The sequence below is a fragment of the Corallococcus sp. BB11-1 genome, from assembly GCF_026626625.1.
GTDB lineage: Bacteria > Myxococcota > Myxococcia > Myxococcales > Myxococcaceae > Corallococcus > Corallococcus soli.
Window position 1 is genome coordinate 1 of the sequence record NZ_JAPNJY010000040.1, and the last position, 57,671, is coordinate 57,671.

Here is a 57,671-nt window from a genome sequence, read left to right on the forward strand (position 1 = left end):
TCGACTTCGTGGAGGGCCTGTACCGGCCGGAGTTCGGCAACTGGAGCGACGTGCGGCGCCCGGAGGCGAGGGACCAGCTGACGAGCTGGTGTCACGGGAGCACGGGCATCGGGCTCGCCGCGGCGGACCTCTGCGCGCGCACCGGGGAGGCGCGCTACCAGCAGCTCTTCCAGCGGGCCCGGAGCGCGGGCCTGCGCGAAGGCCTCGGGTGGACCCACACGCTGTGCCATGGCGACCTGGGCCTGTGGGAGCTGCTGGAGGCAGGGCGGCGGCTGGCGCTGGAGCCGCAGGGGGCGGAGCGGGAGGCGCTGGACGCGGAGCTGCTCTCCGGCCTGGAGGCGCGAGGCCCGGTGGCGGGGCTCGCGCGGGACGCCTTCTCACCGGGGTTGATGGCGGGGATGGGCGGCGTCATCCACACGCTGCTGCGCATGCACCCGGAGAGTCGGCTCGCCTCGCCCTTGTTGCTGGGCCGGGCGCCCGGCGTGGACCGGGGCGCGCCCTGAGCGAGGGTGCTACGGCCCGGAGCGGTGGCTCCGGGCCCCGGGCCCCGTCACCCCAGTGACGGGGCCGTCCGTCAGTCCCGGGTGTCGCGGCGCACGGAGACCTTCTTGCCGCGCAGCGTGGCACCCTTCAGCGCGGAGATGATGCGCGCGGCATCCGGCTCCGGCACCTCCACGATGGAGTACATGTCCGCGATGTGGATCGCGCCGATGCGGGACGAGTCGAGCCCCGCCTCGCCTGCGATGGCGCCCACCAGGTCCGCCGGCCGCATGCCCGCGGTGCGGCCCGCGCCGATGAACAGCCGCGTGACGTTCCACTCCGGCGCGCGAGGCGTCCGGGAGGGACGCTCGGGGCGCTCTCCACCGGCTTCGGCGCGGTCCACGCGGGGGGCTCGCGCCGGGCGGTCGGGACGGTCGCCCCCACGGCTCGGGGGCCCGGAGCGCTCCGTGCGCGGGAAGCGCTTCTCGGACGGCGGCGCCACCGTGGGGATCTCCTGCTCGGCGGCCTCGTTGCCCTCGTCTTCCTTCTCCTGCAGCAGCTTCATCGCGGCGGCGGCCACGTCCATGACGTTGAACTCGGTGGCCAGCGTCTCCACCACGCCCCGGTACGCCTCCAGGTCTCCACCGACGAGCGCCTCGCGCAGCGACGAGCGCATGATCTCCAGCTTGCGGGCGCGCAGGTCCGACACGGTGGGGACCGCGGAGACCTCGATGCGCTGACCGGTGAGCTTCTCGATGTTGCGCAACAGCCGGTGCTCGCGGGGCTCCAGCAGGGTGATGGCCACGCCCTCGCGGCCGGCGCGGCCCGTGCGGCCGATGCGGTGCACGTAGGCCTCCGGCGCGTTGGGCACGTCGAAGTTCACGACGTGCGACAGCCGGGGGATGTCCAGGCCGCGCGCCGCGACGTCCGTGGCGATGAGCAGGTCGGCCGCCTGGGACTTGAACTGCTTGATGACGCGGTCGCGCTGCTCCTGGCTCATGCCGCCGTGCAGGGCGTGCGCGCGCCAGCCCTGCCCGTTGAGGGACGTGGTGAGCTCGTCCACCTCCGTGCGGGTGCGGCAGAACACGATGGCGGCGGTGGGGGACTCCAGGTCCAGCACGCGCCCCAGCGTCGCGATCTTGAACGCGCGCGGCACGATGTAGGCCGTCTGCCGGACGCGGGGCATCTCCCCGGCCTCCAGCTTCTCCTTGGCGATGCGGATGCGCTCCGGCTGGCGCAGGTGGCGCTCCGCGATGCTGGAGATGCGCGGGGGCAGGGTGGCGGAGAACAGCGCCGTCTGCCGCTTCTCCGGCGTCTCGGAGAGGATGGCCTCCAGGTCGTCCGCGAAGCCCATGTCGAGCATCTCGTCCGCTTCGTCCAGCACCACCGTGTGCACGCGGTCCAGCTTCAGCGTCTTGCGGCGCAGGTGATCCAGCGCGCGCCCGGGGGTGGCGACGACGACGTCCACGCCGCGCTTGAGCACGCGCAGCTGCCGGCCGATCTCCTGGCCGCCGTAGAGGGGGAGCACGCTGACGCCCAGCTTCTGGCCATAGCGGTGGATGGCTTCGGACACCTGCATGGCCAGCTCGCGCGTGGGCACGAGCACCAGCGCGGAGGTGCTGTGGGGCGTGGCGGCCCCGGGGGTGAGGTGTTGCAGGAGGGGCAGCGCGAACGCGGCCGTCTTGCCGGTACCGGTGGCGGCGATGCCCAGCAGGTCCTTGCCGGCGAGCAGGGGCGGGAGCGCGGCCGCCTGGATGGGCGTGGGCTCTTCGTAGCCGAGCGTCGTCAGCGCCTCGACCAGCTCGGGCTTGAGCCCGAGGGAGTCGAAGGTGGGGTTTTCAATTTCAGTGGCGGGAGGCGGGGGAGTCTTCACAGGGCGGCTTGTACCACTTTCACGCCCCGGCGTCGGACTTGCCGCGTCAGGGGCGTTCACGACCGTTCAAGTGCTCCGGGGCTTCCGGTTTTCAGGCTCCCGGGCCCAGGTGCGCCGCCAGCGCTTCCGAGACGGAGACCGCTCCCAGGGCCAGGTCCGCCCCGGACAGCACCAGCCGCGCGCGGCGCCCGCCGTCCAGGGCCGTCCCCTCCAGGAGGGAGGAGAGGCCCCGGGGCCCCCGGTCGATGTCGAGGATCAGCTCCAGGCCGTCCTCCGTGGGGAACGGCAGCAGGGCGAGGGTGCGCGGGGGCCCCCGCCATGCGGGACCGGAATGGAATTCCAGCTCCTGGACGAAGGGCTCGTCACGGCCCAGCGGGGGGCCTGCCTCGCAGTAGGCGTTCTTCCACTGGAGGCCCAGGTGCTGGACGGCGTCGAGCACCGTCTGGAGGGACAGGTGGGGCAGGACGTGGATGCGGTCGCTGTCTTCGGGGTTGAGGGCGTTGTCGATGTCGAGCGCCGTCTTGATCCACACCGGCGAGCCGCGCTCGGTGAGGGGCGTGTGCACGGGCATCCGCAGGGAGAACGGCACCTCCTTCGTCTCCTGGGGTTCGAGCGTGAAGGGGTTGGCGACGCGCCAGGTGCGCACGACGGTGTTGAGCGCGCTTCGCCGGTCGTTGTCGCGCTGGAGGTACTGCGCCATCAGGTGCAGGTCGATGCGATCAATGCGCTGGGGCGTGTGGCCGCCCTGGATGTGGACCGCGCCGCGCAGGTCGCCGCCGGCCCGCACGGTGTCGTGCTCCAGCCGGGTGTCCACCCGGGCACTGCCGATACCGAGGCGGGCGAGCATCTTCTTGAAGGACATGGACGGAAGGCTCCGGGTCGGGAAGGGACGGGGGCGGCTCAGGGGCCTTCGTGGCCCCAGGACGGATCATCGCTGGCGAAGCGCTGGACCCAGTCGCGCACGGTGAGGCCCGCGCCGTTCGCGGCGTCCGGGCGGCCCAGGAGCACGTGGGGGTTGCCGGGCAGGTAGAAGGTCTTCACGTTCGGGGCCGCCGAGGCGCGGACCGCCTCCAGGCTGGACTGCACCTGGGGGCCGTCGAGTCCAAAATAGAGGGAGATGGTGCCGTCCTGCAGGTACCCGAGCATCCCGTATCGCCGGGGGGCGGTCAGCAGGTTCGCGGAGGCGCCCAGCACCGCCGACAGGCGCGTGTCGCAGCCGGTGCACCCGGGCGGGAACTCCACGCCCCAGTTCGCGCGCATCGTGCCGTAGCGGCCATCCCCCAGGGTGTCGATGACGAGCCCCGAGTCGTTCAGCACGTCCACCCGCGCCCATGGCAGGGCCTTCTGCACGCGCCAGGCATTGAACGTCGCCCCGTAGCCGCCCGCGCTGATGCCGGTGAGCCAGACGCGGTCGGCGTCGGGGAAGGTCGGCTGGAGCCGCCGGAGGTACGCGTCCATGTTCCGTGCGCCGACATGTTCGAGGTTCTTCGGGCCGAACCAGTCATAGGTCTGGATGCGGGTGCCTGCGTGCAGGTCGCCGGTGCAATAGGGGACGTAGACGAAGCTCGCGTCGCGGAACGGGTTGCGCGGGTCGTCGCGGTTGAAGAGGACCGCGAGGTCCGGCGCGCGGGCCTCGGCCAACACGGGGGCCTCACCCATCGTATCGGTGATGTGGGTGGCCGTGCCGAGCGCGCAGGCGGCCGCCTCCCAGCACGCGCCACCGCCCGCGAGGAAGATGAGGACCCGCTTGGAGCGGTCCGTCAGGTTGACGGCCATGCCCGTGGACGTGCCGTTCGCGCAGTGGGCATCTGGGACCGGTACGAACGTCCAGGTCTCCGGGGCCGCGTCGATGGGGGCGCCCGCGTCCACCGTGTAGTCAATGGAGGGGATGTCATACGCCCCCGCGTCCGGTGCATCGGTGCCGCCGTCCCCGGGAGGGTCCGCGCAGGCGGCGAGGAAGAGGAGGCCCAGGAGCGTCAGGGAGCGGGTGTGCATGGCCTTCGCGCATAGCACACGGTGCCGTGGGCCCGCCTTCCTGCCTGCCCTGCATGCGACCCGTGCACCGGAGAACCGGGCGCGGCTTGCGGGCTGGCGGAGCGCGTCACCAGCGTAGGCCTTCAGCTCAAGACGGGAGGCGCGTGATGGCCCAGGGGACTGGCAGGAAGGTGCGGTACGCGGTGGTGGGTGCGGGCAACCTGACGCAGGTGGCCATCCTCCCGGCGTTCCAGCACGCGGTGGAGAACTCCGAGCTGGTCGCCCTCATCTCCTCCGACCGGACGAAGCGGGGCGTGCTCCAGCGCAGGTACGGCGTCACGCACGCGGGGGGCTACGAGAACTTCGAACAGGTGTTGCGCGATTCACGCGCGGACGCCGTGTACATCGTGCTGCCCAACAGTCAGCACCGGACGTTCACGGAGCGGGCCGCGCGGGCAGGCGTCCACGTCCTCGTCGAGAAGCCCATGGCGACGTCGGTGGAGGACTGTGAGGCGATGATCCGCGTCACCAATGACAACGACGTGAAGCTGATGGTCGCCTACCGGCTGCACTTCGAGGAGGCGAACCTCCAGGCCGTGGAGCTGGTGCGCTCCGGGAAGCTGGGCGACCCGAGGATGTTCTCCGCGCTGTTGACGCAGCAGATGCGCGAGGGGGACATCCGGGGCAGCGTGGAGCTGGGCGGAGGGGCGCTGCTGGATGAGGGGCCCTATCCCATCAACGCCGCGCGCTACCTGTTCCGCGACGAGCCGCGCGAGGTGTTCGCCTACACGGGCGGAGGGGACGGCCGCTTCCATGGCGTGGACGCGACGGCGTTCGCGCTGATGCGCTTCCCGAATGGAAGGGTGGCCCAGTTCGGCATCAGCCAGGAGGCGTCCGCGGTGTCGAGCTACCGGCTGGTGGGCACGGAAGGGGACCTGCTCGTGCAACACGGCTTCGGGTACGGCACGGACATCGAGCATGTGGTGACCGTGGGCGGCAAGACGGAGACGCGGACGTTCAAGAACAGCGACCAGTTCGCACCGGAGCTGATCTACTTCTCGCGCTGCGTGCTGGAGGACCGGGAGCCGGAGCCGTCCGGCGTTGAAGGATTGGCGGACGTGCGTGTCATTGTCGCGTTGCAGGAGTCGGCGCGCACCGGCCAGCCGGTGAAGCTGGCGCCGTTCGAGAAGCCAAAGCGTCCCACGCTGGAGCAGCTCATCGTGAAGCCTCCGGTGGAGCCGCCCGAGCCGGTGAATGCACCGGCGCCCGCCCAGGGCTGAGCGTCGCGGGGACATGGAGTTCCTGCCTCCGCGAGATTGACCTGCCTCGTTGCAAGCCCTTACGCTTCGAGCATGGGCAATGCCAAGAAGCAATCCACCAGGCACATGGAGCTCTTGGGTCAGACGGTTCCCCACCACACCGCAGGGGGCCTGACTGGGGGCAAGTGCATCGCCAAGCACGAATCCCCCTACAAGGAGAACAGCTCCTGCTCACACCGCTGGCAGGCCTTCGAGAAGGCCTTGGAGCAGAAAGACAGGTACAACCTGTCGGACGAGCGGTTGCGATCCGCGGGGGATGGGGCCTGGTCGCCCCTCTTCCGGGGTGGGGCAAAGGCTGTCGAAAAACTGGCGAAGCGCGGTGAGAAGGTCGCCCTGTCAGACGAAAACAAGGGCATGTACCGCCACCTGCAGGGAAAGCCCGGGAAGGGTGACTGGGACGTTGATCGGGGCAAGTACAATTTCAAATGGGATTGCAACAAGCCCTATTATCACGAGGCGCATCATGTGCTGCCGGATGCCACGCTGCGCACGGCGCTGATTGAAGCCTTCGAGAACCCCGAAATAACCCTCCAGGTCGTGAGCGAGATCCTGAATGCTCCCTACAGTGTTCACGACAAGGACAATATGCTCATCTTGCCGTCTGAGGAAGACCCTCAAACAGATCATGGACAAGCATGACGAAGAGGGCGGGGAGCCTATGTTCAAGGATCTAGCGAAGGCCATTGAGGCCCTCTCCATCGAAATCCATGGTGAAGTAGCCTCGGCCACGCGTGTCCATGGGGTCCGCTCCATTGAAGAATTCGGCAGGAAGTTTGCGCCGCCTCCATCCCCAATCCCATGAACCGTCGCGACGATCCAGCATGAGATATTTTCAGATCAGCACGATTGGCAGCCTGCATGATCCCGAGATTGCCCTGCTCAACGGAACTCCAGAGGGGATGTCGCTACGGGCCTACTGCATGTCCGAGGGGGATCCGGCCCACCGCTTCTATCCAAAGGAGGCAAAGGTCTCCTTGCGGCACGACCATCCGGGCATCAAGCTGTCGTCCCTCCTGGGCAACACGAGCAGCTACCTCATCGTTCATGCCGACGTAAAGGAGGTCATTGCGGCGCATGCGCAGGACATCGAGGTGGAATATCTGCCCTTCGATTTGTATGACCACCGCAAGCGGCTCTACAGCCGGGACTACTTCATCATCAACCCCATCGGGACCGTGGATTGCCTGGACGCGGCGGCCAGCGGTGTGAAGATCGGACCCGAAGGCAGTGTCATCCATGTCGCCCGGTTCGTGCTGGATCCAAAGAAGATCGCCCACCTCCCGGCCCTCTTTCGTCCGAAGGAGGAGCCTGCGGTCTACCTCGTGACGGAAGCCCTGGCGGAGGCGTTGAAGGCAAAGGGATTCACCAACATCCTGCTTGAGCCAGTCTCCATCTCCGCCGACGCATAGCCATCCGGGAGGCGCCCATGATGTCGCTGGCCTTGACAGGAATTGGCGGGGTGTCCAGCGTGGGTTGGGGCGTCGTCTCGACATGCGCGGCCATCCGCGCTGGCATCACGCGCCCGAAACCGTTGCACGACCTGTATTTGACCGACCAGGAGCTGCTTGAGCCCGTGCCCGTGACGGGGCATCCCGTGTCGGAGCTGACGGACGGCTTCGGGCCGCTGGGTCGGTGGCTGCAACTGGCGCAGGCGAGTGTGCGAGACCTTCAGCAGGAAGCAGGGCTGCCAGCAGCGGAGGATGTCCGCTTCTGGAGGCAGACGGGATGGATCTTCGTCCTCCCACACCTGGAAGCGGCTCGCTACCTGGAGGTGCAGGACTTCGGGGGCGGTCTCATGATGGCCACCTGGCTGGAGCACCTGAAGCGGTTGCTGGGGCTGCCCTGGCGGCAGGATGCGGTCCACTTCATCCATGCCGGTCACGCGGGCACCGCCGCGGCCATCCGCCTGTCCGGGCAGCGGTTGGCGGACAGGGACGTCGAGCGCTTCGTGATTGTCGCGGTGGACTCCTACCTGGATGAAACGAGTCTGGAGTGGCTGGGGTCGCACCGGAGACTCAAATCTCCAGACCGTCCCGTCGGACTGATGCCCGGTGAAGCGGGAGCCAGCTTGTTGGTGGAGCCCCTGGCGGGTGCCCGCCAGCGGGGGACCTCGATCCTCGCGCTCCTGCCAGCCGCAGCGACCGGATTCGAGGAGCGCTCGTTCCTGTCCGGGCAGCACTCCTCGGGTGAAGCACTCCTGCGGGTTCTTGATGAGGTGCATCCAGCGGGGCCTCCCGGCAGCGGCTCCATGGGGGAGTGGATCTGCGACCTCAACGGGGAAGAATGGCGCGCCAGGGCCTGGGGCCATCTTCTGGTTCGACTTCAAGCACGGCAGGAAGCGCAATGGCGGGTGCGATTGCCCTGCCTCTCGGTGGGGGATGTGGGCGCGGCCAGTGGCGCGTTGGGGGTCTGCATGGTGGCCCGTTCGTTCGCACGGAAGTACGCGGCAGGAGCACAGGCGCTGGTGCTGTCGAGCGGGGAGCATGGCGACGTGGGCGCCATCCATGTCCAGGCGCTCGGAGGCGGGAGGTGAGCAACAAGTTCCTGCCCACCCTCGTGAGCAACGCCAGCTACTTGAACCAGAAGCTTCTTCCTCGGCTGGCCCAAGGCGGGGGCAGCCCGCAGGACGTTCTTGCCTTCTGCCGGAACCAGCGATTGATGGGCATTGGCTGGCTTCTCCTCCTCTGCGACACGAAGAGGTGGCAGGCCCACCTGAGTCGCAGCGGACGGGCGTTCCTGGCGCTGTCGAATCAATCCGAGGGCGGCTGGCCCGTAGCGTTGAGCCGAATGACCCCGTTCTTCGATGCCCTGGCCGCGCTTGACTGGGAGAGCGCACGTGAGCTGGCGCTCCGGGCGCCGAGGGAGCGAAACGTTGAAATCGAATACGAGGAGGACTTCCTCTACGTCCGGTTCCTCATGGACTTCTGCGTCCTGCAGTGCTCCGAGGAGGACGCGCGCGCATGCCTTGCCCGGTTCGAGAGAGTGCTTCAGGGCTCCGAGGAGCCCCGGCTCCAGGTCTGCCAGGCACTCCTCGCCCGAGACGAGGAGGCCTTTCAGTCCTCATTGGAAGTCTTCCTGGCGGCGGAGGCCCGGAGGTATGTCCTGTTACGGGAGCGGGGACGGCTTCCCCAGGAGACCTGGGCCACCGATGCGAGGATTTGTGTCGAAGGGCTCGCGCTGGTGGTGCTCGCGGAGCGCGCAGGACTGAAGACGTCAGGGGCGTTCCCAGCCCTTCCCTTGGTCGCTCGATGTGGAGTGCCCCCCGTTGAGCCAATGGATGCGTGGCGGATGGGCGACTGAGTTCAGCAGTCCTTTGGAGAGGGGCGCGAGGCCAGCCCCACTGGCAGGTCCGGATCCGTGAGCACGGCGTCCAGCACACCGAGGAACTCGGTGTGGAGGCCCTCGGCGGTGCTGGCCTCGAACAGGTCGGTGTTGAACTCCAGGGCCCCCGTGAAGCCCTCGTCCTGCTCCGTCAGGGAGAGGGCCAGCTCGTAGGTGGCCGAGCCCCGGCTGACCACCACGCGCGTCACGGTGAGGCCCGGCAGCTCGAATGGCGCCTCCGGGGTGTTCTGCAATACGAACATCGCCTGGAACACCGGGGAGCGATTCGTGGGCAGCTGGGCGCCCAGCGACGCCACGACCAGATCGAGCGGGACCTCCTGGTGTGCGTATGCGCCCAGCGTCTCCTCGCGCACCTGCTGAAGCAACGTGCGGAACCCCGGGCTTCCACGCAGGTTGATGCGCAGGCACAGGCCGTTGACGAACATGCCGATGAGCGGCTCCAGCTCCGGCAGGAGCCGGTTCGCGATGGGCGAGCCGATGACGACCTCCTCCTGTCCGGAGCGGCGCGCGAGCACGACACCGAACGCGGACAACAAGGCCATGAACGGCGTCACCTGCTCGCGCCGACACAGGGCATGGAGGGCGTCGCTGCGCTCTCGACCCAACTGGACCGGGCGACGGACGCCGCTGAACGTGCGCTCCGGAGGCCGGGGGTGGTCGGTGGGCAGCGCGAGTTCGGTGGGCGCCCCCGCGAGGGACCGCTTCCAGTAGGCGAGGCGTCGGTCCAGCTCAGAACCGGTGAGCCATGACCGCTGCCACGCCGCGTAGTCGGGGTATTGCACGGCGAGGGGCGCCAGGTCTGCCGTGCTTCCCTGGGACAGCGCCGCGTACACGGCTCCCAGCTCCCGGGCGATGACGCCCAGGGACCAACCGTCCGCGGCGATGTGGTGCACGCACAGCAGGAGCAGGTGCTCGTCGTCCTTCACGCGCAGGAGCGAGGCACGCACCAGCGGATCCTTCGTGAGGTCGAACGGCGTCGCCGCATCGGCATGGATGTGTCGCCACGCTGCGGCTTCCGGGTCCGGCTGTTCGCGCAGGTCCGTGAAGCACCACGGGAAGTCGCCCGCGGGGACGACCTGCTGGACCCGATGTCCGTCCTCCTCCAGGAACCGGACCCGCATGGACTCATGCCGTTCGAGCAGGGCCTGCAGGGCTCCGCGCAGCGCCTCGACCCGCAGCGGGCCCTGGAGTCGATGGCCGTAGGGGATGTTGTAGGCGCTCGACGTGGGGGCTCGGAGGAAGAAGCGATACAGGCGCTCCTGCGCGTACGACAGCGGCAGCGCGCGGTCGCGAGGTGCTCGCACCAGGGCAGGCACCGCGCGAGGACCTTCATCCTGGGAGCGCGTGCCCAGATGCTGCGCCAGCTGCGCGACCGTGGGCCCGCTGAAGAGGACCCGCAGGGCCACCTCCACGCCCAGCTCCGAACGGATGCGCGAGACGAGCTGGGTGGCGAGGAGGGAGTGGCCCCCCAGGTGGAAGAAGTTGTCGTTCAGCCCCACGCGCTCGACGTCGAGGAGCGAGGCCCAGAGACGACAGAGCACGAACTCGGCGGGCGTGGTCGGCGGAACGTAGCTGTGCGCGTCTCCGCTCGCGGGCGCGGGGGCAGGAAGGGCGCGGCGGTCCACCTTGCCGTTGACGGTGAGCGGCAACGCGGCGAGCGGCGTGAAGGACGCGGGCACCATGTGTTCGGGAAGGCGCTCGCGCAGCCACGCGCGCAGCACGGCGCTGTCGGGCAGTGCGGCGCTGACGACGGGGACGAGGTAGGCGGCGAGCCGCCGGTCGCCGCCGGCCTCGACAGCGATGACGGAGGCGTCCTTGACGGTGGGGTGGAGGCGGAGGGCCTCCTCGATCTCGCCCAGCTCGACGCGGTAGCCCCGCACCTTCACCTGGTGATCGGCGCGGCCGAGGTATTCGACGCGGCCGTCCGGAAGGAAGCGGGCGCGGTCCCCCGTCTTGTACAGGCGCGCGCCCGGTGTGGAGGCGAAGGGATGAGGACGGTAGGTGAGCGCGGTGAGCTCGGGGCGGTCGAAGTAACCGCGGCCCAGGCGCTCGCCGGAGACGTACAGCTCTCCCGCGACGCCAATGGGCACGGGCTGCAACAGGGCGTCGAGGATGAAGAGGGGGCCGTTGGAGAGGGGCCGCCCGATGGGGACGGGAGCGCCGAGCGCGGGAGGCGCGTCGAGCAGGTGGCAGGACGAGAAGACGGTGCACTCGGTGGGCCCGTAGCCGTTGACGAGGCGCTGGGGCGGGCCGTGCTGGAGGACCTCGCGAAGGGCGAGCGGGTCGGCTGCCTCGCCGCCGAAGACGAGCGTCTTGAGGCCAGCGAAGGCGCCGGGCACCTGGCGTGCGAGCAGGTGGAGCACCGCCGTGGTGACGAACATCACGGAGGCCCGGGTGTCCCGCACCTGGGCGGCGAAGTCCTGGGGCGAATGGGCGGGGTTCGCCGTGATGCCCACGAGGTGGGCCCCGTGCAGAAGGGCGCCCCAGATCTCGAAGGTGCTGGGGTCGAAGGAGGCGTTGGAGGCCTGGGCGACGCGGTCCTCGGGCGAGAACGGGTGGAGCAGCCGGTCGAAGGCCAGGGCCAGGACGCCACGGTGGACGATGGCGCTGCCCTTGGGTCTGCCGGTGGAGCCCGAGGTGAAGATGACGTACGCGAGGTTCTCCGGCCCGGAGGTGCGCGGCAGGGGCGTGGTGGGCAGGCGCCCCAGAGCGTTCGTGTCGCTGTCGAGGCAGACGGTGGTGCCGGCGAAGACGGGGAGCCGCTCGCGCTTGTGCTGGTGCACGAGCAGGACGTTGACCCGCGCGTCCTGGAGCATGAAGGCGAGGCGTTCTGCGGGGTGGGAATCATCAAGGGGCAGGTACGCTCCGCCGGCCTTGAGGATGCCGAGCATGCCGACGACGAGGTCGACGGAGCGCTCCACGCACAGGCCCACGAGGACTTCGGGCCCGACGCCGAGCGAGCGCAGGTGCCAGGCGAGCTGGTTGGAGCGCTCATCAAGCTGTCGATAGGAGAGGGTGAGGGGGCCGAAGGTGACGGCGGGTGCGTCCGGCGTGCGGGCTGCCTGGACGGCGAAGTGTTCGTGGATGCAGACGTCGCGCGGGAAGGCGGCGGTGGCGTCATTCCAGGAGCGGAGGACGCGGTGGTGTTCATCCTCGGGGAGCAGCGGAAGGGCTGTGATGGGACGCGAAGGTCGGGCGACGGCGGCCTCCAGGAGCGTCTGGAGGTGGGAGGCCATGCGCTGGATGCGCTCGGCATCGAAGAGGTCGGTGTCGTACTCGAAGGTCGCCTTCAGTCCCTCCGGTGACTGCGTCATGAAGAGCGTCAGGTCGCACTTCGATGTCCCGGTGCGCAGCTCCCACGGCTCCGCGGCCGTGGTCATCCGGAGCGCGGTGGACGGATGTGCCTCCAGGGTCGGGGTCTGGAGGACGAACATCACCTGGACGACCAGCGCGTGACTGAGGACGCGCTCGGGGTGGATGTCCGAGACGAGCTTCTCGAAGGGAAGCTCCTGGTGGGCATAGGCGCCGACCGTGGTCTCCCGCACGCGCCGCATCAGCTCGATGAAGCTGGGGTTGCCTGACAGGTCCTGCCGCAGCGCGAGCGTGTTGACGAAGAGGCCGACCAGCCCTTCGAGTTCAGGCCGGATCCGCCCGGCAAGCGGCGTCCCGATGATGAGGTCCTGCTGGCCCGTGTAGCGGTGCAGCAGGGCGCTGAAGCCCGCGAGCAGGCCCATGAACAGCGTGACGTTCTCCTGACGGCAGAGGTCGTCGATGGCCTGGGAGAGCGCCGGAGAGAGCCGGAACGAGTGCGTGTGGCCCTTGAGGCGGTGGACAGGCGGACGGGGCCGATCCATGGGCAGCTCCAGCAGGAGCGGTGCGCCAGCCAGTTGCTTGCGCCAATAGGTCAGCAGTGGCTCCAACCTGTCGTCCTGGAGCCACTGCCGCTGCCAGGTGGCGAACTCGGCGTATTGGATGGGGAGTGGGGGGAGGGATGGGGGCCTTCCCGCGGAGAGGTCCTCGTAGAGGGTTCGCAGCTCACGCAGGAGGACCGTCATGGACACGCCGTCCGAGACGATGTGGTGCAGGGTGAGGAGGAGCAGGTGGTCCTGTTCACCGAAGCGGAGCAGGGTGCCCTGGATCAGCGGGCCCGTGGTCAGCTCCAGTGGACGTTCAAGCTCCTCGCGCGTCCGCCGGGCCAACTCCGCTGCCTGTTCGGCGGCGGGCAGGTGGCTGACATCCACCTGCGTGAGGACGAAGGGATGGGCGGGCTGGAGCCGCGTGACGAAGCCGGCCTGGGTGGGCGCGAAGACGGTCCGAAGTGATTCGTGGCGACGGGTCAGTTCGGTGAGGCAGCACTCCAGCAGGCCGACGTCGAGCGGCGAGGTGATGCGGTAGGCGCCGGGAATCCGGAAGGCGGTGGTTCCCGGGTGGAGCTGCTCCACGAACAGGATCCGCTCCTGCCCGAAGGAGAGCGGTTGATCGCCCTCATGCGGGAAGGGGACGAGCGCGGGCCCGTCCTCGGACACGTCGCCGCGCCGAGCGACTTCGACGGCCTCCGCCATGAGGGCGAGGGTCGGCGTGTCGAAGACCTGCGAAATGGGCATCCGCAGGCGGAAGGTCTCGTTGACGCGCGAGATGAGCTGCGTGCCGAGGAGGGAGTGGCCGCCGAGTTCGAAGAAATCGTCATGGAGGCCAACGCGCTCGACCTCCAGGACCGACGCCCAGAGCCGGGCGAGCGTGACCTCGGTGGGCGTGGACAGCACGCCATCAAGGGCGGGCTCGGAGGCGGAACGGGCGCGGTCGAGCAACACGGGAGACTCCAATCAACGGGGCGCGGTCCGGGCAGGATAGCCGAGGGATCGAGCGGCGTTGAGAGGAGCTGATGCGTCCGCAGCCCTTAATAACAGACAGATACAGGGCCGAACGTAGCTGCTCCTTCGTGGCCGGAGCCGATGACGGCTCCAGCCAGTCTCTGGGGTTGGCCTTGACTCGTCAGTCCTTCCACAAGACCTTCCACGGATGCTTGCGCAGGTCCGTGACCAGGGCGCGCAGCTCGTCGTAGAGCGCCGGGTCCTTGAGCAGGGCGCCTCCCGTGCCTTCTCCCGCGTCCAGCCGTCCCAGCACGCGGTCCGCCTTGGCGGCGATCTGCTCCAGTTGGCCCGCGGCCGCCGTGAACCGTTGGAGGGCCACCTTGACCTGCTGGCCGTCTTCCTCCGTCAGCGGGCCCGTCACCGCCGCCAGGCCTTCCAGCGTCGTTCCGGCGGACTTCGTGAGCCCGGGCAGGTCCTTTCGCATCACCGCCGCCACGGCCGACGCGTCATCCAGGAGCCGGGCCCCCTTGCCTCCGGGCTGGAGCGTCTCCTTCGCCAGCTGTGACAACTGGCGCAGGTCCCGGGACGCCGCCGCCAGCTCCGACGCCAGCACCTTCACGTCACCCTTGTTTTCGGTCAGGACCTCATCCAGCGTCTTCGCCAACCGTGACACGTTGGCCGCGAGCCCCGTCACCGCCTCGGGGTCCTGCTCCAACATCTCCGACAGCAGTGTCACGAAGCGTGAGAGCTGCTCCGACAGCAGATCCAGGCGCGGAGCATCCACGCCTCGCAGGGCCTCGGACGCCGCCAGGGGAGCTTCCGCGTTGCCCGGGTTCAACTCCAGATAGGGCTCGCCCAGCAGGCCCACCGTCCCCACCGTCACCCGCGCGTCCTTGCGCAGCGCTCCCCGGGCCGAGGGCTCCACGGACAGGTCCATGCGGACGGGGAGGGGGATTCCCTTCGCATCCCTCCGGTCCGCCAGGAGCCGGATGGCGTCCACCTTGCCCACCTGTACGCCGCCCAGCTTCACCGGGGCGCCCTGCACCACGTTGCCCGTGTGCGCGAAGTCCACCTCCAGCTTCGCGCCCCTTCCTAGCGTCAGCTCACCCATCAACCACAGCAACACCAGCACGCCGACCAATGTCGCGAGCACCAGCGCTCCCACCTTCAACTCCAGCCGTTGCTCATCCATCCGTCGCGCCCTCCATGAACGGCGCCGTCAACGTCCGCAGCTCCGGGGCAGGGGACTCCAGGAAGCCCTCCGGCGTTCCCAGGTATGCACAGCGCCCCTTGGCCACCACCAACACCCGATCCGCGATCTCCCGCAGCTGCCGGTAGTCGTGCGACACCACCAGTGCTCCCAGGCCCTGCTGCTTCAACGACGCGAGCACCGCCTCCACCTGCGTCGCCGCCCTCCGGTCCAACCCCGTCGTCGGCTCGTCCAACAGCAGGTAGCGCGGCTTGAGCACCAGCGCCCTCGCGATGGCCGCCCGCTTCTTCGCGCCCGGTCCCAGCTCCGGAGGCAGCCGGTCCGCCCAGTCCTTCAGCCCCACCTGCTCCAGCGCTGACTCCACGGCTTCCTCCGGCGCGCTCGGGTCCGCGAGCCGCACGTTCTCCCGCAGCGTCCTCCAGTCCAGCAGCGCCGGTCCCTGCACCAGGTACGGGGCCCGGCGGCGGAGCCCCACCAGCGTTCGCTCCGACTGCGTGTCCACCCGCTCCCCCAACAACGTCACGCTTCCGGCTCCGGGCTTCAACAGCCCGACCGCCAGCCGGCACAGCACGCTCTTGCCGGAGCCGCTCGCCCCCGCGATGAACGTCAGCTCCCGCGTGGACACCTCCGCGCTCAGGCCGTCCAACACGCGGCGGCCCTTCTCGAAGGCGATGGCCACCTCCTCGAAGACCAGCGTGTCGGGACCGGAGTCATTCACAGGCGCACGAACTGGAACGCAAGCGACACCGTCAGGTCAATCAACAGACACCCCAGGCTCGCCGCCACCACGCCGTCCGTCGTGGCTTCGCCCACGGCCTCGGCGCCGCCCCGGGCCTTGAGTCCCGCCACCGCCGCCGCGAGCGGGATGTAGAGCCCGCAGCCCACCGCCTTCAGCACCGCCACCAGCACATCCCACCCATCCACGTATCTGGCGTCCATGAACGCCCGGCCGTCGATGTCGAATGCCAGACTCGCCACCACCACCGCCGACAGGGTCGCCGCCACCGTTCCCAGCACGCAGAGCATCGGCACGCCCACCACCCCCGCCAGCACCCGGGGCGCCACGAGGTCCGCGTACGGGTCCCCCGCTGACATCTCCAGCGCCTCCACCTGCTCGTTCACGCTCATCGTGGACAGCTCGGCGGAGTGGCTCGCGCCGGCCCGCGCCGCCGTCAGCAGGGCCGACACCGCCGGGCCCAGCTCCCGCACCAGCATCTCGAAGTACGCCGGCCCCAGCACCGCCACGTTGCCGATGAGCTTCTTCGCCTGCGCGTTGGCGATCGTCACCAGCACGGCCCCGAAGAAGGCCATGCCCGACATCACCAGCCACACGCTGCGCCCGCCCAGCGCGTGCACCTGCGCGAGGGTCTCCCGCCAGGGCACGCCCTCCCGCAGGCTCGCCCGCACCGTTCGCGCCAGCATCACCCCCGGCGCTCCGAAGAAGATCAGCACGCGCTTCATCCCGACCACCTGGACAGCAGCGTCGTCAGCAGGAAGTCCAGGAGGAAGATGGCCGCGCACCCCAGCACCACCGCGCTCGCCGCCGCTTCGCCCACGGCCCGGGCTCCGCCCTTTGCTCGGAGCCCCACCGCCGTGGACACCAGCGAGATGGCCAGACCGAACGACCCCGTCTTCACCACGCCCCCCACGATGTCAAAGGGGCTCAGCATGTCCGCGAACGTCCCGAAGAACACCCGCAGCGGCAGGTTCAACGTGAGCTTCGCCGCCACCGCTTCGCAGAGGATGGCCACCAGGAAGGTGAACGTGCTCAGCGCCAGCATGCTCACCTCCATCGCCACGACCCGGGGCGCCACCAGCAGGGCGAACGGATCCAGGCCGATGCCTCGCAGGCCTTCGATCTGTCCGCCCACCTTCAGCGTGGCCAGCTCCGCCGCGTTCCGGGCGCCGATGCGCGCCGACATGATCAGCCCCAGCAGGAGCGGGCCGAACTCCCAGAGCACGCCGTACCCCGCGGCCCACCCCAGGAAGGCCCTGGCGCCGAACCGCTGGATGTAGATCCCCGCCTGCACCACCACGATGACGCCCGCCATCGCCGCCGTCGCCAGCGCCAGGGGCAGGGAGCCGTAGCCGAACTGCACCAGGCCTCGCGCCAGCTCGCGTCGCTCCAGTCGTGGCAGGGCCCAGGCCGTGCGTCCCGCCACCAGCGCCAGCGCGCCCACGCCCTCCACGGCGCCCAGCACCGAACGTCCCAGCCAGGCCAGGGCCGCGCTGCTCACGGGTGCTGCCACGGCAGGGTCATGCGAGGGCCTCGTCCGGCGTCCGTTCGAGTTCCGGCGCCGGGGCCCCATCGTGCACCAGTCGGCCTCCGCGCAGGTACAGCCAGCGGGGGAGGGGGAGGTCCAGGGGGGCTTCCGGTGCGGCCACGAGCAGCGTCCCGGTGCCCGCCACGTCCAGCAGCACCCGCGCCACCTGCCGCGCCGTGCCCGGGTCCAGGCCCGCGAATGGATCATCCGCGAGCAGCACCGCGGGCCTCGCTGCCAGCGCCCGGGCGAGTCCCGCGCGCTTCTTCATGCCTCCGGAGAGGCGTTCGGGGAGGGTGTCCGCCGCGTCCGTGAGGCCCACGGACTTCAGCACCGCTTCGGTGCGCTCGCGGGCCTCGGGCTCAGGGACGTGGCGGCGCAGCAGCGGCTGCATCACGTTCTGCCGCACGGTGAGCGAGTCGAAGAGGGCATCCGTCTGGAAGACGAACCCGAAGGCCGCCTGTTGCTTGCGGCGCTCCGGGGCCGTGAGCTTCGCGACGTCCTGCCCGTCCCAGGTGATACGGCCCCGCGACGGGAGCAGGAGCCCCGCGAGGGCTTTCAACAAGGTTGTCTTGCCGGAGCCGGAGCGGCCCAGCACCAGGGCCCGGGTGCCGGGAGGGAAGCTGCCGTCGATGGACTCCAGCACGGTGCGGGGACCGTGCTGGAGGGAGAGGCTTTCGGCGCGCAGTTCCATCCTGGCCTCTGGGGCTCAGGGAAGCGGGGGGGCCGTGAAGTTCACGATGTTGCTGCCGTCGCCTGCCGCCCCAAACCGGGTAGGCGTAGGGCCATCCAGGGACTTCAACTTCACTTCCCCCGAATAGACGGTGTCCCAAGAATTTCCGTCGAAGAACTCGATCGTGTTCCCGGTCGTCACGGCATAGATGCCGTTCTTGCTGAATGCGAGGATATCTAGGACATCAGTGGCCGTTCCCCCATCGGCAGTAGTGACTCGATCCAGAGGGTGCCAGTCTCCTCCGTCGGTCCGTTCGAAGACATGGCCATTGTCACCCGCTGCATAAGCGTACTGACTGTTCAGGACATGCACTCCGCGCAGGAATCCTGCGTCCGTGTCACCAAGAGATTCCTCGGACCAATTGACTCCCGTTGGATTGAAGCGAAAGGCGCGTGCTCCACCATCCTCGTTGCCGCTGCCAACAGCCAGGAGCGTGTCTGCTTTCTTCGCTCCTCCGATTGCACGGAGATTCGCACCAACTGGCGCCATCTCGAACAGGTTGTTCTCTTCGTTATAGGGGGCGGCCCACCGGTAGATTTTGCCATTGCTTGCGACAGCATAGACTGTTGCGCCCCCCGTCGGATTCTCGATTCCGAAAACGCCGTTGAGAGGTTCTTTATCGGAGGTTGTACGGACGAAACACTTCGGATCCGCTTCCGAGGGAATTCGAGTTGCAAGCATTCCGTTATTGCCCACCATAAAGACGCGGCCGTCATTGCTGGCCCATGCCGCCTGCCAGTTTCCGTCGCAACTGCTGTGATTGAAGACCGATGCGGTTGTGCCATTCAGATGGACGACCTTGTTCAAACCCACGATCCAGGAAGCCTGTCCCGAACCATACAAGGCGATGGCCGTCAGGTTCGTAGTCCCCTCAACCCCTGCGTCCGTGGTCCACGTGAGGGGCGCGCACCCATCATCTACTTCGTCAGCACAATCGTTGTTCAACCGATCACAAACATCTGGCAGGCTTTTCTTCACGAAGATTGAACTCTCGTCGCAGTCCTGGTTGACCGTGCCCGCGTCCGCCGTGTTTGGGGGGACGCCGCAGGAGAAGCCAGCGTCCACGCCCGGGGCTCCGTCCCCGTCAACGTCCGTGAACCATTGTTCGGGCTGTTGGGTGACGGCGCATTCGGCCAGTTTCGTGACGATATTGCACTGGATTGCGCCACCGCAGGCGAGCGGCCCGCTGCACGCGGCTCCGACGCTGAATACTTCGTCGGTCGCGCCATTGCAGTTGTCGTCCTTTCCATCGCAACGCGACTCGGTAATGCCGGGACGTATGTCCTGGGTCGTATCGTCGCAGTCACTGTGGTCTTCCACGAATCCGATGGGCGCCGTGCACGCACGCGTCGCCGTCGCATTCAGAGCACCAAACGTGTCTCCGTCGACATCCGGGTAGAAGTCCGTACGCCCGTCGATCGCGGCTCCCGGGTTTACGTTGACGTTCCCGTCATCGCAGTCGGAGCCCTTGGACCCGACGCTGTAATAGCCGTCGTTGTCTCCATCGGTGGCCGACACGGTGAAGGCCACGTCCAGCTTGCCTTCCTCTGGAACCCGCGCCTTCATCTCCTGTGGGTCGCCGACCGCAGTGCCGTCGCAGTCGAACTCGCGGAGCTGCGTCGTCACGTTCAGCACGCGCCCCCAGTCCTTCTCCCGGAACACCGCTACCGCTACGCTGCCCGGCGTCTTGCCGGGGATCGCCACGTTGAGGGTGTTCGTGTTCTGCGCGTCGTCCACGTCGGTGGCGGTCACCGTGACGCACCCGCGTGTGAAGCCGCTGTAGCCGATGGTGACGTTCAGCGCCCCGGCCTTTGAATCGTCCTTCTTGCACCCCGCCAACACGGAGCCACACAGCACTGCCATCAGGAATAAACGCATGGGACGGGCATTCTCCGGCGCGCCCCGGACCCGGGCAAGACGCATTGGAGAGAAACCGCACCTACACGCTCCGGCTGACGCTTCCCGACGTGCGTAGTAGGTTTCCCTCTCCCCCGATGAGAAAGCAGGCCTCCCCATGTCGCGCCGCCTGATTGTCGGCCTGCTGATCGTCGCCGCGTTCGTCCTGCTCAAGGGCGCCGTGCGCGCCACGGCGGTCGAAACCAGCAGCGGCATCAGCGGGCTCGCCCTGGAGGTCGTGCTCCTGGTGATGGACTTCTCCGTCCTCACGCTCGCCTTCGAGCTCGCCCTGCGCCGGGGTGTCACCCACCGGAACGCGCTGCTGCTCGCCACCGGCGCGGGGGCGCTGGTGTCGGTGCTGTTCAGTTGCCTCGCCGTGGGGGTCATCCATCCGCGCGCGCCGGAGCTCAACCTCACGCTCGGCCGCCACCCCGAGTACCTCACCGTGGCGCTGCGCTACCTGCTCGGCTTCTCCCGCAACCTGGCGCTGTGGATGCTCGCGTTCGTCTACCCCATCCTGGCCGCGGACGCGGAGCGGCGCCGGGCCGAGGCGAGCGAGCTGCGCCGGCAGTCGGAGATCGCCCAGCTTCGCGCGAGCCTGGAGCCCCACTTCCTGCTCAACACGTTCAACACCATCGCCGGGCTCGTCACCAAGGACCCCGATGAGGCCCGCAGGCTGCTGGCGTGCCTGGGCGCCCTGTTCGACGACATCTCCGAACACGAGGACGAATGGCAGACGCTCGACCGCGAGGTCCACTGGCTCCAGCGCTACGCGGAGATCCTGGAGGCGCGGCACCGCGGCGTCCTGTCCTTCGAGTGGAACATCGACGAGGCCACGCGGTCCTTCAAGCTGCCCCGGCTGCTGCTCCAGCCGCTGCTGGAGAACGCCGTCAAACACGGGGCGCTGCGCCGCGACGGTGACGGCCGCGTCACGGTCCGCAGCACGCGCGTCCAGAACAAGACCGGCGAGGACTACGTGGTCTGCTCCATCAACGACAACGGCCCCGGGCTGCCGGAGCAGGTGCGCCCGGGGGCGAAGGGGCTGGACATCGTGCGGCGGCGCCTCAAGCTGCACCTGCCCAACTCCCGGCTCACCGTCGACTCCTCGGCCCAGGGCGTCCACGTCCTGGTGGAGATCCCCGAGCTCCGGCCATGAACCTGCGCGCGCTCCTGCTCGACGATGAACCCCCCGCCCGGGACTATCTGGCGGAGCTGTTGACCGACACGGGCGCTGTCGACGTCGTCGCGGCCGTGGGCACCGCCCGGGCGGCCCGGGAGGCGCTCGCGGGCTCGCTCGACCTGGACGTCATGTTCGTGGACGTGCAGCTCATGGGCAGCGGCGGCAACGAGGACGGCATCGACCTGGTGCGCTCGCTGGGCACGCAGGGCCCGGCGGTGGTGCTCGCCACCGCGCACAAGCAACATGCCCTGGAGGCCTTCGAACTGGGCGTGCGGGACTACCTCCACAAGCCGTTCACGCGAGAGCGCGTCGCCGCGTGCGTCCGCCGTCTCCGCGAGCACCGCAAACCCCAGGGGACGACCCCGCCCATCTCGCGCATCGTCGCGCGTCAGCACCGCTCGCTGGTGTTCATCGAACTGGACTCCGTGTTCGCGTTCGAGGCCGACGACCGGCTCACGTACGTGCACGCCGTCGAAGGGAAGTTCGACTTCGACCTGCCGCTCTCCGCCATCGAGACCACGTTCGGGGAGTCCATCGTCCGGGTGCACCGCAACTGGCTGGTGAACCTGGCCCTGGTGCGGCAGATAGAACGCGGCGACGGGGAGACCACGCTCCTCATCGGCTCCCGGACATCCAACGTGCCGCCGCTGCGGGTGCCGGTGGCCCGGGACCGCGCCGCCCGTGTGCGAGAGCTGCTGCTGGCGAACGCCGCCGGCGTGCGCCGCGCCTGACGGTCCGGGCGACGGCTCGGGCTCGCGGGGAGACGGTTCGTCGAGATTTCGGGCGGGTTCGTCGGCAACGGTCCTCCGGTGTTGGAGCGCCGGGGTATTCCAGGGTCCAGCCTGGAGCCCGCCCCTCATGAAGCCACGCCACGCCACCGCGCGAACCCACCCGGAATAAACGCCGGAGATACGCATTCTGGGGCGCTCTTCGCGCCGAGGGTGGGGGGCCCCGCCACCGTCGGCCGCTGAACCCGGAGAGGTTGCTTCCATCACCCCTTGAGCGCTCCACGAGGCATCGTCCAGGCACGCCCCCTCCATCGCCCCCCCGGATGGCGCCTTCCGTGTATAGGGCCCACTGACCTTTCAACACTGCCCGGTTCCACCGCACGCCTTATGCCCACCGTCCGCCGTGCCCTCCTCGCCGCGCCCCTGGGAGCCTGTCTGTCCATGCTGGCCCCGGATGCGTCCGCCCAGCAGACCCCGGAGCCCGCGGCGCCTCCGGCCGCGTCCCCGGGGCCCGCCGCCGAGGCCCCTGCCAGCGCGTTTCCCAAGCCCCAGGTCCAGGACACCGGCGCCGCGCCGCTGACGCTGGAGCGCGCCGTGGCGCTCGCGTCCGAGCGCAACGAGTCCGTCCTCGCCGCGGGCCAGGTGGCCGAGGCCGCCGGGGCTCGCGTCGCCCGCGCTCGCGCCTTCTTCCTGCCCAACCTCACCGCGTCCGGCACCTACACGCGCCGCCTTCGGGAGTCCACGCGCGAGGTTGGCGGACAGACCGTCGTCCTCCAGCAGTTCAACGCCCTGGGCGCCAACTTCACCGGGCGCGTGGCGCTCTTCGATGCGCGCGGCATTCCGCTGTACCGGGCCGCGAAGCTGGAGAGCGAAGCCTCGCAGCTGGACGCCGTGGAGACGCGCCGGCAGGTCTCCTTCGCCGCGGCCAACGCCTTCCTCGTCACCCTGGCCAACCAGCAGGTCTATCAGGCCGCCGAGCAGCGGCTCGCCTATGCGCGCCAGGGGCTGGCGGATGCCCAGGCCCGCGCCACCGCGGGGCTCGCCAGCACCAACGACGTCACCCGCGCGGAGCTGGAGGTCGCCACGGCGGAGGCCAACCTCGCCGCGGCGCTCGGCACCGCGGAGACGAGCCGCCTGGAGCTGGGCTTCCTCCTGGTGGAGCCCGTGAAGGGGGAGCTTTCGCCGCCGGAGCCGCTGCTCGCGGACGCCGTGCGTCCCGCCCCCTCGCTGGAGCTGCTGAACCAGGGCGCCGCGGACCGCCGGCCGGACATCCTCTCCGCGCAGCTGCGGGTGCGGTCGCTGCGCGAGAGCGCGAAGGAGCCCCTGGCCCGCCTGCTGCCGACGGTGGGAGCGACCGCCCAGTTCAGGCTCACCAACGAGGCCGGCCTCAACGGCAACGTCGGCGATGGTTTCCTGGCGGTGGACCTCACCTGGAACCTCTTCGACGGCGGCACGCGCTACGCCGAGCGCCGCGAGCGCGTGGCCAACGCCAACGCGGCGGAGCTGAACACGCAGGCGGCCACGCGGCGCGTGTCGGTGGACATCGAACAGGCGCGGGTGAACCTGGAGACGGCCCGCGCGGCGCTCGCGCAGACGGAGCACGCCGCTCGCGCCGCCCGGAAGAACGCCGCGGAGACGGGCATCCTGTACCGCCAGGGGCTGTCCACCGCGCTCACCGTGGCGGACGCGTCGCTCAGCCTCTTCGAGGCGGAGGTCGCCCTGGCCCGGAACCGCTACGGCCTGGGCGTGGCCCTGCTGGGCCTGCGGGCCGCCGTCGGACTCAATCCATTGGGGAAGGAACCGTGAAGGCAATGCGACGCACTGGAGTACTGGCCCTGTCCCTGGCCATGCTGTCCCTGGCCCCGGGCTGCAAGAAGGAAGAGGCGGGCGGCGGCAAGGGCGGCAAGGGTGGCGTCTCCGGCCGGGGCGCCATCCAGTTCCCCGTGGAGGTCGCCCCCGTCGAGGCGCGCGACGTGGAGTACGCCGTCAGCGCCGTGGGCGCGGTGGAGGCCTTCGAGCGCGTGCAGATCACCGCGCGCGTGCCGGGCGCGCTGGAGAAGGTGAGCTTCAGCGAGGGCCAGGCGGTGAAGAAGGGTGACACGCTCGCGGAGATCGAACCCGCGCGCTACGCCATCGCCGTGCGCGCCGCGGAGGCCGCGCTGCAGAGGGCCCAGGCCGCGCTCACGGAGGCGAAGGCCGGGGCCCAGCGCCGCGCGGAGGTCAACGCGCAGAGCCCGGGCCTCCTGCCCGCCGAACAGCTGGAGACGTTCCAGGCCCGCGCCGCCACCGCGCAGGCGGACGTGGCGGCCGCGAAGGCGATGCTGGACCAGGCGCAGCTCAACCAGCGCGACGCGTACGTGCGCGCGCCCATGGACGGCATCCTCCAGACGCGCACGGTGCAGACGGGCCAGTACGTGCAGCCGGGCGTGGTGCTGGCCACGCTGCTGCGGCGCGAGCCCCTGCTGCTGCGCTTCAACGTGCCCGCCGCGGACGTGACGCGCATCACGCCGGGGATGCCCGCGACGTTCACGGTGCGCTCGGAGGGCGGGACGTACACCGCGAAGATCACCTACGTGGCCGCGAGCGCGGACGACCAGAGCCGCATGGTGGCGGTGACGGCGGAGGTGACGGGAGAGGCGGCCCAGAAGCTGCGGCCCGGCGCGTTCGCGACGGTGAACGTGCCGGTGGAGACGCGCGGGGGCAGCCCGGTGATTCCGCAGACGGCCATCCGCCCCAGCGAGCGCGGCTTCCTCGCGTTCGTGGTGACGGACAACAAGGCGCGCGAGCGCATCCTGGAGCTGGGCCTGCGCACGTCGGACGGACGGGTGGAGGTGAAGGAGGGCCTGAAGCCCGGCGAGACGCTGGTGGTGCGCGGCGCCGAGGCCCTGCGTGACGGCGTGGGCGTGCGCGTGTCGGAGAGCCCGAAGCCGAAGGTCATCGGGGAGCAGCCGGAGGCCGGGGCGCGCACGGACACGGGAGGAGCGCGGCCATGAACATCACCGAGGTCTGCATCAAGAAGCCCGTGTTCGCCTGGATGATCATGGCGGCCACGATCATCTTCGGACTGGTGGCGGCCCAGCGCATCGGCATCAGCCAGTTCCCGGACGTGGACTTCCCCACCATCAACATCTCCGTGTCGTGGGAGGGCGCCAACCCGGAGGCGGTGGAGACGGACGTCGTCGAGTTCATTGAAGAGGCCGTGACGCAGGTGGAGGGCGTCAAGAGCATCACGTCGTCCGCGCGCCAGGGCAGCGCCAACATCACGGTGGAGCTGGACCTGTCGCGCAACGTGGACCTGGCGCTCCAGGACGTGCAGACCAAGGTGGGCCAGGCCCAGCGCCGGCTGCCGCTGGACATCGATCCGCCCGTCGTCTCCAAGTCCAACCCGGAGGACCAGCCCATCATGTGGCTGGGCGTGTCCGGGCCCTTCTCCCAGCAGGTGGTGAGCGACTTCGCCCGCTACCGCGTGAAGGAGCGCCTGCAGACGGTGCCCGGCGTGGGCGAGGTGATCCTGGGCGGCCTGCTGGAGCGCAACGTGCGCATCTGGGTGGACGCGGAGAAGCTGGACGCGCACGCGCTCACCGTCACGGACCTGGTCGCGGCCCTCCAGCGCGAGCACGTGGAGCTGCCCGCGGGCCGCATCGAGACGCAGGGCCGCGAGGTCAACGTGCGCTTCATGGGCGAAGCGCTGGACCTGGAGACGCTGCGCGACGTGGTGGTGCGCGAGGACGCAGGCCGCGCGGTGTACCTGCACGACGTGGCCATCGTGGAGGACGGCTTCGAGGACGAGCGGCGGCTGGCGCGCGTCAACGGCGAGCCCGCGCAGGCCCTGGGCATCAAGAAGCAGCGCGGCGCCAACGCGGTGGCCGTGGCCCAGGAGGTGCGCGGGGTGCTGGCGGATCTCCAGAAGGACCTGCCCCAGGGGATGAGCGCGAGCATCAACTTCGACTCGACGCAGTTCATTGAAGAGAGCGTGCACGAGATTGAATTCGAGCTGCTGCTCGCGTGCATCCTCACCGCGTTCGTGTGCTGGGTGTTCCTGGGCTCGCTGTCCAGCACGCTCAACGTGGTGCTGGCCATCCCCATGTCGCTGCTGGGGACGGTGGCGGTCATCTACTTCCTGGGCTTCACGCTCAACACGTTCACGCTGCTGGGGCTGGCGCTGGCGGTGGGCATCGTGGTGGACGACGCCATCATGGTGTTGGAGAACATCTTCCGGCACGCGGAGGAGGGCAAGGACCGGGTGAGCGCCGCGCGCGAGGGCACCGCGGAGATCACCTTCGCGGCGCTGGCGGCGACGCTGGCGGTGGTGGCCATCTTCCTGCCCGTCGTGTTCATGAAGGGCATCATCGGCAAGTTCTTCCTCCAGTTCGGCGTCACGCTGTGCGTGGCGGTGCTCCTGTCCTACGTGGAGGCCATCACCCTGGCGCCCGCGCGGTGCGCGCAGCTGCTCAAGACGTCCCGCGAGCACCGCAGCCGGGTGGGCGTGGTGGTGGACAAGGCGTTCACGAAGCTGGAGCACCTGTACGCGCGCGTGCTGGCGTGGGGGCTGGTGCGGCCCTACCGGGTGCTGCTGCTGGCCGTGGCGATGCTGGTGCTGAGCGCGTTCGCGTTCAAGGCGCTGCCCGGCGAGTTCGTGCCGTCGCAGGACCAGGGGCGCATGTCGGTGCGCCTGCAGACGGCGGTGGGCAGCAGCCTGGAGGAGACCAACCGCCTGTTCAAGCGCGCGGAGGAGTTCGCCGCCAGCCGGCCGGAGGTGACGCGCGTGTTCGTGGTGGTGGGCGGCGGCGGCAGCGGGTCCAGCGTGAACGCGGGCAACATGAACCTGACGCTGGTGCCGAAGGATGAGCGCATGCCCCAGGCGGAGTTCGCGCAGGTGCTGCGCAAGGAGTTCAACAGCTACCCGGGCCTGCGCGCGGTGGTGCAGGACCTGTCCCAGGCGGGCTTCACCGCCCAGCGCGGCTTCCCGGTGGAGTTCAGCGTGCGCGGGTCGGACTGGGACAAGCTGGTGGAGGCGAGCCAGTCCCTGCGCGAGCAGCTCCAGACGTCCGGCAAGGTGGTGGACCTGGACACGGACTACCAGCTGGGCCAGCCGGAGCTGCGCATCACCCCGGACCGGGCGCGCGCGGCGGACGTGGGCGTGCCCATCCAGGCGGTGGCGTCCACGGTCAACGCGCTGGTGGGCGGCGTGCGCGTGGGCAAGTACAGCAGCGGCGGGCGGCGCATCGACGTGCGCATGCGGCTGCTGGCGAACCAGCGCTCGCGGCCGGAGGACCTGTCGCTCCTGAAGGTGCGCACGGCGAACAACACGCTGGTGCCGCTGTCGTCGCTGGTGACGCAGCAGGAGCTGCCCGCGCTTCAGGCCATCACCCGGCGCGACCGGGAGCGGGCCATCAGCCTGTACGCGAACGTGGCGCCGGGCTCCAACCAGGAGGAGGCGCTGGCCACCGTGGAGCGGCTGGGCAAGGACCTGCCCGGGGGCATCCGCGTGGTGGCGGGCGGCGCCAGCGTGGCGTTCCGCGACTCGATGAGCAGCCTCATCTTCGCGCTCTTCCTGGGCATCGCCGTCGCGTACATGGTGCTGGGCGCGCAGTTCAATTCGTTCCTGCACCCGGTGACGGTGCTGACCATCCTGCCCCTGTCGGTGGCGGGGGCGTCGTTCGCGCTGCTGGCCACGGGCAAGACGCTGAACATCTTCAGCATGATTGGCCTGCTGCTCCTGATGGGCATCGTGAAGAAGAACTCCATCATCCTGGTGGACTACGCGCTCCAGCAGCGCGAGCTGGGACTGGACGCGATGCAGGCCATGCTGCGCGCGGGGCCGGTGCGCCTGCGGCCCATCCTGATGACGTCCATGGCGACGATGATGGCGGCGGTGCCCGCGGCGCTCGCCCTGGGCGCCGGCAGCGAGACGCGGGCCCCCATGTCCATCGCGGTGCTGGGCGGCCTGTCGGTGTCCACGGTGCTGAGCCTGATCGTGGTGCCCGCCTTCTACGTCGTGGCGGACCGCCTCAAGACGAAGCTGGGCAACCGCCTGCGCCGGGGCAAGGGCGGGGATGAGGCTCCGGCGCCGCCGGACGTGTCCCGGCCGGTGACGCACGGGTAGGCTCAGCCCGTGGCGAGCCCGAGCGCGTGGACGGCCCAGCCCGCGCTCGCGCCTCCGAGCACGAGCCAGGTCGAGTTCAGCCTGAAGCGCAGCAGGAGCGCCGCCGCGATGAGCCCCAGCGCCACGGTGGGCACGTCGACGAGGGCCGCGCGGCCGAGCTGCGCGGTCACGACGGCCATCAGCGCCAGCGACGCGACGTTCACCCCGTCCAGGAACGCGGCGGCCCCAGGAGAAGCCCGCAGCCGGGGCACCAGCGGGCCGCTGAGCGCGACGAAGATGAACGCGGGCAGGAAGATGCCCGCCGTCGCCACGAGCGCGCCCCTGGGCCCCGCCAGCACGTAGCCGATGAACGTCGCGGTCGTGAACACCGGCCCCGGCGTCACCTGACCCACGGCGATGGCGTCGATGAGCTGCGCCTCCGTCAGCCAGCCCAGGCGCTGCACCAGGTCCGCGCGCAGGAACGCGAGCAGCACGTAGCCGCTGCCGAACAGCACGGAGCCCGTCTTGAAGAACACCCAGAAGAGCGACGGCAGCGTCACGGCCTGCGCCGTCACCGTCGCGGCCACCGGGAGGAGGGGGAGGGACTGCCGGAGCGTGTCGTCCGGTGTCCTTTCCGTGCCCCGCCGCGCGGTGAGGAGCGTCACCAGCCCCGCGCCGAAGAGCACGGCGAGCTCGTTCACGCCCAGGGCTGACAGCCCCGCGGCCAGCACCCCCAGCCCGCGCAGCCAGGGCGTCCTCGCGGCGCGGGGCGCGAGCCCCCAGAGGGCCTGCACCACGATGCCGAGGATCACCGGCTTGACGCCGTACAGCAGCCACCTGGCGGCCGGCACGGTTCCGAACGCCACGTAGGCCCAGCCGAACACGCCGGTGAGCACCATCGCCGGCACGATGAAGGCCAGGCCCGCGACGAGCAGCCCCGCCCACCGCCGCCGCTCCCAGCCGATGTGGATGGCCATCTCCGTCGAGTTCGGCCCGGGGATGAGGTTCGTCGCGCCGAGCAGGTCGAGGAACCGTTCCTCGGAGAGCCATCGCCGCCGCTGGACGACCTCGTCGCGCATCATCGCGATGTGCGCGGCGGGGCCTCCGAACGCCGTGGCCCCCAGCCGGAAGAACAGGAGCGCCAGTTCGCGCAGGGACGTCCGCGGGTGTTCGCTCATGGGGGCAGGCCAGGGCGTCCCTGGCACGCGGGAGGATACCGCGTCCCGCTGCCTGCTGGCGTGACAGTCAAGGGGCCCGTCTCGCTTCGCCCGGTGCATTTTGCTTAAGTCGAGGCCCCCGGGGGAACGCAATGCCGCGCGCACCACATGTCCTGATGGCCCTTGCCGTGGCGCTGAGCCTCCTGCCCGCGCCGGGGCATGCTTCCCGGGGCAACCCCTTCGAAGATCTGCCGGAGTTCACGGCACAGGCGCCGGCCGACTCCGTCAGGGGGATCCTGGCCGCGATGGAGGATCCCCATGAGGCGGTCGTGGCCTCCGTCATCACCAACGCCTACGTCGCGACGGGCCTGCGGACCCCCGAGGTGCGCGCGCGCCTCCAGGAGCTGGCGCGAAGTCCCCTGCTGATCCGCTGGTTGGGGTCGCGCGATCCGCTCCTCGAAAGCGCGGCGCTCAAGCTGGCGGCATCCCTGGGGCAGGACTCGCGGGGCGCGGAGCAGGCCTCCCGCCTCGCGGAGCTGCTGAAGTCGTCCGATCCCGAGCTGCGGATGAACGCGGTGCGGGCGATGGAGGCGATGGGGGCCGGGGCCAGGAGTCAGGCCCCCCAGCTCGCCGCGCTGTTGAAGAACCCGGGGCCCGAGGACCTCCGGCGGGCCGCGGCCGAGGCGCTCGCGGCCATGAAGGGGGACGCCAGGGCGCAGGCCCCCGTCCTCGCCCCGTTGTTGAAGGATCCAGAAGACGAGGTCCGGCGCGCGGTCGCGGAGGCCCTGGTCGCGATGGGCCCGGGGGCCCGGGAGCAGGTCCCCGTCCTGGTCGAGCTGCTGAAGGATCCGGACGCGGACGTCCGGGCTGCCAGTGCGCGGGTGCTGGGGGCGGTGGGAGGGCGGGAGCAGGGTCCACGGCTGTTCGAGCTGCTGAAGGACCCGCAGGATCGCGTTCGGATCAGCGCGGCGCATGCGTTGGGAGCGCTGGGGGCCGAGGAGCAGGGGGCTGCCCTGGTCGAGCTGCTGAAGGATGGGGACGAAGGCCTCCGGTCCGTGGCGGCACGAGCCCTGGCGGCCATCCGGTCCCCGGCGCAGGCCGCCCTCTTCGTCACGCTGTTGAAGGACGCGAATCCGGAGGTCCGCGACGCGGCCGAGCGCGCGCTGATTTCCCTGGGGGAGCGGGCCCGGGAACAGGCCCCCCGGGTGGCCCAGTTGCTGAGCGGAGCCGACAGCACGCTCCGTGCCTCCGCGCTCGCCGTGCTGGGCCGCATGAAGGCCCGGGAGCAGGCCCCACGCATCGCGAAGCTGCTCGATCATCCCGACAGTCACGTCCGGTATCGCGCGACCATGGCGCTGGGGGAGATGGGGGCCACGGAGCAGGCGCCCCGGCTTGTCGCGCTCCTGGAGGACCCGAAGGGAGGCGTCCGGGTGGCCGCCGTGTCAGCGCTGGCATCCGTGGGTCTGTCGGAGGCCCCGAGGATCGCTCGGCTGTTGAAGGAACCGGACGAGGAGCTGCGGTCCATCGCGGCGAAGGTGCTCGGACTGATGGGCGCCGTGGAGCAGGCCCCGCGCATCGCGGAAGTGCTGAACGATCCGATCTTCGACGTCCGCTCCACCGCGGCATATTCGCTGGGGCAGCTGGGCGCCATGGCGCAGGCCCCGCGCATCGCCGAGCTGCTGAAGGATCCGGAAGCGGATGTCCGCGAGGTGGCGACGAGCGCGCTGGGGGACATGAAGGCCCGGGCGCAGATGCTGCCCGTCGCCGAGCTGTTGAGGGATCCGGAGCCCGGCGTCCAGGTGAGCGCGGTGCTGTCGCTCGTGAGCCTCAGCCCCCTGGATGCACCGAGCATGGCGGCGGTCATCGCGCTCATCCTGGAGGACCGTGGCGAGTACGTGGACTGGCTCACCTTCGCCCACGTCGCGGGCGGCGGCGACCCGACCATCGAGAGGGTGCTGCGCTGGTCGGTGCGGCGCTCGGACGAGAGGCCCACGGACGTGTCGCCGCAAGAGGCGCGGGCGACGTTGGTGTCCTTTCGGGACTTCTGGCCCCATGCCGCGAAGCAGCGGCTGCTGCGGGATGCCCTGGCGGACAGCATCGCGACCGTCGCGCGGCTCAACCAGGGACACTGGAGCGGCGCGGAGGACCTGAAGCTGCTGGAGTCGCTGCGGGACCTGCTGCGGCAGGACCACCCCCTCCAGGCGGACAGCCTCCAGCAGGTCATCTCCGGACGTGAGTCCTGGAGCTGGCTGATGAAGGCCCGGTGGGCGCTCCTGTCGCACCTGGCCCTGTGGATCGCGCTCGTCTTCGTCTACCCGTACTCCCCCAGGGTCCAGGCGCTCTTCTTCTGGAACCCCTGGGTGCGAAACCTCATGGGCTTCGTCTACGTGGGCCTGTTGCTGACCTGGGTGCCGTTCCTTCGCCGCCGCTTGTTCTCACCCTTCGCGCAGCAGCTCACGGCCGACGCGGGCCTGGAGGACCTGGACCCGGGCGCCTACTTCGAGCGCTCGGAGGTCGTCGCGCCCGCCACCGGGAAGCGCGAACGGCTGCTGGAGGTGCTCCCCCAGCTCCACCGGCAGATCATCCTGGAGGGCGCATCAGGGCTGGGGAAGACGATGTTCCTGCGGCGGTTGCTCTCACGGTCGAAGCGCCTGGCCGTGTACCTGACCGCGGAGCGCTGCGACGCGGGGGTGCTGGAGGCGATCCAGGCGAAGCTGGAGGGCCACGCGAAGGACGGCGGGTTCCTGCGGAGCCTGATCCACGGTGGTGCGCTCGACATCTACATCGACGGGCTCAACGAGGTGACCGCGGACACGCGGGCGCGCATCGTCCAGTTCATGGAGGGCAACTCCCAGGCGAACATCCTCCTGTCCACGCAGCGGCTTGAGTGGACGCCGCCCGCAACGGCGCGGGTCCTGGTCCTCCAACCGCTGGCCGACGCCGACATCGCCGCGTTCCTGGTGGGCCGGGAGCCCTTCCTGGAGGCGTCGGCGGTCCTCCGTGGCGCCGGGTACGTGGAGCGGTGCCACCGCTTCGTCGCGGAGGCCCTGTCGCCGGAGCACTCGGAGCTGTTGCGTCGCTCGCTGCGGGAGGTGCTGTCCAATCCCATGGACCTGACCGTGGTGGCCCAGATGCTGGCGGACGGCCAGTCCCCGGACCTCTCCAACCTGCGGCAGCAGCAGTACGCGCTGATGGCCCGGGACTACTCCGGAGTCCACCTCACGGAGTTCCCGCTGGGGCGCTTCTCCGAAGAGGCCTACCAGATGCGCAAGGCCGACCGGACGATCCTCAGTGAGGACGACTTCTCCCGTGAGCTCCTCCCGATGGAGCGCTCGCGCATGGTGCTGAAGCGGCTGTGGCGGGGACCGGATGGCCGGGACCACCGGGAGTGGCGCTTCCGGCACGACAAGATCCAGGAGTTCTTCATCGCGCAGACCTTCCTCTCCGCGCAGAGCCAGCGTGAGCTGGAGCACCTGGGCGACCCCCGCTTCCGGGGCGTCTACCTGCTGCTGGTCGCGCTCCTGCCGCTGGAGCGCGCCCGGGTGCTGCGCGATCTGCTGGTGGTCCACGCGGCGGAGACGGGCGACCACGCCGTGAGCGACGACTACGTCAAGCTGCTGAAGACGCGGGAGGCGATCCACGGAGCCCGTGAAGCCACGGCCCGGGACGCGGGCGCCCCGGTGATCCCGCTCCACGGCCGGAGCTGACCCAGGCTCAGGGCGTCTGGGAGAACGGGACGGAGACGGGCGAGCCCAGGTCCGGGTAGCGCACCTCCGGGCGGGAAGGGGCCGTCACCGAGCCCTCTGGGTGCTCGCGCGCAAGGTCCTGGCGGGTGGGGCGGACGGGGGAGCGGCGAGCCCCGGGGCCCGGCGCGCCATCCCGGACGATGGCGCCGCCGCCGCGCGTGCGCAGCCTCTTCCCGGAGTCGGCCCATTTCCTCCGGGCCCATCAACCTTCGGAGCTGCCCATGGCCTCGCCCCACAATCCCTCTCAGGACACCCATGCCGTGCCCGTGAAGGAGCGCGACGAGTCGCTCGAACTCCAGCCGTTCCTGGATGAAATCCAGTCCGACGCGGTCATGCACAGCCAGGGGTTGGACGCCCGGGAGGCCGCGAGCGCGGTGCTGTGCACGCTCGCCCGGCGGCTGTCGGATGGCGAGGACGTGAAGCTCTACCGCACGTTGACCGGCGGCATCGGCGCCATCCTCGGCGCCTGCTCGGTGCACCGAGGCCCGTCGCGCGCCCGGCGCATCGGCCGCGACGAGTTCATGTCCGACGTGGCCGACCACCTGAACATCAAGATCGACCAGGCGCCTCGCGTGGTCGCCGCCGTCTTCACGGCCGTGCGGGATCGCATCCCGGAGGGCGAGGTGGCGGCGGTGGCCTCCCAGCTCCCCGCCGACCTCGCGGACTACTTCCGCCGGCCCATGTGACTTGACGGACAAGGGGCCCTGCCGTCCGGAGGGGTTCAGACCTGCCTCGGTCTCCGCGACCGCGGGGCGCCCACGTCCGAGAAGCTGAGGAGCGCCTCAGAGCGTCAGGCCGACCAACGGTGCCGAGGCGACATCCTCGACCAGGCTGATCCGCCGTCCCGGGTTCGTCGTCCTTCCGGTCGGCACGCACATCCAGCCCGAAGAGGTGCCCCAGACGTGGGTGATGGCACCGTTGTGGTTGGCGACCAGCTGCGGCCAGCCGTTGCCGGCGCGGCCGGCGATGGGCGTCCCGGTCGGCAGGGCCGCCGTGGTCGGTATCCGGTTCCACCTCCCGTTCGCCCCGAAGATGTGGTGCACCCGGCCATACTCCAGCGACAAGCCCTGCAGGCTGCCGCCCGGCTGGATGACCGCGACCAGGTCGGCGCCGGGCTCCAGGTTCACCCCGGTGTCACCCTTGTGCCAACCGGAGCCGTCAGCCCAGACATGGAACAGCCGACCGTTGTCGTTGAACAGGCCATGAACGTCGGTCCCGTTGGCCGTCATGGAGAAGGTGCAGTTACCCGACACGGTCACCGACGACGGGAGCTTCCTCCAGCCGTTGCCGTCGAAGGTGTGCCAGAGCCGTCCGCCCTCCAGGGTGAAGATCTGGGCGGATGGACTGGCCGGGGTCCGCAGCACGGTGAGTGGAGCCCCCGGGGCCATCGCCAGGCCGCTGCTCATCGTGGTCCAGCCGGTGCTGCCGCCGTAGACCAGCCTCATCACGCCGTCGACGTTCGCCATGGCGCGCGGCGACTGCCCGGCGCCCGGCGAGAACGCCCCGTACGTCGTGTTGCCCGGCAGGACGAGGTCGCTGAGCATGTGGACCCAGCCACCCGCGGTGCCGAGATGACCGAGGCGCCGATCCTCCAGCGGCAGACCGCCACCGATGCCGCCGCTGCTGGTGCCAACGTAGTCGAGCGGGTTCACCCGGGTGCCGCCGGAGGTCACCATGTGCCAGTGCAGGTGAGGACCGGTCGAGGACCCGGAGCCGGGCGCACCGGCGGCACCGCCGGAGTACCCGACGATTTCGCCCTGCCGGACCATGCGTTCGCCACCGTTGAAGCCGGACAGGTGGAGGTACTGGCTCCTCATGCCGTTGGCCATCACGACGGTCGCGGTGTATCCGCCCGTGCCGTTGTTCCAGTTGATGAGGAGCTGCCCCGAAGCGCAGGCCCGGAGCGGCGTGCCAACACCCATCACATAGTCGATGCCGCCCAGGGAGCCGCGGTTGATGTGGTCCCACCATCCATCCGAGGTCGGGTAACCCGCGAACGGGTTGATGATGATCTCGCCGGCGAGCGCGATGCTGGCCAGCGCCGTGGGCCCACCGAGGGCGGCGAAGCCGGCCGCGACGCTGCCGGCACGCAGAATGGAGCGCCGGGAGAACCGGCGATGGGGATGGGACTCGGGGGACATCACAACCTCCAGAGGTGGCGAAGACCGCGGGCTCGCTTTGTCGCGGTCCGTTGCACCCGGTGAACGCGACATTCACTTCCGCGAAACCTGAGAGTTCTTTAAAAGCTGCGAACTCCGCGAAACTTGCACGGGCGCCGGGCGACCGGCAAGGGCGGCCCGCGGGCACCCTGGAGACGACGCCGTACCCGGCGCCGGGCATCAGGCCTGGCAGACGAACTCGACGTTGTGGCCGTCGGGGTCGCGAACGAAGGCGGCGTAGTAGGTCGGATGGATGTCCACCCTCAGCTTCGGAGCGCCGTTGTCCGTGCCCCCTGCTTGCAGCGCGGCGCGGTACGACGCGTCGACCAGGGTGCGCGTGGCGCAGAAGAAGGCGAAGTGCGGGCGCGGGGAGGAGGGTTCACCCGGGCGCAGCCAGAAGTCGAGCCGGGCCGGCTCCGCGCCAAACCCATTCGCCTTGCCCTCGACGTGCAACGCGTATCCCAAGGGTGCGAGCGCGCCTCGGTAGAACGCCGTCGCGGCGGCGAGGTCGGGGGTTGAAAGCTCCAGATGATCGATCATCGGTGACGCTCCTTCGTAGCCGCTCACGCGGCTGGGTTCATGCCCGCTAGGATAGGTTGCAAGGGAAGGCGTCACGCCGCGTTGTCGGCCCCCTTCGCGCGCAGATGCCGCACCCGGACCGGACGCCATGCACAAGGACGACGCACCCCTCGACGACCTGGACCTGCGGATCCTCGAGCGCTACCAGCACGACACGCTGCTTCCCGCGCGCACCATCGGGGAGGAGGTGGGCCTGTCCACCGCGGCCGTCCAACGCCGGCTCAAGCGCCTGCGCGAGGTCGGCGTCATCCGGCGTGAGGTGGCCGAGCTCGCGCCGAAGGCCGTGGGCCTGCCCGTCACCTGTGTCGTCGCGGTGGAGCTCGAACAGGAGCGCACCGTGGACCTCGAGCGCTTCAAGCACCGGATGCAGGGACTCCCCGAAGTGCAGCAGTGCTACTACGTCACCGGGCAGGCGGACTTCATCCTCATCGTCCTCGTCGGGAGCATGGAGGAGTATGACGCCTTCACCCAGCGCGCCTTGCTCAGCGACGCGAACGTCCGCAGCTTCACCACCAGCGTGACGTTGGAGCGCGTCAAGACGGGCGTGGCCGTCGCGCTTCCCCGACGGTGAATTGGAGCAGGACCCCAGGGCAGCGGTTGGCGCGGCTCCCCCTCCCGGATTGGCAGGCCTCCGGGCCGTGTCCATGTGTTCCTCATGGCGGCCTCCGACACCCTGCCTTCCGATGCTCCTCCCGCCATCCTCGGGCTCGTCGGCTTCCGCCGCCGGCGGGGCAGGTATGGCTCGGCGACCCAGTTGCTGTGGAACAGGCTGGAGAACGACGCCTCGCTCTACGAGCTGTGCCAGGTCCGCGACGATTTGACGGACGAAGAGCAGGTCATCCTGGAGCAGTGCGGCCAGCGGCTGGAGGTGGCCCGGCGCTGCCTGGACAGGCCGCTCTGGCGGTGGTCCTTCTCCTTCTGGCAGGTCATCCACGAGGTGGACGGCCTGCTGCTGCTGGTCATGCCCCGGCACATGCTGCTGCCCCACGCGCTGGAGGTTCAGCAGCAGTTCGAGCGGCGGGTGACGGACTCCGCCCAGAAGGCGCTCTGGCTGGGCGCGGAGCGGACCCAGGGCCCACTGCCCCGGAGCATCCGCATCCTCCGGGGAGAGCCGCTCGCCGCCAGCGATCCCGAAGCCGCCCTGTCCGAGCAGGAGCGCCTGACGCGGTGCCGGCACGTGCTGCGCGGGGCGCTGGGCGTCGTCAATGATCGGGTGGACAAGAGCTTCTGGCAGCTCTCCATCAACGTCTCCATCCAGATCCTCAGCACCCTCCTGCTCCTCACGCTCTCCCTCATCGCGATGCTGGGGTTCCATCACTCCCTGGTCACGACCTGGCCCCAGGCGCTCATTCCCCAGGGGCTGCTGCTGCTCAGCCTCATGGGCGCCGCTGGCGCGGTGGTGTCCAACATGCTCTCCAAGGAGCGCTTCATCGTCGCGACCGGGGCGACGAGCCGCTTCTTCGCCTACCACCTGCTGGTGAAGCCCGTCGTCGGTGCCTTCGCGGCCCTGACGCTCCTCTTCATCGAGCAGTCCAACCTGCTGCTCTCGGTGGTGCCCCGGGCCCCCGCGAACGCCGCCAGCTACAACCCGGCCCTGCTGAACATCGTCGTGAGGGATTGGCGCGCCGTCTTCTTCACCCTCGCGGCCCTGTCGGTGGTCGCCGGGTACTCCGCGGACAGGTTCCTGAGCTCCATCATGAACAACGTGCTGCGCCGGCTGCTCGGGCAGTCGGAGAAGCTGCTGCCTCCCAGCGGTGCCCCGGAGGCCGGTGGCGCCTCCCAGCGCGCGAAGCCGGGGTAGGGGGCCTGCCTCACCTGGGAGCCCGGGCCCCCAGGTGCCCCGAGGGCCGCCGCGTGAAGGCCCCCAGCGCGTCCAGCAGGTCCTCCGTCATGCGCTCCGCGCTGGGATGCCAGGGCGTGGTGAAGCGCGCGTCCATGCTCGTCTGCCGGATGGTGGACAGCCACGCGTGCACCTCGCGTTCGGAGTAGCCCGCGCTCCGCGCCGCCTCGTGCAGCAGGGCGTACTCCCGCAGGAGGAAGGTGGAGAAGGTGATGGGGTCGTCCGCGCCCACCGCGATGGGCACCGGCGGCGGCGCCCCCGCTTCGGCTCGCGGCGGGAAGAGGCGCAGGATGGGGTGGTTGCGCAGGTCCAACAGGTTGCCGATGAGCAGGTTGCTGGAGGGATTCACCTCCACGACGGTCCCCCGCGCGCCCACGTACCGGCGCAGCGCGTCCTGCGCGGCCCGCAGCGCGGCCACCTCCGCCGCATCCAGCGGGATGTCCACCAGCTGCTGACCGCGCCGGAACACGCGCTCATCCTCGCGGTACGCCTCGATGAGCTCCTGGACGCGCCGGGAGTCGCGCACCCGGACCCAGTCCAGCCGTCGGGAAGCCCGGCTGAAGGCGTCCAGCCCCACGCCCGCGCCCTCCTGCGCCAGGGGCGGACACCAGAGGTTGTGCAGCACGTGGTGGGCTTCCGCCAGGACGTGTGGCGCGATGCACCTGCCGAAGATGCCCTCGGACAGCTCGCGGATGAGGTTCTCCACCTGCGGCGGCCGTCCCGGCGGGGTGTCCACGCTCAGACCCGGGGGCAGCCGGTAGCCGCCGTACAGGCGCCACTCGAAGACCAGGTCCCACAGCCGCTCCTCGGCCGGCATCATCACCGCGCCCACGGACTCCGCCCACGTCCCTGGCTCCACCCCCAGGGACGTGGCGTGTCCCAGCCGCCCGCCCCGGTGGTCCAGCAGGTAGTGCAGGCATTCGTAGATGCGGCGCAGCCCCTCCATGAGGTGCCGGTAGTCCTCGCCCACGTGGCCCGTGAGCTGGAGGGGTGGGGCGCCCCGGGCCGCCGGCCGGACCGCGGCGCGGGCGGCTTCCCACCGCACGTAGCGATACAGCGGCGCCAGCACCCACGTGGGCACGCTCAGCTCGTCCGACGCGACGTCCAGCCCCCGCACCAGCCAGAGCGACAGCGGCACCGCCCGCAGCAGGTCCACCAGCGCCTCCACCCGCGTCGACTGCGAGACGAAGTAGTCCGCGTAGCGGCCTCCCAGCCGGATGAGGCCCTCCGGAACCGGCTCCGCGTACGTGCCCTGGGCATGCGCGGGCGGCAGGCCCTCCCTCCAGTGGCGCTTGGGGTCCCGGGCCTTGAGCAGGTGCAGCACCAGGCCGAACTCCGGCTGACGGCCGTCGCTGGTGGCCCGCCCCACGCGCGCCAGCACCCGCTGCCACGAGCGCGTCAGCCCCCACAGCTCCTCCGCCATCTGGATGGAGGTGTCCATGAGGCGGGTGCGCACCTCCAGCGCGGCGATGGGTTGATCGCCCCCCGCCACCGCGTAGGAGATCTCCGCGCGCACGGCGTGCAGGGGCCGCTTCATCGCGCCCAGGCGATCATAGAAGCGGATGAACCACTGGAGGCCCGCGGTCAGCGGCCGCTGCACATACGTGCGGTAGCTCAGGCAGCGCACCCGCTGCACCTGCCAGAAGAGGCGCTCGAAGTGCGGATCCGGCGTGCCGGCCTCTTCCATCCGCCGCATCCACCGCAGCCCGTAGCGCACCAGCCAGCGCTCCCCCGCGTTGGGCGTGTGCAACCCCATCCGCAGGGCGATGGGATCGCACCGCCGCCACACGTCGTCGAGGGTCTCTGGAGCTTCGGCGCCGCCGCGGGCCGCCAGCGGGTGGAGATCCCCGTAGAGCTCGCGCAACTCGTCCACCTCCGGCAGGACTTCCAGGCGCGCGCGCGAGAGCGCCTCCAGCGTCCGCTCCAGCACCCGGCGGCGCTGGGGCAGCCAGACGGACGACTCGCGCAGGCCCGCCACGAACTCCAACAGCGGCCGCTTCCCACCTCGCAGGATGACCTCCGCCAGGACGCAGCGGGACACCGCGGCCGCCAGCAGCCAGCGGAGCATCGTCCCGCCCTCGCCGAAGACGAGCCCCGGTCCCGACAGCAGGCGTGCATCCAGGGACGGGTCCGCGATGGCGGACAGCAGCGAGGTCCACAGCAGCGGGAAGTCCATGCCCGCGTTGACGTGGTGGTGGACCTCCGTCACACCCCGGTCCAGCAGGTGGCGCATCAGCAGCGGCGGTTCGATGTCCACCCGCGTGGGCGGCGGCTCCACCGGCACGGCCGACATCAACAGGTCCTCGGGCAGGGCGAAGGTGAGCCAGCGGTAGTGCGTGACGGCGTCCACCGCGCCGGCCTCCGTGTCCTGCGCCACGACGGTGACCCCGGGCCGGCGCTCCAGGTGGGTGTCCGCCAGGTGCACCAGGTAGCTGGCCATGGACACCCGCCGCGGCGGATCCCGCTGGCCGCGGATGTGCCGGCGCGAATCGAACCAGAACACGTCCCTGACGGCGATGAGGCGATCCAACGACCAGCCGCTGGCGTGCTCCGACAGGGTCTTCTCGCAATCGCGCCAGAGCGCCCGCGTGGGGCCCGCGTCGTGTCCCTCCAGCGAGGGCACCAGCTCCGTCAGCGCGTCCCTGAAGGCCTGGAGGCTGGTCAGCGGGAAGCAGGCCACCTCCGCGCGCACGTAGGCCTCCGGAACGCGGCGGGGGGCCAGGTTTCCCTGGGACTGGCGCGGTCCCTCAGTGCCCATGGCCTGGGTCCGCCTGGAGCTCCTGCACGGGAGACACCCTGCGCAGCGCCTCCAGCTCCAGGTGGTCGCCCTCCTGGTCCATGACCCGGAACCACGTCCGCACCACGGTGTCGAGCCAGTCGTAGTACAGGCCCGTGAGCTGGCCTCCGTCCGTGCCCAGGTGGCGGCGCAGCGCCTGTGACGCGCCGGAGCGCCCCACCGCGGCGCGCACCATCTGTTCGCGCAGCCGCGTCAGGCGGGGCCCATGGTGCTCCCAGTAGGCCACCAGTTCGTCCCAGTCCTCGTTCCCGCCCGCCTCCCCGGACTGCCAGCGCAGCAGTTCGCTGAGGGCGGGGGCCGGCGCGAACTCCGGCAGCACCAGCAGGGGCAGCGCGTTCTGCAACCACAACCGGGCCGTCCACAGCCGATCCGAGCCCACGCTGTTCGTCCGGATGTCCTCCACGAGCTTCGCCACCGTGCCGCGCACCCGCTGCTCGTAGGGCTCCAGCGCGCTGGCGCGCTCCCGCGCCAGGATCACCGCCTCCACCCCCCTGCCGTGTGCGTCGCCCCAATCCCATCCACCCAGCTCCCGGCCGGACACCGAGCAGATGTTCTCCACCCAGGCCGCCTGGAGGAAGCGGTGGTGGGAGCCGACCTTCATGCGCGAGTCCTTCATGTTGTCGACCTTGAAGAACCCGTCCGCCGTCCGCTTCAGGAACGCCTTCCACTGCGCGGTGAAGATGGCGAACTCGACGAAGGTCTTCCAGGTGGGGAGGCTCCACCAGCACTCCACCTGGACGAGCGGTTCGTGGGGCGCGGCCTCCACCCACAGCTCGTGCAGCGTCACGACCAGCTCCGGGCTCATCTCGAAGGGGGTCACGTCCAGGTTCAGCACCCGGGGCGGTTCGAACAGCATCAGCGCGTCGTGCAGCAGCATGAACCAGCCGGTCACGTTGCCGGGCAGGGGCACGCTGTGGCCCGGCCGGTCCAGGTCGCTCAGCATCAGCACCACGTCATGGAAGTGCCGCAGGTGCAGCTCGCTGAGGAGCAGCCGCTGCTCCGTCTTCGCGGCGCCATTGCCCGGTCGCCCCGCGTGCGGCCACTCCAGGACGTCCGACAGGGTGGTCCGCTTGGAGCGGCGCACCGGCTTGCCCGTCAGGTCCAGGAAGATGAGCCCCTTTTCGTCATGGCGGAGGATGCGGTTGTTCAACTGCTGGCTGGCCCAGGCCGGCAGGTCGCTTTCGTCAATGGCGTTGCGCAGCATCTCCGTGACCACCCGGACGGTGCGCTCCCCATCCGCGACGGAGGGCTCTTCCGAGGAGGCGCGGGTGCTCCAGAGTTCGCGCCGGGCGGCGTGCCAGAGGTCCTGCAGGGTGCGCGCGGGCAGGTGGAGGGCGAGCTTGCCCGCGGGGGTGAGGATGACCTTGCGCAGGGGCGCGTCCCGCGCATCCCGCGTGGCCAGGCGGTAGGTCGTCTTCACCGTGTCGGAGAGCCGGGGCGCCAGGTTGATGAGGTCCGCGAAGGAGGTCAGCACCTGCGTCTTCTCCCGCGTCGGGGCGCAGGGCAGCCTGAGCTGCTCCAGCAGGCTGCCCAGCGTCTGCGCTCCGTCCTCCGCCTCCACCCCCAGCGGGCGGAAGTCCCATGCCTTGTAGGGATCCACGGGGCCCAGGTTGATGCGGTAGCTGGGGGGCAGCGCGCGGCGCAGGGTGGTGGCGGACTGGCGCCGGGCGATGGAGAGCGTCTCGTCCTGGCCCACGACCCCGATCCCCGCCTGCCCGGAGAGGATGAGCTCCTTCTGGAAGGAGCGCTCCATGAAGAGCTGGAACTCCTGGTGGCCCGCGGCCAGCACGAACCAGAGCCGGGGGCTGGCCACCATGCGGGTGAGCTTCACGATGTTGTGGAGGTGTTCGATGCTGCGGTCCACGTTGTCGATGGGCAGCACGAGGATGACCTGCTCCCCCCTGGCGGTGCCGAAGCGGGGCAGGGACAGCGTCTTCGCCACGTTCTCCATGGCCCCCGCGAAGCGCTGCTGGAAGTTGGCGTAGATCTCCGCGGCCTTGATCTGCTGCTCCGCGCGCGCGCGCGTGTCGGTGGTCGACGCGCTGTCCTCCCACATGAACGAGGCATCCCGGATGAGGTGATCCAGCTTTCCCCAGGCCTCCTCCGCGCTCTCCTCGAGGATGGAGGAGGACCACCTGCCATGCCCGCCTCGCGCGGCCGTGCCCTCCTGGGGCGCATCCAGGGCCGCGCGCACGCGCACCAGCAGGGTGGCCAGGAGGTTGGCGCCCGGGGGCACCGGCTCCAGGTCGAGCGGCTCCAGCCAGACGACGCGCCCCTCGATGCGCTCGAGCGTCGTGCACAGGTCCCTGCGCATCGCCTCCGGCCCCGAAGCCACCGCCTCGCGGGCCTCCGCTTCCAGGCGCGCGCCCGGCTTCAGCCCGAGGAAGGCCCTCCAGTCCCGCAGGGCCTGGACGGCGCTGAGCAGGACGGTGGTCTTCCCCGCGCCCCGGGGGCCGGAGATGAGCAGGCTGGTGGAGAGGTGCTCGTCCCGGACCTCTCGCTCGCCCTGGCTGCATCCGCAGGCGGCCTCCAGCCAGGACAGCAGCTCGTACAGCCCCCGCTGCGTGGGCTCCAGCAGCTCATCCCAGGGGAAGGCCCTGGCCTCGGGGAGGGGCGTGGGCACGTAGTGGTGCGTCTTGCCCGGGAGGCTCGTTTTCGGGTCCATGGAGAAGGATAGGGAGACCGCGTCGCGACGCGCATCACCCGGAATCAGCTCGCACGTCCGCGCGCGGTAGCTGGCAGGTGTCCCCGTGCGCTCGTCCCCCTGTCTGTCGCCGGTTTCCGGGAGCGGGCTGCCGGGCCGCGCCCTGGAGCACGAAACGGACGAGGGCCGCGTTGTCGGGATACCGCATCGCGGCGAGCGCCCATCGGACCGCGGAAGATTCGTGAGTCGCTTGGACGCCCCCCGCCGCATCCGGGGTTCCAATTTTTTTCCCATCCCCGGAAGCCGGGGGCCGCAGTCCGCTGGTTCAAGCTCGCGCGTGTCCAGCCCGCCCCGCGAGGGCACTTCGCGGGACACGCGCCAACACCCGCGCTGGACCCGGGCCCTGTATCCGCCGATCGCGTCTGGCTCTATCAGTCCGCCTTGAGCAGCAGGCCGGGACCCTTCTCACCTGCCGCTCTATCCGCAGCGCCAGGAGGCAGCTCAATGATCAAGGAACAGTTTCCCATGCAGGGGCAGCAGATGTTTGGTGAAGCCATCAAGGCCCGCATCGCCGACGCGGTGCACGAGCGCGTCGTCTCCGGGTTGGAGGAGCGGATTGGCATGGAGATTCGTGAGCGCGTCGGCGAAGCGGTCCGCGGCGTGTTGAGCGAGCGCGCGATGAACATGCAGCAGGGGGAGGGTGGCGGGCAGCCGTTCGACGCGGAGCAGATCGCCGACGCCGTCCACAACCGCCTCACCGACGGCATCCGCGAGCGCGTCACCAGCGGCGTGCACGAGCGCGTGCGCGAGGTGCTCCGGGAGCGGTTGGGCGAAGCGCTGCGCGGCGCCCTGGCCGAGAACATGATGAACCTCCAGCAGGGCGGCCAGATCGACACGCCCCGCATCGCCGAGCGCGTGCGCAACAGCCTCGAGGACGCCCTGCGCGACAGGCTCGGCTACGTCGTGCGCGAGCGCGTCCGCGACGCCCTTCGCGAGCGTCTGGGGGATGCGCTGCGCACCGCGATGATGGAGCGGCGGATGGGCATGGAGGGCTTCGGGCCGATGGACTCCGAGCGCATCGCCGACGCCATCCGCACCCGGCTCGCCGACACCCTGTCCGAGCGGATCCACGCCGCCGTGCGCGAGCGCGTCCGTGAGGCGTTGAAGGAGCGCCTGGTGGAGACGCTGCGCTCCGCGCTGTCCGAGCGCCGGATGCAGGGCTACGGCCAGATCGACCCGGAGCGCATCGCCGACATCGTCCGCGAGCGCATCGCGGACGGCATCCGCGAGCGCGTCCAGAGCGGCCTGCGCGAGCGCATGCGCGACACGCTGCGCGAGCGGCTGGGCGATGAGCTGCGCACCCGGATGAGCGAGCGCACCATGGGCTTCGCGGGCGTCCAGCGGCAGGGCGTCGGCCAGATCGACCCGGAGCGCCTGGCCGAGGTGCTCCGCGGGCGCCTGGTCGACACCCTCCACGAGCGGCTGTCCATGAACCTCCGCGAGCACCTGCACGAGGCGCTGAAGGAGCGGATGGCTGACGCCATCCGCGAGTCGATGGTCTCGATGGGCCCCACGATGCGCGGCGGGTTCGGTGAGCAGGCCATGGGCGGCTTCCAGACGCAGGGGCCCGGCCAGGTCGACACCGAGAGCATCGTGGCCGCCGTCCGCGATCGCGTGGGCGAGGAGCTCCGTGAGCGCATGGCGGACGTCGTCCGCGACCGCGTCAGCGAGGCGGTGCGCAAGGAGCTGAAGAACGGCCCCGCGTCCCAGCCCCTGGCCTGACGAGCAACGCGGCCCGGGCCGGACAACGGCCCCATGGACGCAGGGCCCGGACTTCCGCTCCAAGCGGGAGTCCGGGCCCGTCCTCCTTCGCGCCACGCTCCGACGCGAAAGCCCAGGCTCAATAGCGGATGCCGAAGTTGACCGGGATGTACTGGCCGTCGGCCTTGCGCGAGTCGCCGCCGGGCACATCGAAGCTCTGGCCGAAGATGTAGTGGTAGCGCCCCTCCACGTAGAAGCGGAGCTCCCCGCTGCTCTTCAGGGTGACGCCGACGCCGCCACCGAGACCGAAGTCCGTGCTGCTGCGCGAGCCGACAAGCTCCGCCACCGGCACCACGTCCGTGGCGCAATAGTACAGCCACGGGTCGCAGTACGGGACGGTCGCGACGCCCGACAACTGGAGCAGCTCCACCTGGCGGTAGTACAGGCCCGGCCCGGCGATGACGTAGAAGCCGAAAGTGCTGCGGGGAATCACATTCCAGACGGCGTTGAGGCTGCCGTACTGCATGTAGTGGTTGCCGTCGATGCCAGTCCCGGTGAGCACGTCGGACCGGATGTCATAGCCGCTGTAGAAGTACTCCGCCATGACGCCGAAGCTCCGATGGAACTGGTAGCCGGCGCCCAGTTGGAAGCCGCCGCCCGTCTCGAAGCGGTCCCCCGCGTCGGAGATGGGGAAGGAGAGGCCGCCGCCCACGTTGAACATGAAGTGCCGCTCGGGAACCTCCATTCCCTGCATCGGGAAGGCCACCGGGTCCGCGTCCGTGCCAGACACCGTCTGGGCACGCGCGCCCCCAGGGACGTTGAAAGCCAGCAGGGCAAGGGGAAGCAACGTGTTCAACCGCATGACGACCGCCTTCGGGCACCGGACCGCGTGGTGCGGGGAGCGTGGGGATGGGCCGCCTGTCCGCACACCGCTCCTTCAGGGGGGGCCGGGCAGGGGGGCACACGCTCTCACTGCGGCACGGGTGCGAGACCTGTCGTGCTCAGCACGCGCCGGGTGTGGAGGGCGATCATCGCCTCTTCGTCCGTGGGAATCACCCAGGCGGAGACGCGGCTGCCGGACCGGGTGATGCAGGGGCCTCCGCGAGCGTTGGCCTCCTCATCAAGCTCCAACCCGAGCCAGCTCGCGTCGCGACAGACCCGCTCGCGAATGGGCGCGGAGTGCTCGCCAATGCCGCCCGTGAACACCACGGCGTCCAGGCCGTGCAGCGCCGCCGCGAGCGAGCCCAGCTCGCGATGAATGCGATAGACGAACAACTCCAGCGCCTCGGCGGCGGCGGCGCTGGAGGCGCCGAGCAGCTCGCGCATGTCGCTGGATTCGCCGGAGACGCCCAGCAGGCCGGATTGCTGGTAGAGGAGCCGCTCCAGCGCGCGCGCGTCCATGCCGTGCCGGTCCATCAGGTAGAGCAGGACCCCGGGATCCAGGGCGCCGCAGCGGGTGCCCATCATGAGCCCATCCAGGGCGGTGAGGCCCATGGTCGTCGCCACGCTTCGACCCCGGAGCAGGGCGCACATGCTCGCGCCGTTCCCCAGGTGCGCCACCACCGTGCGTCCTTCGGCGGCCCCGGGCGCCGTGCGCGGCAGCGTGGAGGCGATGTATTCGTAGGAGAGGCCATGGAAGCCGTAGCGGCGGACGCCCTCGTCGGCATAGCGGCGGGGCAGGGCGAAGGCCTGGGCCACGGGGGGCTGGGTGCGGTGGAACGCGGTGTCGAAGCATGCGACCTGCGGCACCGCTGGCGCCGTCCGCGTGACGGCGCGAATCGCCTCCACGCAGTGGGGCTGGTGCAACGGCGCCAGCGGAATGAGCGCTTCCAGCTCCGCCAGGGTCGCCGCGTCGACGAGGGCGGGCCCGGAGAAGCGCATGCCGCCATGGACCACCCGGTGGCCGGTGGCCGCGATCCGGTGCCCGCCGAGGACGCCCTCCCGCCCCCAGGCGAACAGGAAGTCGGCGGCGCCCGTGTACCCGAGCTGCGTTCCGGGGGCCCAATCCTTCTGGCTGATGATGGCACCGTCCGCGTGCGCGACGAACCGCGGACGGGTCGACAGCTCCTCGAACTCCCCCCGCAGGAGGAGGCGGAGGGGCTCCTCATCCAGGAAGACGGAGAACTTCAGGCTCGAAGAGCCGGCGTTGAGCACGAGCAGCGCGTCCGGCACGCCACCCGTCTTGAACGTCCGCCGCGCCATGCGTGAGCCCCTCTCAGTCCGGCCAGGTCCAGTCGGCGATTTCAGGACGATCCTTGCCGTGCTCGTGCGCGTAGGCCAGGTTGTCGAGGATGGCGTTGCGCATCTCCTCCTTCAGGTGTCCTGCCTTTGCTTGCATCCCCGTCACGCGATCGATGACGTCGATGACCAGGTGGAAGCGGGACGTCTCGTTCAGGATCGCCAGTTCGAAGGGCGTGTTGATGTTGCCCTTCTCCCGGTAGCCATGCACGTGCAGGTCTTCGTGGTCGATGAAGCGATAGGCGAGCTTGTGGATGAGCGAGGCGTAGCCGTGGAAGCTGAAGATGATCGGCTTGCCCGGCGGGAACAGGCTTTGGATCTCCCGTTGGGTGGACCCATGCGGATGGTCCGCCGACGACTGGAGCTTGAACAGGTCGACGATGTTGACGAAGCGCAGCTTCAGGTTCGGTGCACGCGCGCGCAGGATGGAGGCGGCGGCCAGGGCCTCCTGCGTCGCGACGTCGCCGCAACTGGCCATGATGACATCCGGATCCGCGTCCTGGTCCGTGCTGGCCCGCTTCCAGATGCCGAACCCCTTGGCGCAGTGGGAGACGGCCTCGTCGATGCTGGTGAACTGCAGGTGCTTCTGCTTGTCCGCGACGATGACGTTGACGCAGTCGGTGCTGCGCAGGCACTGGTCCGCCACCACCAGCAGCGTGTTGGCGTCCGGAGGCAGGTAGATGCGCGTGACCGAGCCGGACTTGTTGGTCACCAGGTCGATGAACCCCGGGTCCTGATGTGAGAACCCGTTGTGGTCCTGACGCCACACCGTCGAGGAGAGCAGGATGTTCTCCGAGGCGACGGGTGCCCGCCAGCTCACGTGGTTCTTGCTGATGTCCAACCACTTGGCGTGCTGGTTGAACATGGAGTCGATGACGTGGGCAAACGCCTCATACGTGTGGAAGAGGCCGTGGCGCCCGGTGAGCAGATACCCTTCGAGCCAGCCGAGCAGCGTGTGCTCCGACAGCATCTCCATGACGCGGCCGTCCCGCGCGAGCTCGCCCCCGTCGAGGTCCTCTGGCAACAGGTTCGCCATCCAGGCCTTCTTGCTCACCTGGTAGATGGCCTGGAGCCGGTTCGAGGCGGTCTCGTCCGGGCCGAAGACGCGGAAGTTCGTCGGGTTGTCGCGCATGATGTCGCGCAGGAACTCGCCCAGGGGCTTCGTGTTCTCATGCAGCGTGGTGCCGCGCGTGCCGACCTTGACCGCATAGTCGCGGAAGTCGGGCAGCCTGAGCGTCTTGCGAAGCAGGCCGCCGTTGGCGTGTGGGTTCGCGCTCATCCGCCGGGGCCCCTTGGGTGCAAGCGACCTGACCTCCGGATTCAGTCTTCCCTGCGCATCGAACAGCTCCTCGGGCCGGTAGCTGCGCATCCAATCCTCGAGCGCCTTCAGGTGCGCCGGGTTGCCCCGCACGTCGCCGAAGGGGACCTGGTGTGAGCGCCAGGTGCCCTCCAGCTTGTGCCCATCCAGCTCCTTCGGACCGGTCCAGCCCTTGGGCGAGCGCAGGACGATCATGGGCCAGCGCGGACGCGTCGGGGTGTCCGTCTGCCGTGCCGTCTTCTGCAGGGCGCGGATCTCCTCGACGGCGCGCTCCAGGGTCTCCGCCATCTTCTGGTGCATCTGGGCCGGGTCGCTGCCCTCGACGAAGTAGGGCTTGTAGCCGTAGCCGACGAACAGGGCCTCCAGCTCCTCCGGGCTGATGCGGGCGAGGATGGTCGGGTTGGCGATCTTGTACCCGTTGAGGTTCAGGATGGGCAGCACGGCGCCGTCCCGCGCGGGGTTGAGGAACTTGTTCGAGTGCCAGGCCGTCGCGAGCGGCCCGGTCTCTGCTTCGCCGTCACCCACGACGCAGGCGACGATGAGGTCGGGATTGTCGAAGGCCATGCCATACGCGTGGGAGAGGCTGTAGCCGAGCTCGCCGCCTTCATGGATGGAGCCCGGCGTCTCCGGGGTGACGTGGCTGCCGATGTGACCGGGGAAGGAGAACTGCTTGAAGAACTTCCGCATCCCCTCCTCATCCGGGCTCTTGTCCGGATAGACCTCCGAATAGGTGCCCTCGAGATACGCCGGCCCGAGCACGCCCGGGGCGCCGTGGCCCGGCCCGGCCACGAAGACGACGTCGAGGTTTTGTTCAACGATGAGCCGGTTCAGGTGGACCCAGACGAACGAGAGCGCCGGGCTCGCGCCCCAGTGGCCGAGCAGCCGATGCTTCACGTCCGTGGGCACCAGGGGCCTGTGCAGCAGCGGGTTGTCCTGGAGGTAGATCATCCCCACCGCGAGGTAGTTGCATGCGCGCCAGTACGCGTCCATCAACTCCACTTCCCTGGCGGTGAGCGGTCCTCCCCCCTGGGTCCGCTCCCTGGCCGGCGTGGAGGGCCCCTCGCCTTGCTCCCTGGCGGACCATGACGGCCCAGACTCCTCGGATGATCCCGTCCCTATCGGGTGTGCCATGACGTGTCTCCCATCAGTGTTGGGTGTGGAGTGTTGAGTCGGGTTCGTTGTGGATGGAGGGAGGCTCGGCCGCCCCGGCGAAGCCCGCTTCGCCTTCCATGTCGCCGCTGTAGCGGCCCAGGGCCGCCGCGCTGTCGCACCCGGCGCGGTGGTGGAACATCCGCTGGGCGGCGGGCACTTGCCCACGCTGGCCCCGCCAGATCTCCATCGCCTCGTCCTGCAGCGCGCGTCCGTAGGAGAAGCTCAGCTTCCAGGGCTTCGGGCCGCCCAGCGCATTGATGGCGTTGAGGTGCTCGGTGGCCAGGACCGCGTCTTGTCCGCCGGACAGGAAGACGACCCCGGGGACCGCGGGCGGCACATGGCGCGTCAGGGCGCGCAGCGTCGCCTCCGCCACCTCGTCCACCGACGCCTGCCTCGCGCAACGGAGACCCGCGGTGACCATGTTCGGCTTGAGCAACATCCCTTCCAGGGACACCTGCGCGTCGAAGAGTTCGTTGAAGACCGCTTGCAGCACGCGCCCCGTCACGTCCTCACACTGCTCGAGCGCGTGCGCTCCCTCCATCAGGACCTCGGGCTCCACGATGGGCACCAGGCCCTGCTCCTGGCAGAGGGCGGCGTAGCGCGCGAGCGCGTGCGCATTCGCGTGGACGCACTTCGCGGTCGGCAGCCCGTCGCGGATGATGAAGACCGCGCGCCACTTGGCGAAGCGCGCACCGAGCTCGTGGTACTCCTCGAGCCGCGCGCGGAGCCCGTCGAGCCCTTCGGCGACGAACTCGCCCGGCGCGCCGGCCAGGGGGTGGACGCCCGTGTCGACCTTGATGCCGGGGATGATGCCGCGACCCACCAGCAGCTCCAGCAGCGGGATGCCTGTCGAGCTGTCCTGCCGGATCGTCTCGTCCTGCAGGATGACACCGCCGATGAACGCGGCGATGTCGGGCGTACTGAAGAGCATCTCGCGGTAGGCGCGGCGGCTGTCCGAGGTCGACTCGATCGCGCGCGCGGTCAGGCGCTTCGTGATCGTGGAGACTGTCTCGTCCGCCGCCAGGATGCCCTTCCCATCAGCAACGATGGCTCGCGCGATCTGGTCGAGCCCTGGCATCGTCGGCATGTGTTCCTCCCATCCATCGCAAGAACCTGAGGGCGCCCCGTTGCGCCGACAACTGGCGGGGCGGCGCTCGGCCATGGGATTGCCTTGGAGCGCCAGGCAGGATGGTGCCGCCCCGTCGCGATGCCATCTTGAACCCTGGACCCAGCCGTCACCGACAACGCCCGGCGTGCGGCTGCCGCGGCAAGCGGGCGGGTGCTGGAGGCAGCCATGACCATCAAGTTGCTCATCGCGGACATCGACGGGACGCTGGTGACACGGGACAAGGCCGTCACCGCGCGAACCCGCGAAGCTGTCGCCCGGCTGCGCGCCAGCGGCATCCAGTTCACCGTCACGAGCGGGCGACCGCCGCGCGGGATGGCAGGGCTGGTGGCCGCGCTGGATCTCACCGACCCCGTGGCTGCCTTCAACGGCGGCGTGTATGTCAAATCCGATCTCACGACGGTGCTGGAGCAGCGGACCCTTCCTCCCGTCATCGCCAGGCAGGCCGTCGATTTCATGCTCCAGGCGGGCCTGGATGTCTGGGTATACCAGGGGGCGGATTGGTTCCTCCGCGACCCCGAGGCCTTTCGCGTGGCCAGAGAGAGGAGCAACGTCGGGTTCGACCCGGTCGTCATCGCGGACCTGCACGACGTGCTCGACGCCCCCATCAAGCTCGTCGGGGTGAGCGAGGACACCGAGCGGGTCGCGCGCTGCGAGGCCGAGCTCTCCCAGCGACTGGGCACCGAGGCGTCGGCGGCACGTTCGACGCCCTACTATGTCGACGTCACGCATCCCGAAGCGAACAAGGGAATGGTCGTGCGTGAGGCCGCGCGCCTCCTCGCGCTTCCCATCGAGCAGATCGCGGCCATCGGGGACATGGCCAACGATCTGCCCATGCTGACCACCGCCGGCCTTGGCCTCGCCATGGGCAACGCCAGCGCGGAGGTCCAACGCTTCGCACGCCACGTCACGCGCACCAACGACGAGGACGGGTTCGCCTACGCGGTCGACGCCTTCATCCTGGGCCAGCCACCCTTCGCCCGGACGAAGCTGGGCCTTCCGCCCCGCACACGCGCCTGCCTCTTCGGTCTTGATGGCGTCCTCGCCCAGACCTCCAGCCTCCACGCCAGGGCCTGGAAGCAGGTGTGCGACTACTACCTGCGGCGGCGCGCGCGAGCCTCGGGGCAGCCCTTCATCCCCTTCGACCTGGTGCGCGACACCTGCCGCTACTTCGACGGCAAGCCGCCCCTGGAAGGACTCCACGCGTTTCTGGACGCCCGCGGCATCGCGCTGCCGGAGAGCACGGTTCACGCGCTGAACGACCGCAAGGCGGAGTTCCTGGTCGAACTGCTCCGGCAGGAGCAGGTGGAGACGTATGAGGGAACGGTCCGCTACGTCCAGGCGGCGCGCGCCGCGGGACTTCAGACCGCGGTCGTCTCCGCGAGCAGACACTGCGCCGAACTGCTCCAGTCCGCCGGCATCCTGGACCTCTTCGACGCGCGGCTCGGCGCCACGCAGCCCCCCGAAGTCTTTCTCGCGGCCGCCCGTGACCTCGGTGTCGGGTCCGAGGAAGCGGTCGTCTTCGAGGACACGCCTGCCGGCGTCGCGGCCGCACGGGCGGCCCACTTCGCCTATGTCATTGGCGTCGACCGGCTGGGTCGGCCCGCCGAGCTGCGCCGCCATGGCGCTGACCTCGTGGTGACGGATCCCGCCGATCTCCTCGAACAGGACGGCACCCTGCATTGACGGGCGTGCGGCCCTACGACGCGTGCGATGCGTGCCTTTGAGGACGCGTCAGACATTCGAAACGCCAACCCTGTGCGGCGGGCAACATGCGCCTCGCCCTCGGGTCGGTGTCAGGGCTGGGGGAGCGGACATCGCAGTCAGCCCCGGGGGGTATTCGGACAGCTCGTACTTCCGTGCGCTGCGCGAAGTGCGGATCATCCCCACCAATCGAGGTGTCTTGAATGCTGGGGATGGACAGCACCAGGCAGGGGATGAACCCGGGGCGTGCACCCTTCGTCGGCGCGTGGCCGCTGCTCGGCGTCCTGACGGCGCTCTCCGGATGCACGGTAGGTCCCAACTTCACGAAGCCTCAGGCCGAGGTGGCCAAGGAGTGGCGCACCCAGGGCGACCCACGCCTTTCGACGCAGGCAGCGGTCGACACCCAATGGTGGAAGTCGTTTGGCGATCCGGCGCTCGATCGCCTCGTCGAGGTCGCCTATCGGCAGAACCTGCCGCTGCAGGTCGCGGGTCTGAGGATCGTGGAGGCGCGCGCCCAGTTGGGTGTCCTCACCGGCCAGCAGTATCCGCAGATCCAGGTGGCCACCGGCAGCGCCGCCGCGGTGGGACGCAGTGAGAACTCAGCCGCAGCCAACCTGGTGGATCTGACCAATCTTGGCTCCCTTGATCGCCACTACCTGGAATACCAGTTGGGCTTCGACGCGCTGTGGGAGGTGGATTTCTGGGGCAAGTACCGGCGGGGCGTGGAGTCGGGGGCCGCCGCCCTGCTCGCGTCGGTGGCGGACTACCAATCCTCGCTCGTCGCGCTCACCGCGGAGGTGGCGCGAACCTATGTCCTGGTCCGGACGTACGAGGTGCTCATCGACCAGGGCCGGGAGAACGTCAGGATTCAGGAGGAGGGCTTCCGGATCGCGGAGTCGCGCTTCACCAACGGTGTCACCTCGGAGCTTGATGTGGCGCAGGCCGCGACCCTGCTGGAGAGCACCCGGGCCACCATCCCCCAGTTGGAGGGCGGGCTGGAGCAGGCCCGAAACGCGCTGAGCACGCTCCTGGGCCAGCCCACGGGCGCCGTGGAGGCCCTGCTGGCGGGCCCCAAGCAGATTCCGCTGGCGCCCGCGACGGTGGCCGTCGGCATGCCGGCGGAGATCCTGCGGCGGCGGCCGGATGTCCGCAGCGCCGAGCTGTTCGCCGCCGCGCAGTGTGCCCGGATCGGCATCGCCGAGGCGGACCTCTATCCGAGCTTCTCCCTCTTCGGGACGATCGGGCTGGAGGCGAGCACCAGCGGCACGTCCTCCGGCAACCTCTTCTCCCTGGGAAGTCTGGTGTATTCCATTGGCCCCCGGATCGTCTTTCCCTTCCTGAACTACGGCCGCCTGAAGAATGGCGTGCGGGTCGAAGACGCGCGGTTCCAGCAATTGCTCGTCAACTACCGCAACACGGTGCTCAAGGCGGCCCAGGAGGTGGCGGACGCCCTGACGGGCTACGTCAATGCCCAGAAGGCCATGGCGTTCCAGCAAGCCGCCGTGAAGGCCGCGCAGCGGTCGGTGGAGCTCGCCGTGGTGCAGTACCGGGAAGGCGCCGTGGACTACCAGCGCGTGCTGGACGCGCAACGCTCGCTCTTGCAGCAGCAGAACAACCTGGTCCAGACGAACTCCTCCATCGCCACGAACCTGGTCGCCCTCTACAAGGCGCTGGGCGGGGGCTGGGAGGTCCGCCGGGATCAGCCCGTCGTGCCGGAACCCATGCAAGGCGAGATGGAGAAGCGGACCGACTGGGGCGACATGTTGTCGAAGCCGCGGACGCAGGAAGTCAAGCACAGCTCGCAGCCGGAAGAGCAATAGAGAGTCCGCCATGCCCAAGTACCCGAAGGGGAAGATCAAGTGGGCCATTGGACTGATCGCCATCGCGATCGTCGTGTTCATTGGCTTCAAGTATTGGAAGGGGAAGAAGTCCGCGCTGCCGGAGGGAATCGTCTCAGGCAACGGCCGCATCGAGGCGAAGCTGGCCGATGTCGCCGCCAAGGAGCCCCTGCGGGTGAAGCAAATCCTTGTCAACGAGGGCGACCTCGTCAGGCCGGGTCAGGTGCTGGTGCGGTTGGACACCACCACGCTGGAGTCCAGCCTGGCGGAGGCCAACGCGAACCTCGCGGCCACGGAGGAGAAGCTGGCGGTGGCCCAGGCGGGGATCGTCAAAAAGAAGAGTGAGATAGAGCTTGCCACCATTGAAGCCGAGCGCGCCCGAAGGCTGGTGGCGCAGGGGGCCGGTTCGCAGCGCGATCTGGACGTTCGAACGAGCCAGGTGGAGACCACCCGGGCCGCCCTGGCGGAAGCGGAAGCCACGCTGAAGACCTCCAGGGAGGAGATCGAGGTCGCGCGAGCCAATGCGGCGACGGTCCAGACGCGCATCGCCGACGCGACGCTCAAGTCGCCCGTGACGGGACGCGTCCTCTATCGCCTCGCCGAACCCGGCGAGGTGCTCGCGCCCGGCGGACCGGCGCTGACGCTGGTGAACCTGGAAGACGTCTACATGGAGATCTTCCTCCCGGCGAGCGAGGCCGCCCGGGTGAAGCTTGGCTCCGAAGCGCGCCTCACCGCCGACTTCGAGCCCGACCGTTCCATCCCCGGGTATGTCTCCTTCGTGTCCCCGGAAGCGCAGTTCACGCCCAAGCAGGTGGAGACCAAGAGCGAGCGGGAGAAGCTGGTGTTCCGGCTGAAGCTCCAGGTTCCCAGGGAGCTGGCCAGCCGCTACGTCGAGCGCATCAAGACAGGCATTCGCGGCGTCGGCTACGTGAAGGTGGACCCTGCCGCCACCTGGCCTACCAAATTGCAGAATGTCATCACGGCTGAATCCGAATCCCATTAGCCCGGTGACCCGGGAGGGCTCAGCCATGGTCTCATCCGCGTCTCCAGAATCGCCGGGCGGCTCCTCCAGGCTCGTGGTCTCCATCCAGGACGTGACCCACCGCTACGGCAAGGTGGTCGCGCTCGACGGCATCTCGCTCGACGTTCCCACCGGCATCATGGTGGGCATCGTGGGGCCGGACGGCGTCGGCAAGTCGACGCTGATGGCCCTGGTCGCCGGCTCCAAGAAGATGCAGCAGGGAAGGGTGACGGTCCTGGACGGGGACATCGCCGACGCCCGGCACCGGCGCGCGGTGGGGCCGCGGATCGCGTACATGCCTCAGGGGCTGGGCAAGAACCTCTATCTGGAGCTCAGCGTCTACGACAACGTCGACTTCATGGCCCGGCTCTTCGGGCTGTCGCCCGAGGAGCGCAAGGTGCGCGTCCCGGAGCTGCTCGAAGCCACGGGACTGGGGAAGTTCGCGGAGCGCCCCGCCGGCAAGCTCTCCGGCGGAATGAAGCAGAAGGTGGGGCTGTGCGGCGCGCTGGTGCACGACCCGGACCTGCTCATCCTCGACGAGCCCACCACCGGCGTGGACCCGCTCTCCCGGCGGCAGTTCTGGAGCCTCATCGACGAGATTCGCGCCGGGCGCCCCGGCATGAGCGTCATCATCTCCACGGCCTACATGGACGAAGCGCAGCAGTGGGACTGGATCGTCGCCATGGACGCGGGGCGCGTGCTGGCGACAGGGACGCCCGCGGAGCTGATGGAGCGCACGGGGACCGGGGACCTGGAGCATTGCTTCATCGCGCTGCTGCCCGAGGAGAAGCGCAGGGGGCACAAGGAGGTCACCATCCCGCCCCGTCCGCCGGGCAAGGCGGAGCTGGCCATCGAGGCTGACGGGCTGACGTGCCGCTTCGGCACCTTCACCGCCGTGGACCACGTCACCTTGTCCATTGAGCGCGGTGAGATCTTCGGCTTCCTGGGCTCCAACGGCTGCGGCAAGTCCACGACCATGAAGATGCTGACGGGCCTGCTTCCCCCCACGGAGGGGACGGCGAAGCTCTTCGGCAGCTCCGTGGATGCCGGGAGCATGGAGGTGCGCAAGAACCTGGGCTACATGACGCAGGCGTTCTCGCTCTACGGCGAGCTGAGCGTCCAGCAGAACCTGGTCCTGCACGCGCGGCTGTACCATCTGCCGCCAGACAAGGCGAAGGCGCGCATCAATGAGCTGGTCGAGCGGTTCGGACTGCGCGCGCACCTGGACGCGTTGGCCGGGGACCTGCCCATGGGCCTGCGCCAGCGTCTCTCGCTGGCCGTCGCCGTGCTGCACGGGCCGCAGATCCTCATCCTGGACGAGCCCACGTCGGGGGTCGATCCGGTCGCCCGGGACAGCTTCTGGGAGCTGCTGATCGATCTGTCGCGCAAGCAGGGCGTCACCATCTTCGTGACGACGCACTTCATGAACGAGGGGATGCGCTGCGACCGCATCTCCCTCATGAACGCGGGAAGGGTGCTGGCGGCGGACTCCCCCCAGAAGCTCATCGAGGCACGGAAGGCAGACAGCCTGGAGACCGCCTTCATCGGCTACATGGAAGATGCCATCGCCGAAAAGGCACGCGCCGAAAGCAAGGACACGCCGCCCAGGGACGCGACCCCCGCCCGCGCGCCCGAAGCCCCGCCACCCCCGAAGCCCCAGGCCGTGCGACGAGCGGACCGGGCCGGCCTCCGGCTGCGTCTTGGCCGGATGCTCGCATACGCCCACAATGAGACCATCCAGATCCTCCGCGACAGGGTCCGGCTGGCGTTTGCCTTCGTCGGCTCGGCGCTGCTGATGCTCGTCTTCGGCTTTGGAATCACGACCGACGTCGAAAACATCCGCTATGCCGCGCTGGACATGGACCAGTCACCCGAGAGTCGCGCGTATCTTGAACAGTTCGGCGCGGCGAAACCCTATTTCGCGTCGACGCCGCCAGCCCAATCCGCGGACGAGGCGCTGCGCCGGCTCCAGTCGGACGATGTCTCGATGGTGCTGGAGATTCCGCCGCGTTTCGGCCTGGATTTCCGCCGGGGCTCCGGGCCGGAGGTGCTGGCGCAGGTGGACGGCGCCATGACCTTCCGTGGCGACACCGTCGAACAATATGTCCAGGGGGTCCACAACCGGATGCTGCGGGATCCCGCGAGCGGCTTCCAGTGGGCCGGCGCGCAGAAATACACGGCCAACATCGAAGAGCGCTTCTTGTACAACCCGACGTTCGAGAGCGTCTATTCCATCGTGCCGAGCGTCCCGGCGCTGCTGCTGCTCCTGATCCCGGCGATTCTCATGACGGTCAGCATCGTGCGTGAGAAGGAGCTGGGGTCGATCATCAACTTCTATGTCACGCCCACGGGCAGGCTGGAGTACCTGCTGGGAAAGCAGTTGCCCTACGTCGTCATCGGCATGGCCAACTTCTTCATCCTGACGGCCCTGGCGCTGGTCGTCTTCGGTGTTCCCATCAAGGGCAGCTTCCTGACGTTGATGCTCTGCACGCTGTTCTACGTCGCGGCGACGACCGGCATCGGGATGGTGACGTCGACCTTCACGGGCAGCCAGGTCGCGGCCGTCTTCGTCACGGCCATCCTGACCATCGTGCCGACCATCCAGTTCTCCGGCCTGTTGCAGCCCGTCTCCACGCTGCAGGGCGGGGCCGGTCTCGTCGGTTCCATCTGGCCGGCCTCCTATTACATGCACGCCAGCC

39 protein-coding genes (1 of these 39 running past the window's edge) are annotated in these 57,671 nt (G+C 69.7%); 20 read left to right on the forward strand and 19 right to left on the reverse strand.

What is annotated here, in order from left to right:
- Positions 1–503, forward strand: a 503-nt coding sequence (locus OV207_RS34720) for a lanthionine synthetase LanC family protein (protein ID WP_324291592.1), incomplete at its 5' end; no start/stop codon positions are given.
- 71 nt (positions 504–574) lie between these two features.
- Here OV207_RS34720 and OV207_RS34725 read toward each other — a convergent pair.
- The 3 genes from OV207_RS34725 to OV207_RS34735 all read right to left on the reverse strand — a co-directional run bounded on the left by OV207_RS34725 (position 575) and on the right by OV207_RS34735 (position 4,348).
- Complete coding sequence (locus OV207_RS34725; protein WP_267559394.1) at positions 575–2,353, reverse strand: DEAD/DEAH box helicase; 1,779 nt, start codon at positions 2,351–2,353, stop codon at positions 575–577.
- Positions 2,354–2,444: 91 nt separating this feature from the next.
- Positions 2,445–3,215 carry a sporulation protein gene (locus OV207_RS34730; RefSeq protein WP_267559395.1) on the reverse strand — a complete coding sequence of 257 codons (771 nt, stop codon included), beginning with the start codon at positions 3,213–3,215 and terminating at the stop codon, positions 2,445–2,447.
- A 38-nt stretch (positions 3,216–3,253) separates the two neighbouring features.
- Positions 3,254–4,348, reverse strand: a complete 1,095-nt coding sequence (locus OV207_RS34735; protein WP_267559396.1) for a pectin acetylesterase-family hydrolase — start codon at positions 4,346–4,348, stop codon at positions 3,254–3,256.
- Between the two features lie 146 nt (positions 4,349–4,494).
- Between OV207_RS34735 and OV207_RS34740 the strand changes: the two genes are divergently transcribed.
- From OV207_RS34740 to OV207_RS34760, 5 genes are all read left to right on the forward strand, one after another.
- A complete protein-coding gene (locus OV207_RS34740; protein WP_267559398.1) occupies positions 4,495–5,607 on the forward strand; it encodes a Gfo/Idh/MocA family protein in 1,113 nt (370 codons plus the stop codon).
- A gap of 72 nt (positions 5,608–5,679) precedes the next feature.
- Positions 5,680–6,285, forward strand: a complete 606-nt coding sequence (locus tag OV207_RS34745; protein WP_267559400.1) for a hypothetical protein — start codon at positions 5,680–5,682, stop codon at positions 6,283–6,285.
- Between the two features lie 182 nt (positions 6,286–6,467).
- Positions 6,468–7,055 carry an imm11 family protein gene (locus OV207_RS34750; protein ID WP_267559401.1) on the forward strand — a complete coding sequence of 196 codons (588 nt, stop codon included), beginning with the start codon at positions 6,468–6,470 and terminating at the stop codon, positions 7,053–7,055.
- 17 nt (positions 7,056–7,072) lie between these two features.
- Entirely contained in the window at positions 7,073–8,179 is a 1,107-nt protein-coding gene (locus tag OV207_RS34755; protein WP_267559403.1) for a hypothetical protein, read from the forward strand.
- Positions 8,176–8,946, forward strand: coding sequence for an Imm49 family immunity protein (locus OV207_RS34760; RefSeq protein ID WP_267559404.1), 771 nt, complete (start codon positions 8,176–8,178; stop codon positions 8,944–8,946). Before OV207_RS34755 ends, OV207_RS34760 begins: the two co-directional genes overlap by 4 nt.
- A gap of 2 nt (positions 8,947–8,948) precedes the next feature.
- Here OV207_RS34760 and OV207_RS34765 read toward each other — a convergent pair whose 3' ends face one another.
- The 7 genes from OV207_RS34765 to OV207_RS34795 all read right to left on the reverse strand — a co-directional run bounded on the left by OV207_RS34765 (position 8,949) and on the right by OV207_RS34795 (position 19,881).
- Positions 8,949–13,799, reverse strand: coding sequence for a non-ribosomal peptide synthetase (locus OV207_RS34765; protein ID WP_267559405.1), 4,851 nt, complete (start codon positions 13,797–13,799; stop codon positions 8,949–8,951).
- 181 nt (positions 13,800–13,980) lie between these two features.
- A complete protein-coding gene (locus tag OV207_RS34770) occupies positions 13,981–14,991 on the reverse strand; it encodes an MlaD family protein (protein ID WP_267559406.1) in 1,011 nt (336 codons plus the stop codon).
- The gene (locus OV207_RS34775; protein WP_267559407.1) at positions 14,984–15,727 is read right to left on the reverse strand and encodes an ATP-binding cassette domain-containing protein; all 744 of its coding nucleotides are present in this window, start codon (positions 15,725–15,727) and stop codon (positions 14,984–14,986) included. Before OV207_RS34775 ends, OV207_RS34770 begins: the two co-directional genes overlap by 8 nt.
- Positions 15,724–16,470, reverse strand: a complete 747-nt coding sequence (locus OV207_RS34780) for an MlaE family ABC transporter permease (RefSeq protein WP_267559409.1) — start codon at positions 16,468–16,470, stop codon at positions 15,724–15,726. Before OV207_RS34780 ends, OV207_RS34775 begins: the two co-directional genes overlap by 4 nt.
- A complete protein-coding gene (locus OV207_RS34785) occupies positions 16,467–17,258 on the reverse strand; it encodes an MlaE family ABC transporter permease (protein WP_267559410.1) in 792 nt (263 codons plus the stop codon). Before OV207_RS34785 ends, OV207_RS34780 begins: the two co-directional genes overlap by 4 nt.
- A gap of 7 nt (positions 17,259–17,265) precedes the next feature.
- Entirely contained in the window at positions 17,266–17,964 is a 699-nt protein-coding gene (locus tag OV207_RS34790; RefSeq protein WP_267559411.1) for an ATP-binding cassette domain-containing protein, read from the reverse strand.
- Positions 17,965–17,979: 15 nt separating this feature from the next.
- Complete coding sequence (locus OV207_RS34795) at positions 17,980–19,881, reverse strand: putative metal-binding motif-containing protein (protein ID WP_267559412.1); 1,902 nt, start codon at positions 19,879–19,881, stop codon at positions 17,980–17,982.
- Between the two features lie 136 nt (positions 19,882–20,017).
- Here OV207_RS34795 and OV207_RS34800 point away from each other — a divergent pair, with 136 nt between their 5' ends.
- The 5 genes from OV207_RS34800 to OV207_RS34820 all read left to right on the forward strand — a co-directional run bounded on the left by OV207_RS34800 (position 20,018) and on the right by OV207_RS34820 (position 27,913).
- Positions 20,018–21,055: a sensor histidine kinase gene (locus OV207_RS34800; protein WP_267559413.1), complete on the forward strand. Its 1,038-nt coding sequence runs from the start codon at positions 20,018–20,020 to the stop codon at positions 21,053–21,055.
- Positions 21,052–21,810 (forward strand): LytR/AlgR family response regulator transcription factor, encoded by a 759-nt coding sequence (locus OV207_RS34805; protein WP_267559414.1) that lies wholly within the window; start codon positions 21,052–21,054, stop codon positions 21,808–21,810. The genes OV207_RS34800 and OV207_RS34805 overlap by 4 nt, the downstream gene beginning before the upstream one ends.
- 438 nt (positions 21,811–22,248) lie before the next feature.
- A complete protein-coding gene (locus OV207_RS34810; protein ID WP_267559415.1) occupies positions 22,249–23,613 on the forward strand; it encodes a TolC family protein in 1,365 nt (454 codons plus the stop codon).
- Positions 23,614–23,618: 5 nt separating this feature from the next.
- Positions 23,619–24,800 carry an efflux RND transporter periplasmic adaptor subunit gene (locus tag OV207_RS34815; RefSeq protein ID WP_267559416.1) on the forward strand — a complete coding sequence of 394 codons (1,182 nt, stop codon included), beginning with the start codon at positions 23,619–23,621 and terminating at the stop codon, positions 24,798–24,800.
- Positions 24,797–27,913: an efflux RND transporter permease subunit gene (locus OV207_RS34820; protein WP_267559417.1), complete on the forward strand. Its 3,117-nt coding sequence runs from the start codon at positions 24,797–24,799 to the stop codon at positions 27,911–27,913. The genes OV207_RS34815 and OV207_RS34820 overlap by 4 nt, the downstream gene beginning before the upstream one ends.
- 2 nt (positions 27,914–27,915) lie before the next feature.
- Here the strand turns inward: OV207_RS34820 and chrA are convergent, their stop codons facing one another.
- Entirely contained in the window at positions 27,916–29,070 is a 1,155-nt protein-coding gene (chrA, locus tag OV207_RS34825; protein ID WP_267559419.1) for a chromate efflux transporter, read from the reverse strand.
- A gap of 167 nt (positions 29,071–29,237) precedes the next feature.
- Here chrA and OV207_RS34830 point away from each other — a divergent pair, with 167 nt between their 5' ends.
- Together OV207_RS34830 and OV207_RS34835 are read left to right on the forward strand one after the other, a co-directional pair.
- Entirely contained in the window at positions 29,238–32,756 is a 3,519-nt protein-coding gene (locus OV207_RS34830) for a HEAT repeat domain-containing protein (RefSeq protein ID WP_267559421.1), read from the forward strand.
- Between the two features lie 260 nt (positions 32,757–33,016).
- Entirely contained in the window at positions 33,017–33,481 is a 465-nt protein-coding gene (locus tag OV207_RS34835) for a DUF2267 domain-containing protein (protein ID WP_267559422.1), read from the forward strand.
- A gap of 96 nt (positions 33,482–33,577) precedes the next feature.
- Here OV207_RS34835 and OV207_RS34840 read toward each other — a convergent pair whose 3' ends face one another.
- Positions 33,578–34,936 carry a M23 family metallopeptidase gene (locus OV207_RS34840; RefSeq protein WP_267559423.1) on the reverse strand — a complete coding sequence of 453 codons (1,359 nt, stop codon included), beginning with the start codon at positions 34,934–34,936 and terminating at the stop codon, positions 33,578–33,580.
- Positions 34,937–35,134: 198 nt separating this feature from the next.
- Positions 35,135–35,494, reverse strand: a complete 360-nt coding sequence (locus OV207_RS34845) for a VOC family protein (protein ID WP_267559424.1) — start codon at positions 35,492–35,494, stop codon at positions 35,135–35,137.
- A 127-nt stretch (positions 35,495–35,621) separates the two neighbouring features.
- On the opposite strand from OV207_RS34845, the gene OV207_RS34850 reads away from it, so the two are divergent.
- Positions 35,622–36,104 (forward strand): Lrp/AsnC family transcriptional regulator, encoded by a 483-nt coding sequence (locus tag OV207_RS34850; protein WP_267559425.1) that lies wholly within the window; start codon positions 35,622–35,624, stop codon positions 36,102–36,104.
- Positions 36,105–36,188: 84 nt separating this feature from the next.
- Positions 36,189–37,334, forward strand: coding sequence for a hypothetical protein (locus OV207_RS34855; RefSeq protein WP_267559426.1), 1,146 nt, complete (start codon positions 36,189–36,191; stop codon positions 37,332–37,334).
- Between the two features lie 10 nt (positions 37,335–37,344).
- Here the strand turns inward: OV207_RS34855 and OV207_RS34860 are convergent, their stop codons facing one another.
- Entirely contained in the window at positions 37,345–40,131 is a 2,787-nt protein-coding gene (locus tag OV207_RS34860) for a hypothetical protein (protein WP_267559427.1), read from the reverse strand.
- Positions 40,121–42,835, reverse strand: coding sequence for a hypothetical protein (locus tag OV207_RS34865; protein ID WP_267559428.1), 2,715 nt, complete (start codon positions 42,833–42,835; stop codon positions 40,121–40,123). Before OV207_RS34865 ends, OV207_RS34860 begins: the two co-directional genes overlap by 11 nt.
- A gap of 483 nt (positions 42,836–43,318) precedes the next feature.
- On the opposite strand from OV207_RS34865, the gene OV207_RS34870 reads away from it, so the two are divergent.
- On the forward strand, positions 43,319–44,596 hold the full coding sequence (locus tag OV207_RS34870) for a hypothetical protein (protein WP_267559429.1): 1,278 nt from the start codon (positions 43,319–43,321) through the stop codon (positions 44,594–44,596).
- A gap of 118 nt (positions 44,597–44,714) precedes the next feature.
- Here the strand turns inward: OV207_RS34870 and OV207_RS34875 are convergent, their stop codons facing one another.
- The 4 genes from OV207_RS34875 to OV207_RS34890 form a co-directional block, all read right to left on the reverse strand.
- Positions 44,715–45,437: an outer membrane beta-barrel protein gene (locus OV207_RS34875; RefSeq protein ID WP_267559430.1), complete on the reverse strand. Its 723-nt coding sequence runs from the start codon at positions 45,435–45,437 to the stop codon at positions 44,715–44,717.
- Between the two features lie 107 nt (positions 45,438–45,544).
- Positions 45,545–46,777 carry an acetate/propionate family kinase gene (locus OV207_RS34880; protein WP_267559431.1) on the reverse strand — a complete coding sequence of 411 codons (1,233 nt, stop codon included), beginning with the start codon at positions 46,775–46,777 and terminating at the stop codon, positions 45,545–45,547.
- Positions 46,778–46,790: 13 nt separating this feature from the next.
- The gene (locus OV207_RS34885; protein ID WP_267559432.1) at positions 46,791–49,262 is read right to left on the reverse strand and encodes a phosphoketolase; all 2,472 of its coding nucleotides are present in this window, start codon (positions 49,260–49,262) and stop codon (positions 46,791–46,793) included.
- A gap of 13 nt (positions 49,263–49,275) precedes the next feature.
- Positions 49,276–50,370: a class I fructose-bisphosphate aldolase gene (locus OV207_RS34890; RefSeq protein ID WP_267559433.1), complete on the reverse strand. Its 1,095-nt coding sequence runs from the start codon at positions 50,368–50,370 to the stop codon at positions 49,276–49,278.
- Between the two features lie 207 nt (positions 50,371–50,577).
- Here OV207_RS34890 and OV207_RS34895 point away from each other — a divergent pair, with 207 nt between their 5' ends.
- From OV207_RS34895 to rbbA, 4 genes are all read left to right on the forward strand, one after another.
- A complete protein-coding gene (locus tag OV207_RS34895) occupies positions 50,578–52,095 on the forward strand; it encodes a Cof-type HAD-IIB family hydrolase (RefSeq protein WP_267559434.1) in 1,518 nt (505 codons plus the stop codon).
- Positions 52,096–52,325: 230 nt separating this feature from the next.
- On the forward strand, positions 52,326–53,933 hold the full coding sequence (locus OV207_RS34900; RefSeq protein ID WP_267559435.1) for an efflux transporter outer membrane subunit: 1,608 nt from the start codon (positions 52,326–52,328) through the stop codon (positions 53,931–53,933).
- Between the two features lie 10 nt (positions 53,934–53,943).
- On the forward strand, positions 53,944–54,954 hold the full coding sequence (locus tag OV207_RS34905) for an HlyD family secretion protein (protein ID WP_267559436.1): 1,011 nt from the start codon (positions 53,944–53,946) through the stop codon (positions 54,952–54,954).
- Between the two features lie 25 nt (positions 54,955–54,979).
- Positions 54,980–57,671 carry the 5' portion of a ribosome-associated ATPase/putative transporter RbbA gene (gene rbbA / locus OV207_RS34910; protein ID WP_267559438.1) on the forward strand. It continues 122 nt past the right edge of the window, so 2,692 of the gene's 2,814 nt are visible here — the first part of the coding sequence; it begins with the start codon at positions 54,980–54,982; its stop codon lies beyond the right edge, outside the window.

Excerpts from the sequence above, each read along its gene's own strand:
- OV207_RS34875 (WP_267559430.1), bottom strand. The coding sequence starts at position 45,437 with ATGCGGTTGAACACGTTGCTTCCCCTTGCCCTGCTGGCTTTCAACGTC.
- OV207_RS34770 (WP_267559406.1), bottom strand. The coding sequence starts at position 14,991 with ATGGATGAGCAACGGCTGGAGTTGAAGGTGGGAGCGCTGGTGCTCGCG.
- OV207_RS34810 (WP_267559415.1), top strand. The coding sequence starts at position 22,249 with ATGCTGGCCCCGGATGCGTCCGCCCAGCAGACCCCGGAGCCCGCGGCG.
- OV207_RS34815 (WP_267559416.1), top strand. The coding sequence starts at position 23,619 with ATGCGACGCACTGGAGTACTGGCCCTGTCCCTGGCCATGCTGTCCCTG.
- OV207_RS34870 (WP_267559429.1), top strand. The coding sequence starts at position 43,319 with ATGATCAAGGAACAGTTTCCCATGCAGGGGCAGCAGATGTTTGGTGAA.
- OV207_RS34845 (WP_267559424.1), bottom strand. The coding sequence starts at position 35,494 with ATGATCGATCATCTGGAGCTTTCAACCCCCGACCTCGCCGCCGCGACG.
- OV207_RS34835 (WP_267559422.1), top strand. The coding sequence starts at position 33,017 with ATGGCCTCGCCCCACAATCCCTCTCAGGACACCCATGCCGTGCCCGTG.
- OV207_RS34750 (WP_267559401.1), top strand. The coding sequence starts at position 6,468 with ATGAGATATTTTCAGATCAGCACGATTGGCAGCCTGCATGATCCCGAG.
- OV207_RS34900 (WP_267559435.1), top strand. The coding sequence starts at position 52,326 with ATGGACAGCACCAGGCAGGGGATGAACCCGGGGCGTGCACCCTTCGTC.
- OV207_RS34840 (WP_267559423.1), bottom strand. The coding sequence starts at position 34,936 with ATGTCCCCCGAGTCCCATCCCCATCGCCGGTTCTCCCGGCGCTCCATT.
- OV207_RS34895 (WP_267559434.1), top strand. The coding sequence starts at position 50,578 with ATGACCATCAAGTTGCTCATCGCGGACATCGACGGGACGCTGGTGACA.
- OV207_RS34745 (WP_267559400.1), top strand. The coding sequence starts at position 5,680 with ATGGGCAATGCCAAGAAGCAATCCACCAGGCACATGGAGCTCTTGGGT.
- OV207_RS34890 (WP_267559433.1), bottom strand. The coding sequence starts at position 50,370 with ATGCCGACGATGCCAGGGCTCGACCAGATCGCGCGAGCCATCGTTGCT.
- OV207_RS34780 (WP_267559409.1), bottom strand. The coding sequence starts at position 16,470 with ATGAAGCGCGTGCTGATCTTCTTCGGAGCGCCGGGGGTGATGCTGGCG.
- OV207_RS34865 (WP_267559428.1), bottom strand. The coding sequence starts at position 42,835 with ATGGACCCGAAAACGAGCCTCCCGGGCAAGACGCACCACTACGTGCCC.
- OV207_RS34855 (WP_267559426.1), top strand. The coding sequence starts at position 36,189 with ATGGCGGCCTCCGACACCCTGCCTTCCGATGCTCCTCCCGCCATCCTC.
- OV207_RS34735 (WP_267559396.1), bottom strand. The coding sequence starts at position 4,348 with ATGCACACCCGCTCCCTGACGCTCCTGGGCCTCCTCTTCCTCGCCGCC.
- OV207_RS34880 (WP_267559431.1), bottom strand. The coding sequence starts at position 46,777 with ATGGCGCGGCGGACGTTCAAGACGGGTGGCGTGCCGGACGCGCTGCTC.
- OV207_RS34740 (WP_267559398.1), top strand. The coding sequence starts at position 4,495 with ATGGCCCAGGGGACTGGCAGGAAGGTGCGGTACGCGGTGGTGGGTGCG.
- OV207_RS34885 (WP_267559432.1), bottom strand. The coding sequence starts at position 49,262 with ATGGCACACCCGATAGGGACGGGATCATCCGAGGAGTCTGGGCCGTCA.
- OV207_RS34800 (WP_267559413.1), top strand. The coding sequence starts at position 20,018 with ATGTCGCGCCGCCTGATTGTCGGCCTGCTGATCGTCGCCGCGTTCGTC.
- chrA (WP_267559419.1), bottom strand. The coding sequence starts at position 29,070 with ATGAGCGAACACCCGCGGACGTCCCTGCGCGAACTGGCGCTCCTGTTC.
- OV207_RS34790 (WP_267559411.1), bottom strand. The coding sequence starts at position 17,964 with ATGGAACTGCGCGCCGAAAGCCTCTCCCTCCAGCACGGTCCCCGCACC.
- OV207_RS34755 (WP_267559403.1), top strand. The coding sequence starts at position 7,073 with ATGATGTCGCTGGCCTTGACAGGAATTGGCGGGGTGTCCAGCGTGGGT.
- OV207_RS34860 (WP_267559427.1), bottom strand. The coding sequence starts at position 40,131 with ATGGGCACTGAGGGACCGCGCCAGTCCCAGGGAAACCTGGCCCCCCGC.
- OV207_RS34850 (WP_267559425.1), top strand. The coding sequence starts at position 35,622 with ATGCACAAGGACGACGCACCCCTCGACGACCTGGACCTGCGGATCCTC.
- OV207_RS34730 (WP_267559395.1), bottom strand. The coding sequence starts at position 3,215 with ATGTCCTTCAAGAAGATGCTCGCCCGCCTCGGTATCGGCAGTGCCCGG.
- OV207_RS34905 (WP_267559436.1), top strand. The coding sequence starts at position 53,944 with ATGCCCAAGTACCCGAAGGGGAAGATCAAGTGGGCCATTGGACTGATC.
- OV207_RS34805 (WP_267559414.1), top strand. The coding sequence starts at position 21,052 with ATGAACCTGCGCGCGCTCCTGCTCGACGATGAACCCCCCGCCCGGGAC.
- OV207_RS34820 (WP_267559417.1), top strand. The coding sequence starts at position 24,797 with ATGAACATCACCGAGGTCTGCATCAAGAAGCCCGTGTTCGCCTGGATG.
- OV207_RS34795 (WP_267559412.1), bottom strand. The coding sequence starts at position 19,881 with ATGCGTTTATTCCTGATGGCAGTGCTGTGTGGCTCCGTGTTGGCGGGG.